We start from the raw sequence: 57,671 nt of genomic DNA on the forward strand, positions 1-57,671 counted from the left end.
AGGTCGAACACCGCGCCCGTGGAAAATGAACAATCCTCGGTGCAAAGCCACGCGACCATCGCCGCGATTTCCTCGACCTTGCCGAAGCGGCCCATCGGGATCTTCGACAACATGAACGCGATGTGCTCCGGCGTCATCTGGTCGAAGATTGCGGTCTTCACCGCTGCCGGCGTCACGCAGTTGACGCGAATACCGGTGTCGGCGAGTTCCTTGCCGAGCGATTTGGTCAGTGCAATCAGGCCTGCCTTGCTCGCGCTGTAGGCGCTGGCATTGGGGTTGCCTTCCTTGCCGGCGACTGAGGCGATGTTGACGATGCGGCCATAGCCCTGTGTCCGCATCTGCGCCACGACTTCACGGCAGCAGATGAAAGGACCGTTGAGGTTCACGTCCACCACTTGCCGCCACGCATCGACGGGATAGTCCCAGAGCTTGGTGTTCGGTCCGGTGATGCCGGCGCTGTTGATGAGCGCATCGATGCGGCGCGCCTGCGCAAGCGTCGCCGCGACTGCCTTTGCCACCGAAGGCTGCTGCGTCACGTCGACCGTGAGCGCGAAGGCCTTGGCTCCAAGCGCCCATGCAGCCTTGGTGGCGGCCTCGCCGTCGCGATCCCAGATGGTCACGCTGCCGCCGGAAGCCAGCAAACGTTGCGCTATGCCGTAGCCGAGTCCGGTGGCCCCGCCGGTCACGACTGCATGCCGGCCGGCGAAGTCGAGTTGATTCATATCGTGATGCCGCCATCGGCCGCGTAGGCCTGCCCGGTGACGAACTGCGATTCATCGCTGGCAAGGAACACGATCAGCGGCGCGATCTCTTCGGGCTGGGCCAGCCGGCCCATGGGCTGGCGCGCGACGAAAGCCTTGCGCGCTTCCACCGGATCGGGATTGGCGTTGATACGGTCGCCCAGGGACGGCGTGTCGACTGTGCCAGGGCACACCGCGTTGCAGCGAATTCCCTGCGCCACGTAGTCGGCCGCCACGCTCTTGGTCAGGCCGAGAACGGCCGCCTTGGTCGTGCCATACACGCAGCGGTTGGGCAGCCCCTTGATGCTGGAGCAAACGCTCGCCATGTTGATGATGCTGCCGCGGCCCTTCGCGAGCATGCCCGGCAGCACGGCCTGGATCAGCCGAAACTGCGCACGCACGTTGAGATGAAAGGCAAAGTCGAGATCGTCTTCGGTTGCCTGCAACGCCGTGCCGTTGTGCACGACGCCGGCGCAGTTGAAGAGCACGTCGAGCGCAGGCAGCGCCTTCACGAATGCGGCGATGGCGGCCTTGTCGAGCACATCGAGCTTCGACGCCTGGATGTTGGCGACGCCTGCGTAGCGTTCGAGCAGTTTCTCGTTGATGTCCGTTGCCCAGACTTGCGCGCCCTCAGCCGCGAGAGCGAGTGCGCTGGCGTAGCCGATGCCTTGTCCGGCTGCCGTCACGAGCACGGTCTTGCCCTGGAGTCTCATGCGATGCCCCTCGTTTTGAATCTGATGGGATGGCTTTGCGCCGCTTGCAATCGTCGCGTCGAGGGTTTCGCCCGATGGCCGCTGCGCGGTGCCAATCGTATTCTGAATTGGCCTGACCACTTGTCCAATTCAGGACAACCCTTAAGCCCGGCGCCAGCGCGCCGCCTGATTCGTGCCGCTACAGACCCTCGAACCGCGCCGTCTCTATCGCCAGATCGCCGACCAACTCCGCGACCTGATCGCGACAGGCGAATTTGCCACCGGCGATCGACTGCCCGCCGAGCGCGACTTGTCTCGCGCCCTTGGCGTGAGCCGGCCGTCGGTGCGCGAGGCGCTGATCGCGCTGGAAGTCGAAGGCTGGGTCGAGGTCAGGACAGGCTCCGGCGTGTACGTGCTCGATCGCTCGAAGCGGGCGGCTGCACCGGTCGAAGCGACCGAATGGGGGCCGCTCGAACTGATCCGCGCTCGGCGCGTGGTTGAAGGCGAAACGGCCGCCCTCGCCGCCACACTGGGCAAACGCAAAGACGTGGCCGCGATGACACGCGCGATCGAACAGATGCGCGAGCATGCCGACCGCAACGTGATGCCGCTCGAAGGGGACCGGGCTTTTCATCTCGCCATCGTGGATGCCTGCGGCAATGCGGTGTTGTCAGAAACCGTGCAGACCTTCTGGGATTCGCGCAATGGGCCCATCTTCACGCGGCTCGGCGGGTATTTTGAGACCGTGAAATCATGGCGCTGCGCCATCGCCGAGCATGAAGCCATCCGCGACGCCATTGCCGAGCGCGACGCGGAAGGCGCGCGCAAGGCGATGCATGCGCACATGGACAAATCGCACCAGAGATTCAGCGCGAGCTGGCGCCGCGCACAGGCTTCCTAGGACCCGACGATGAACCCATTTATTCGACTCCATCCCGCTGACGACGTGGTGATCGCACGCGGCCAACTGGTCGGCGGCACGCCGGTCGAAGGCGTCACCGCCCGCGGGCTGATTCCGCCCGGACACAAGGTTGCCGTGCGTGCCATCGCGCAGGGCGAACCCGTGCGCCGCTACAACCAGATCATCGGCTTCGCGAGCAAGCCGATCGCGCCCGGTGAACACGTACACACGCACAACCTCGACATGGGTCCGGACAAGGGGCATTTCGAGCGCGACTATGCCTTCGGCGCAGATGTGAAGCCCTCGCCCGCGCCGCGCGAAGCCACCTTCATGGGCATTCGCCGCGCAGATGGCCGCGTGGCAACCCGCAACTACATCGGCGTGCTGACCAGCGTGAACTGCTCGGCAACGGCTGCCCGGGCGATCGCCGATCACTTCTCGCGCAAGACGAACCCGGCGGCGCTCGCGGACTATCGGAACATCGACGGCGTGGTCGCGCTCACGCACGGCACGGGCTGTGGCATGGACACCGGCGGCATGGGCATGCAAATCCTGGAGCGCACGCTGACCGGCTACGCAACGCATGCCAACTTCGCCGCGGTTCTGGTGGTCGGCCTCGGCTGCGAGGCGAACCAGATCAACGCGTGGCTCGCCACCGGCAATCTCAGCGAAGGCGAGAACTTCCGCGTCTTCAACATCCAGGACACGGGCGGCACGCGCAAGACGGTCGAGAAAGGCGTGGCACTCATCAACGCGATGCTGCCGCGCGCGAATGCCGTGAAGCGCGAACCCTGCAGCGCTGCGCACATCACGATCGGGCTCCAATGCGGCGGCTCGGATGGCTATTCGGGCATCAGCGCCAATCCGGCGCTCGGCGCGGCGGTGGACCTGCTGGTCGCCCATGGCGGCACGGCGATCCTTTCGGAAACGCCCGAGGTGTACGGCGCCGAGCATCTGCTGACGCGCCGCGCGGTGCGCCGCGAAGTCGGTGAAAAGCTCGTCGAGCGCATCCGCTGGTGGGAGCACTACACCGCCATCAACGAAGGCGAGATGAACAACAACCCCTCTCCGGGCAACAAGGCCGGCGGGCTCACGACCATTCTCGAAAAATCGCTCGGCGCAGTGGCAAAGGGTGGCACCAGCAATCTCGAAGCGGTCTATGAATACGCAGAGCCCGTGCGTGCGCATGGCTTCGTCTACATGGACACGCCGGGTTACGACCCGGTCAGCGCGACAGGGCAAGTGGCCGGCGGCGCAAACATGATCTGCTTCACCACCGGGCGCGGCTCCGCCTATGGCTGCGCGCCCTCGCCTTCGCTCAAGCTGGCGACCAACTCAGCGCTTTGGCAGCGGCAAGAGGAAGACATGGACATCAACTGCGGCGAGATTGTCGAAGGCACGGTGTCCATCCAGGAAATGGGCCAGCGCATCTTCGACCTCGTGTTGGCAACCGCCTCGGGCGAGCATTCAAAGAGCGAAAAGCACGGCTACGGCCAGAACGAATTCGTGCCGTGGCAAGTCGGCGCGGTCATGTGACTGAGAAAAACAATGTCCAGAACACTTCACGCATCCACACTTCGAAAGCAAGTCGCAGCCATCATCCAGGCCGCGGGCAGCAGTCCGGCCGAGGCCGAACAGGTCGCAGGCAATCTCGTCCTCGCCAATCTGAGCGGACACGATTCGCATGGCGTGGGGATGGTGCCGCGCTATGTCGGCGCGGTCGCCGAAGGCGGGCTCAAGCCAAATGCATCCGTCAAGATCAATCTCGACGCAGGCGCGATGCTCTCGCTCGACGGCCAACACGGCTACGGGCAGATCGTCGGCGTGCAAGCCATGGAACTCGGCATCGCGCGCGCGAAGCAGCACGGTAGCTGCATCGTCTCTCTCGCGCATTCGCATCACCTGGGGCGCATCGGGCACTTCGCCGAAATGGCGACGGCGCAGGGGCTGGTGGCCATGCACTTCGTGAACGTGCTTTCGCGCCCTGTGGTGGCGCCGTGGGGCGGCGGGGATGGGCGCTTCGGCACCAACCCGTGCTGCATCGGCGTGCCGCTCGCGGGCGCGCAGCCGTTCATCCTCGACTTCGCCACCAGCCGCGTGGCCCAAGGAAAAATGCGGGTCGCCTACAACAAGGGCGAGCGTGTGGCTCCCGGACACCTGATCGACGAGCATGGGGCACCCACCAATGATCCCGGTGTCGTGGTTGTGCCCCAAAGCAATGGCCTCTTCGGGGCGCTCATGACTTTCGGCGAACACAAGGGTTATGGCATGGCAGTGGCTTGCGAACTGCTCGGCGGCGCACTGACGGGCGGCGGCACTTGGCACCGCCCGGCCGACACCGCCAAGACCGTTCTCAACGGCATGCTCGCGGTGTTGATCGACCCTGCGAAGCTGGGCACGCAAGCCACCTTCGAGCAGGAAGCACGCGCCTTCATCGATTGGCTGCGTCAGAGCCCGCCGGGCGCCGGCTTCGATGCCGTGCAGATCGCGGGCGAACCTGAGCGCAAGGCGCGCGCAGCGCGCGAGCAAGAAGGCATCTGGCTCGACGACGCGACCTGGCGCGAAATCGTCCAAGCAGGCAAACAGGTCGGTGTCGAAATCGACTGACGGGCCAGGGAGCGCGCTTCGATTGTTTCCAAACGAGTGACACCGCGCTTCCTTTTTCGAGGGTTTTTACTTAGTCTTCTAGCGCAAACTTCGTCTCACGGACCGGCAAACAAGCTGATCTGAGTGAACAGGCACAGAGCGCTGTCGCTTCCGGCAACGGATACCGACACACCCCGCGACCGGTTCGAAATCATCCATCGAATTGAAGGAACTGTGAAATGAAGACCTCGAAAATCGTCGCCGCCGCTGCCCTGACCTTGCTCGCAGCCGTGGGCGCACAAGCCGAAACCTATGACGGCGTCCATGCCCTGACCAACGGAAACACCCGCGCCGAAGTGGCTCCGGGCGCAGTGACGGCCGCACGCAGCGGCAACCCGTACAGCGACAGCGCCCAAGCCGGCGTGCAGAGCATTGCTTCGACGACCGACCGCAGCACCGTTCGCGAGGCAGCCGTTGCGGCAGCCCACAACCCGCTGCAAAGCCTTGACCGCCGTGCGTTCTATCGCGACCAAGTGCCTGCCGCTTACAGCAAGCCCAGGGTTTCGTTCACGCGCCAAGCCGCCCTGTAATCCACCGCGATCAGGTCGAAAGAGCCGGACCCGCATGTCGGGTCCGGCTTTTTTTCGTTTGATGGCTGATGCGCAGCCCGCCAATCAACGCGCTGGCTTGTGCCCGGACTCGCCGCTTTCGATCTGGCGCTGCAATTGCGCGCGCACGTAGTCCACGTGCTGGCGCAACGTGTAGACGCGGTCGGTGAAATCCAGCGGGAACTTGGTTTCGATGATTTCTTCCTCGATGTGATCGAGCCGGGCCAGGGCTTCGGCGCGCTCGCCCGCGTCGAGCTTGCGCGACGCCAGATCCTGTTCCAGGAATTTCAGTTCTCCGTAGCGCCGATACAGCCGGCTCTGGCGCCGCCAGGCGATCAGCTCGGGCAACACCCGCGCCAGCGGAATCAGGATGGCGGCCAGCGGCACGAGCAACAGAAGCAGCCGCTGCACGTAATTGGCAGCCCAGAACGGCAGGTAGTTCTGCAGGAACGGGCGGCCATTCTTGAAGTAGCGCTCCGCATCGGTCGACAGCGGAAAGTCCGCGGCACGCAAACTCGGAAAATCCTCCGGCCGATTGATGAGGCTCGGCTGCCTGTGCACCTGCCGGGCCGCTTCGAGCAGGAGATAGACCAGCGCCGGATGCAGTTCATCGCGCGCGACGAGGTTCGCGGTCGTGGCGAGCAGATTGATGTCGCGCGACGGCATGTCGCGCTTGGGGTCCACCGATCCGCGCTTCAGGCTCACCGGCTGGAAGTACGGAAAACGCCGCGCCAAGCCTTCGACATGATCGAGCGAAGCCAGCCGCACCGCGCTGTTCGCGAGAAGCGCCTGCACAGCCGGGGCCTCGGGCGCGGCGATGATGATGGCGGCATCCACCTGCCGGCTGGTGAGCAGGTCCGCTGCCGTCATGCCTCCGGCACTGACAAACGTGGTGCCATCGGCGGCGCTCTGCTGCCCATCGGCAACAGCCACCCCGTAGACCGACAACAGCTGGCTGGCGACCTTGTAGTTGCCGCTGCCCGGAACACCCACTGCAATGCGCTTGCCAGCGAGCGCCCCCAGCCCCTTCGACACATCGAGGCTGTGCGTGAAGATCCACACCGGCTCGAAAGCCACCGTGGCCAGTGAACGCAGCGGCGTCGCGTCGGGTGAAGTGTCTGGGTCGACGGCGAGAACGCCCGTCCCACCCTGGGCGAACGCGACCGACACCGAGCCCTCGTTCAGGCGTTGAAGGTTCTCGACGCCGCCGCTCGAAGTGCGCAGTTGGAGCGTGATGCCGTTGGCCTTCAATATCTCCTGGTAGCGCAGGCCGAATCGGTGATAGGCGCCGTCGATAACGCCGGTGCTCATCACGAGGGTCCGAGGCGGCGTCGGACTCACGTAGCGCACCACGGCCCAAATCAGCAATGTCAGCACTGCCACCAAGGCAAGCCAATACATCAGGCGTCTTGCGGTCGGCAGCGATGTAATGGCCGGAGTCTTCATGGTTGAAAGCGGGCTCGTTTCACGTCGCATTCTGACGACGAACTGTTTCAATGTCGCCGGCGCCACGCTGCGGGCTTGCGCTATGGTCGTCGGGTTTTTTCAAGTTCTCAAGGAGTGGTAGATGCATCAATTCGCACGGCACGGTTTCGCGCTGGTCCTGCTCGGCGCCCTCGGCGGCGCGCACGCACAAGGTCTGGACATGCTCAAAGGCCTCGCCGGAGGCTCGTCAGGCGCTTCGTCGCTGACTTCGGGAAGCGTGGGCAACGCCGCCGGTGTGCTGCAGTACTGCCTGAAGAACAACTATCTGAGCGGGGACGGCGCCTCGTCGCTGAAGGATCAACTGATGAGCAAGATCCCGGGCGGCAAGCCTGCGTCCGACGAGGGATTCGTGAACGGCTCACAAGGGATCTTGACCAGCAGCGACGGCAAGAAAGTCGATTTGACCGGCGGCGGGCTCAAGGCCGAACTGACGAAGCGGGCTTGCGATTTCGTCCTCAATCAAGCGAAGTCGATGATCTGACGCGCTCACCAGAGGCCGCCTTCAGAGCATCAGGGCGACAGCGGCGTCCAGGTGCTCTGACGGTGGCCGCCTGAAGCCCGAGCGCGCAAAGCGCTGGAGCCGCCCCACCACGAACGCGGTGAGCGCCGAAGCCCGCACTTGTGCATCGACCGTGGGAGTGGCGGCGCCGTCTTCGGAGGCCGCGTCACGCAGCGATTGACGCAGCGTCGCCTCGATCTTGTCGAAGAACTGGTTCATGCGACTTTGCAGGCGCTCGTTCTCGAAGACGAGCGCGTCGCCGACCATCACGCGAGTCATTCCCGGATTCTTCTCGGCAAACTGAACGAGCATCGCGATGATGCGCGTCGCCTGTTCGCGGCCTGCCGCATCGCGTTCGACGATCTGATTGATGAGCGTGAAAACGCTCTGCTCGATGAAGTCGATCAGACCCTCGAACATTTGCGCCTTGCTCGCGAAGTGGCGGTAAAGCGCGGCCTCGCTGACTTCAAGCCTCGCAGCCAGTCCAGCCGTGGTCACACGTTCGGCGCCGGGCTGTTCGAGCATGGCGGCGAGCGCCTGAAGAATCTGCACACGCCGTTCACCCGGCTTTGGCCGCTTGCGCGGCGCTACGGGCACCGGTTCTGAACTGCTGGGGGCGCCAAGGGCGCTTGACTCATCGTTCTGCATGGGCGCGTGCAAAATGTAAAAAAATGATTCTCGCACAGGGCAGTGAGTGCGTGCCTACAGGGCAAGTCCCTCTTGTCGCGCAGAATCTACAGGTAATTTCACCGTCCGAAGCAAAGCCATGAGCCCATCCATTCTTGTCACCGGCGGTGCCGGCTTCATCGGAAGCCATACCTGCGTAGCGCTCGCCGCGGCCGGCTACACCCCCGTGATTCTGGACAATCTCGGCAACAGCGATGCCCGGGTTCTGGAGCGGCTGAAGCGAATCATCGGCACTGCGCCGCGCTTCATCGAAGGCGACGTGCGCGAACGGCAACTACTCGACCGCGTCTTCCGCGAGCACGCGATCAGCGGCGTGATTCATTTTGCGGGGCTCAAGGCGGTCGGCGATTCGGTCGCCGATCCGATCACCTATTACGACAACAACGTCCACGGCTCCTTCGTGCTGGCGTCGGCCATGCAGGCTGCGGACGTGCGCACCCTGATCTTCTCGTCCTCCGCCACGGTGTACGGCGACCCCGACAGTTCCCCGATCCCGGAAGACGCGCCTCTGCGCCCGGCCAACCCCTACGGACGCTCCAAGCTCATGGTCGAAGAAGCGCTTTCGGACCTGCAGTACGCCCGACCCACCTGGAGCGTCGCGCTCCTGCGCTATTTCAATCCCGTCGGCGCGCACGACAGCGGCCTCATCGGCGAACATCCCCAAGGCAAGCCGAACAACCTGATGCCCTTCGTCTCCCAGGTCGCCGTCGGCCTGCGCGACAAACTCGCCATCCACGGCGGCGACTACCCCACCCCCGACGGCACCGGCGTCCGCGACTACGTGCACGTCATGGACCTGGCCGAAGGCCACGTCGCGGCATTGCGCCACGCCGAGCAAAAACCAGGATTGCTCAAGCTCAACCTCGGCACCGGCCAAGGCGCCTCAGTCCTCCAGGTCGTCAACGCATTCGAACGCGCCAGCGGCCGCCGCATCCCCTACGAGATCGGCCCAAGACGGCCCGGCGACGTCCCCRCCTACTGGGGCGATCCTTCGCTGGCGGAGTCGACCCTAGGCTGGCGCGCCCAGCGCAACCTGGACCAGATGTGCGCCGACAGCTGGCGCTGGCAACAAGCCAACCCCCGCGGCTACGAAGCCTAAAACACTCGCTCACCCACCGCCCCTTCCAGAAACACCGCGGAACTGGCTTCGCCAGGCCGCCGGTGTTGCCCCCGGTAGGGGGTTGGCGAAGCGACACGAAGTGCGCGCAGCTTGGGGGCGAGCTCAGCTACCTCGCCCTGATCATCGTCCCGAAAGCCTGCTCAGTCAGGATTTCAAGCAGCATTGCATGGGGAACGCGGCCATCGATGATGTGCACCGCGTTCACGCCGCTCTTGGCGGCATCGAGTGCACCTTCGATCTTCGGCAGCATGCCGCCCGAAATCGTGCCATCCGCAAAGAGCTCATCGATCTCGCGCGCGCTCAGGTTGGTCAGCAAATTGCCGCTCTTGTCCAGAACGCCAGGGGTGTTGGTGAGCATCATCAGCTTTTCGGCCTTGAGCACGGTCGCCAGCTTGCCGGCGACAACGTCGGCATTGATGTTGTAGCTTTCGTTTTGCTCTCCGAACCCGATGGGGCTCACGACCGGGATGAAGGCATCGTCCTGCAACGCCTTGACCACGCTCGGGTCGATCGAGACGATGTCGCCGACCTGCCCCACGTCATGCTCGAGGCTGGGATCGTTCCGGTCGGCCATCTTGAGCTTCTGCGCGCGAATGAGCCCGCCGTCACGCCCCGTCAGCCCCACCGCCTTGCCGCCGGCCTGGTTGATGAGCCCGACGATGTCCTGCTGCACTTCGCCGGCCAGCACCCACTCGACAACTTCCATGGTTTCGGAGTCCGTCACCCGCATGCCCTGGATGAAGTGCCCCTTCTTGCCGAGCCGGTTGAGCGCCGCCTCGATCTGCGGACCACCGCCATGCACTACCACCGGGTTCATGCCGACCAGCTTGAGCAGCACCACATCCTCTGCAAAGTCGGCCTGAAGCTCGGGGTCCGTCATGGCGTTGCCGCCGTACTTGATGACGATGGTCTTGCCGTGGAACTTGCGGATGTAGGGCAGCGCCTGGGCCAGGATCTCTGCCTTGTCGCGGGGCGGAATATTGACGATTGGATCGGGCATGTTTGGACGATCAAAAAGACGGGTTGGGACAATTGTGGCTCACGGTCGCAGCCAGCGAGGCACCTTGAATCTCACGATCATGAGATAGGCGGCCACGTAAGTCGCGACGAACAACGCACAGAACGCGATCAGCACCGGAGTGTTGTTCCAGAACAGCACGGCAGGCACCACCGTCAGCGCCGCGAAGATCCAGAGATACGGCGACGTCCTGTTGTTACGCGCCAGCAGTTGCCGCGCTTCGTCGTCGGCAAAGGCTACGCGCACGATGCGCCGGAAGATCAGCTGGTGAAAGTGAAGCGCGTCCGCCATGCCCGGCGACTGGCCGCGAGCGACCTTCCGGTAGATGGAAAAGACCGTCTCCCACACCGGATAGATCAGCAGCAACATCGGGAACCACGGCGAGACGACCCGGTGGCGCTGAACCAGCGTCACCGCGGCCACGGCAATCACCATGCCCCAGACATAGGCACCGCCGTCGCCGGCGAAGATCTTGCCGCGCGGGTAGTTCCAGATGAGAAAGCCGAGCGTGGCGCCGACCAGGCACATCACCATCGCTGCGAGTTGCCGGTCACCGACCTGAAGGGCCACGTGCGAAATCGCGAGGCAGACCAGCACCGCGACCGTACCGGCCAAGCCGTTGTACCCGTCGATGATGTTGAAGGCGTGCGGAAGACCGCCGATGGCAAGCGCCGCGAACACCATCGCCGCGAACGGCGCGGCCTGCAGCCAGCCATCGATCATTGGGAAACCGGTGCGGGCCACCCCCAGGTGCAGCACCCAGCACACCAGAAGCGCCGAGCCGATGGTGAGACCGAGCCGATAGCGCACCGAGACTCTCTGCGTCACATCCTCCACGATGCCGCCGAGGGCAGCCGGAGCGAGGCAAAGCAGCGTCAAGCCGGAGGTCTTGAGTGGCCAGGACACATTGAATGGATCGGAACTGATGCCGGCGACCAACCACGCAATGCCCATCCCGAGGAGGATGCCCGCACCGCCCAGTCGCGGCACATGGCCCCTGTGAAAACGCTGCGGCATGTCGGCCGCGTAGCGCCTCGCATGGCGGCGCGCGCGGCGCATGAAGATCTGAACGCCGATGGCGGAGATGAGGAAGCTGATGACGATCAGTGCAATCATGGGTGTGGAGCGGGAACCCTAGAATCCCCGGGCGAAATTAGACCATGCCCACGCCCTCATCCGGACAGCCCAAACCCGTCACCGTCTCGATCGTGAGCCACGGCCAACTGGCGCTCGTTCGCCCGTTGATCGAGGAGCTCGACCGCTTCAGCAGCGGCATGGTCGCCAAGGTCGTGCTGACGATCAACATCCCCGAAGCCGACCTGCTGGCGGGCGCGACGTGGGGCTTCGAGATCGAGCGCATCGAGAACGCGGCACCGAGGGGCTTCGGCGCGAATCACAACAGCGCCTTTGCGCACTGCGCGACGCCTTGGTTTCTGGTGCTGAATCCGGACATTCGCTTCGACGCCGACGTGCTGGCCCCGCTGCTCGCCCAGGCGAGCCCCCGCAGTGGACTGCTGACACCACGCATCCTCGAGCCCGGCAAGCCGGCGCCTGAACAGCATCGGGCCATCATCACGCCGCACGAAATCGTCGCACGCAAGCGGCCGGGCTATATCCGCCCTGCCGTGCCGCACTGGATTCCCGGGCTTTTCATGCTGTTTCGGAGCGAGGCTTTCCGCACCATCGGCGGCTTCGACGAGCGCTTCTTCATGTACGGCGAAGACTTCGACATCTGCGCCCGCACGCAACTTGCGGGCTGGACGCTGCAGGTCGCCGAAGATCTGCTGGCTCGGCACGACGCCCGACGCGCGAGCCGCACGGATGCAAAGCACCTCTATTGGCACATCACCAGCCTGCTCAAGGTGTGGAGTTCGCCCGCGTTCTGGCGATTTCGCCAAGCACTGCGAAGCGGTCAGCTCTCGGCGCGGTAGAGCCGCCGAAAGCCGCGGATCAGGGGAAACTTGGTCGCGGCGCCCACCGCCCGCACGAACCCGGGCGAACTGTGCGCCAGGAGGAACCGCGTGATCCGCAGCTTGGTCTTGGCGCGCCAGCCGACATACGGATTGGTCGTCACCATCAGGACATAGTCGTCCAGGTGCGCGAACATCTCGCCCCTGTACTCGTTGTCGAGCTTGATCGCCTGGATCGCATGGTCCACGAAAAGCTTGCCGAATCGCGGCATCAGGTAGTCGCGAAGGTAGAAGCGCCCGCGCTTCGGCTCGTCCGGAAAGGTCGCCGCGAGCTTCTTGAAGAAGCGATAGCGGCTTCGAATCATCCGGATGCCGAAAGACGTGCTCTCGGTGTGAATGCACCAGACCGTCACCGCGCGATCCAGAAAATAGTTGCTGTAGCCCTTGCGGAAGATGCGCATGAACAGGTCGTCATCCTCGAATCCCATGAACTGGGAGTCGAATCCGCCAACCGCATCGAAGGCCGCACGGCTCACCAGCGTGGCCGAGGGCAGCACGAACATATCGTTGCGCAGCAGATCGAAGATGCTCGTCTTCGGGTTGGTCTTGGAGTGCTCCTTGACCAGTTCGGTGCTGACGACGTTGCCGTCCACGTCCGCTTCATAAAGGTCGGCATAGACGAAGCCAAAACGAGCGTCATCGTGCGGAATCGCCCGGGCCAGCACCTCGATGTGGTTCGGAAGATAAAAATCGTCCTGGTCCAGGAAGCAGATGAAATCGGCCGTCGAAGCAGCGACGCCCGCATTGCGCGCGGAGCCTTGCCCGCCGTTTTCCTTGTCGACGATCCGGAATGGATAGCGGGCACTCAGGGCGCCGAGTGCCTCGCGTTCTTCAGGGCGCGAGCCGTCATTGACGACGATCACCTCATGGGCGGACACCGTCTGGTTGAAGACGCTCCTGACCGACCGCTCGATGAAATCGGCTCCGTTGTAGAACGGAATGACGACCACCACCGAAGGCTCGGCGGCGTTGTTGAAGGCTTGCGTGTCGTGCATTCGAGGGCCGGATGGTTCTTCAGACGGATTCAAACAGGTCGCGCACCACACCGCGCGCGCCGCGGCCGAACTTGTTATAGCGGCCGGTCAAGGCTTCGCGGAGCACAGGCACACAGCGCGCCACCCGCGACCGCGGAAGCGCTGCCCGGAACCGTTGGTGCTCCAGCTTGTCGCGCAGCTTGCGGATGGTATCCGGTGCGACGAGATCGCCCAACGACAGCAGCCGGTCGAGCAGCAATTCGGCCTTCTTCGCGCGGTTCACATGGGTATCGCCGCGGGATGCCAGCGCCTTTTTGACCTTGCCCATGAAAGTGTCCCGGCGCGCACCGATCTGGTTGTTCTGGTGCTGGCGGTACTCGATCAAGGGGTCCTCCATCACGTCGACGCGCCCGACGGCAGAAGCGACGATCGCCAGCCATTCATCGTGAAGCCATTCCTTGGGGAACGTCAGGGCGTGCGCGAGCAATGAGCGGCGAAACACCGTTGTCGCGCCGGTTGCCAGGTTGCGGCGCAGGAAGACGTCGAAAGCTCGGCCGCTATGCAGCCATTCGAGTTCGAAGCGCTTGACCTCGAGCGCGTGGAAAAGCGACTGGCCGAGATCGTTTCGGTCGTCGTCGACCAGGCGCGCGTCGCTGTGCAGCAGGAGCAGATCGGGGCGCTTCTCGAACTCGGCGACCATTTTTGCGAGCCGATCAGGGACCCAGACGTCGTCCTGATCGCTCAGGGCGATGAGGTCGCCGGTGCAAGCGCTGACGGCTTGCTCGAAGTTCTTGGTGACGCGCAAGGACTTGACGTTGCGGAGGATGCGCAGGCCGATGTCCAGGCCCGGGCGCTCTTTGAGGCAGGCATCCAGCGTGGCCTGCGCTATTGCGATGCAATCGTCAGTCGACGCGTCGTCAGACAGGACAATTTCCATGGGCGGGAAAGTCTGCGTGCAAATGCTGCGGATTTGCTCGGCGATGTAGTGAGAGCCGTTGTAGGTGCAGAGAGCGACGGAAACGGTGAGGATCATGGCTTGGCCGCTCCTGCGACCCAGGGTACCCGTGGAGGCCACGCGAGGCCAAAGTCCTCGGCATAGACCGTCAGGTTGGGGTTGTAGGCGGGGTCATTGGCAATCAACGCGCCCCAACGCGATCTCATATAGGCCTGCTCCCGGTCAAAAAGCTCGCGGCGTTCGGGCGAGAAGTCCGATCCGCGTGTTGCGGACTCGTGATGGAACAGCTGCGCGTGCGGCGTCCACACGTTGCGGTACCCGGCTTCGAGCAGTTTCAGGCAGAAATCGACGTCGTTGTAGGCCACCTTCAGCTCCGCCTCGTTCAGGCCACCGACCTGCTCATAAGCCGATTTGCGAACGACGAGGCAGGCGGCCGTCACGGCCGAGAAGGACTGCAAGGAGATCGAACGGTTCATGTAGCCGGGGTCCCATGCGGACAAGAACTTGTGGGCGTGAGACGCGATGCCGGTCGCACCGCCGACACCCAGAAGCACGCCGCCATGCTGCACCGTTTCGTCCGGATAGAGCAGCTTGGCGCCCACGGCACCGACGCCGGGCTGCAACGCAATGGAAACCATCTCGCTGAGCCATTCGGGAGCAATGACCTCGATGTCATTGTTGATCAGCCCGATCACTTCGCCGCGTGCGCGGCGCACCGCTTGGTTGTTCAAGGCCGAGTAATTGAATGGGCGATCGTCGCGTATCACCGTGATACCCGGCTGCTTTTGCAGTTCGCCGAAGTACCCCAATGCCGCAGGATCATCCGAGCCGTTGTCCACGAGCAGGATTTCGTAGTTCGGGTAGGTTGTCTCAGTGACGATGCTTTCAATGCATTGGCGGACCAGATCCAGCCCATTGCGCGTGGGGATGATCAGCGAAACCAGTGGAGGGGCCAACGGAAGCTCAAAGTGGACGCGGCGGCCATTCTCCGTATCGAGCACGCGCGCTGCGGTTCCGATGCGAAGGAAATGATCGGTGAGCGCCTTCGCCTCGGCCTCTGCAGTTGCTGAAGAAAGCACCCCATCGTCGCCTTGCGGCCTGTGGCACAGGACCCGGGGTATATGGCGGATTTGCATCGGCCTCAACCTCTCGGCGCTACGGAGGACGAGGTCGTACACAGCCGCTGCGCCGGCATCTTCACGAAAGCCATCGACTTCACCGAGCAAGCCTTTCGAGAAAACCGCCAGGTGCGAAGCCAAATTCTGCGAGTAGAACAACTCGACGTTCCAATCGGGCTTGAACAACGGTTCGATGCGCCCGCCTTGGTCATCCAAGGTGTCCTCATCTGAATAGACGATCCTTGCGTCAGCATGGCTGTGGATCTCAGCGGCGACGTGGCATAGCGCGTACCGAGGCAGCACGTCGCCGGGCTCGAGAAGAACAATCCAGTCCCCGGAAGTAGTGCCCAAGGCGCTGTTCAATGCCTCCGCCTTTGAAAAGCCCGGCCGGCACGGGTGCAGCTTGATGCGCCCTTCTTTCAAGGCCTTGCTTGGAAGAATCGCTTCAGCCCGGGGGACATCGCCTCTCTCAAGGGCAATCACCATCTCTCGGTCCTGATAGGCCTGCAACAGGATGGAATTCACTGTTGAGGCCAACCGAGGCAGGCCGTCGGACGAAGCGACCATGACGACCGACAGCACCGGCCGCTCGGCGCGGGTAGCCATCTCCACACAGAATCGATCTGCCTCACCTTCGGCCATCAAGTCGTAGAGCCGAGCCCACTCCGCATAGCTTTCAGATCGCCGAATGCTCGCCGGATCAAGGAGTGACTTCCGGCCGTTCAGCTGTCGGCGGAGCCACCGTATCGGTGCAGACATCCGCCAGCTCGTCGATTCGCGCAATGCGCGGATCTCACCCTCGAGTCCGCTCACCTGCGTCTGCAAGGCACGAATCCGGCTATTCAACTGGGCGCTGTCCGGACCCGCTCTTTGCGTGCGACGGGCTTCGGACCCATGCGTGGTCGGCAGCGTTGGCTTGGTGAACATTGCTCGAGATCTGCGGCTTGTCTGTCGCTTCTGTGTTAAACGGGGCGCTGCCGATTCGTAGCGTACGGTCAGGGAGGCTGGGGCAGCCCGTAAAATTATCGCCCGTCCAGATTCCAGGAAAAAAATGCGCTTGCTATCCGTCGTGCTCTCTGGGGGCGCAGGCTCTCGACTTTGGCCCGCATCGCGCCAGACCTTCCCCAAGCCTTTCATCAAGCTGGGAGGTTCGACCTTGCTCCAGCAGGCGGTGGAACGCGGACAGGCATGCGGAACCGGCGACCTGATGATCGTCACCAACAAGGACCATCAGTTCCTGACGAGCGACGTCCTGAATCAGATGGCCGATCCGCCGGACACCACCTTGCTGCTCGAGCCCAAGGGTCGGAACACTGCCCCCGCCATCGCGCTCGCAGCGCTCCAATGCACCAGGCAGTTCAGCGGCGACACCGTCATGCTGGTCCTTTCGGCCGATCACCTCGTGCCTGACGTGGAGGCTTTCGTCGCCAGCGCAAGCCAGGCCATCCGGCTCGCGACGCAAGGCAATCTCGTCGTCTTCGGCATCAGTCCCACGAGCCCGGATACCGGCTTTGGATATATCGAGGTGGAACACGCATCTCGCGAAAGCCAACGCACCAAGCGCTTCGTCGAGAAACCCGATCTGCAAACCGCGCAGGAGTACCTGGCCACCGGCCGCTACTACTGGAACAGCGGCATGTTCTGCTTTACCGCTGACGCCATCATCGCGGCTTTTGAAAAGTGCGCCCCTGAGGTGCTCGTCGCGGCGCGGCGCGCGCTCGACTCGTCCAAGACAACCGGCAAGGCGATCCAGTTCGACCTGCATGCGTTCGGATTGCAGCCGGACATCAGCATTGACTACGCCGTCATGGAATGCGCGGACAACGTCCACGTCGTGCCGGCAAAATTCGCCTGGAGCGACGTCGGCTCCTGGCCATCGGTCGCCAACGCCCACACGCCGGATGCAAGCGGCAACACCATGCCGCCAGACGCGGTCGCCATCAATACCACAGGCACCCATGTGCAGATCGACAGTCACGGCCCGAAGCTGGTCGCTACGATCGGCGTGCATGACCTCGTCATCGTCGACACACCCGACGCACTGCTGGTCAGTCACAAGGACAGTGCGCAAGACGTCAAGCGCGTCGTCGATACACTGAAGGGCCGGTCGCACGAATCTGTCCACCTGCCGGCCGTTGTTCATCGCCCGTGGGGCACCTACGCCTCGCTGAAGGAAGAAGACGGCTACAAGGTCAAGCGCATCACCGTCAAACCCGGTGAGGCGCTATCGCTTCAGTACCACCATCAGCGCGCGGAGCACTGGGTGGTCGTGCGCGGCACGGCCATGGTCCAGGTCGGCGAACAGGAATACAAGACATTGCCCGGCGAATACCGCTATATCCCCCTGAAAGAGAAGCATCGTTTGACGAACATCGGCGAAGACGAACTGATCCTGGTCGAAGTGCAGTGTGGCGCCTATCTCGGCGAAGACGACATCGTTCGGCTGGCCGACACGTACGGGCGCGTATGAGCCAGGCACATTCGAACTTGCATCGCAGTGCTTGGGGCGATTGGTGGGAAGGCACCCGCCGTACCGACATCTGGTGGACCCTTGCGTGGTTCGACATCGTCCTGCGCTATCGCCGCTCGATGCTGGGCCCGCTGTGGCTCACGCTGAGCATGGGCGCCATGATCGCCGGGATGGGGCCGCTGTACAGCTCCCTGTTCGGGACCGAGCTTTCGAAGTTCTTTCCGCACCTGGCGCTCGGGATCATCTTCTGGGGTTTTTTTGCCAGCATGGTGATGGACTCGTGCAACGCTTTCATCAGCTCGGGCAACTACCTCAAGCAAGGCTATTTTCCGATCAGCCTTTTCGTTTGGCGCAGCATGGCGCGCAACATCATCCAGTTCGCGCACCAGATCGTCCTGTATGTTCCCGTCGCAATCTGGGCCGGCGTCACGCTGTCATGGTCGGCGCTGCTTTTCGTACCGGCGTTCCTGCTTTTGCTCATCAATGCGCAGGGCATAGGCATTGCGCTCGGTCTGGTCTGCACGCGCTTTCGCGACGTGACCCAGATCGTCACCAGCGTCATGCAGATGTTGATGTTCCTGACGCCCGTCTTCTGGTTGCCATCGAGCTTGCCTGGCCGCGCCCAGTACATCTTGTGGAATCCGTTTGCGCAGATGCTCGATCTTTTGCGCACTCCGCTCATGGGCGGGGTGGCCGAAAACCACAACTGGTGGGGCATCCTGGCCTGGACGGCCGCAACCCTGGTGGTGTCGAGCCTTCTCTTTGCAAAGTACCGCCGCCGGGTCGTCTACTGGCTGTAAGAACAAGAACATGGCCCTCATTTCCCTCAAGAACGTCTCGGTCAACTTCCCAATCTATGGCGCCGGCGCTGCTTCCTTCAAGAAGACGCTTGCCGCATCCGTCACCGGCGGCCGCTTCGGCAAGGAGACCGGCGTCAACGTCGTCCAGGCGCTGAGCAACATCAACCTTGAACTGAAGAGCGGCGACCGCCTGGGGCTCATCGGGCACAACGGCGCTGGCAAGTCGACCTTGCTGCGCACGCTCGCGGGCGTCTATGAGCCTTCGTCGGGCGATTTCGTCCGCCAAGGAACGGTCTCCAGCCTCATCGACCCTTCACTGGGCATCGAAGTAGATGCGACCGGTGTCGAGAACATCATGCTTCGCGGCCTGGTGATGGGTATGAGCAAGAAGCAGATCGATGCGCTCACCCCTGAGATCTGCGAGTTCAGCGGGCTGGGCGAATATGTCAACATGCCGGTTCGCACCTATTCGACCGGCATGCTGATGCGCTTGGCTTTCTCCATCTCCACCAGCGTCGAGGCCGACATCCTGCTGATGGATGAATGGCTGTCAGTGGGTGACGCGGAGTTCACGGAGAAGGCCGAGAAGCGCATGAAGGACGTGGTTGCAAAATCCGGCATTCTTGTTCTGGCTTCCCACTCGCCAAGCCTCATTGCCAAGGAATGCAACCGAGTGATCCACATGGAGCACGGGCGGATCGTCGACGTCCAGCAATAGATCCGTCAGCTCACTGGGGTGCGTCGCTCTGTGCCCTGATCTCCGCAAGGCGGCTCGCGATTCTTCGGCCTGCTGCCTCGAGCGACAAATTGGCTTCCGCACTTGCCTTGCCCCGGGCGCCCACTTCGCGCGCCCAGTCCTGATCCTCATAGACACGGCGCATGAGCTGCGCCGCTTGCTCGATCGATGGCTCCGCCCATTCCAGATCGGCTTCGTAGGGCGGAATCGGCTTGCCGAGCTTCACCAGTTCGTACGGCACGAGCAGACTGTTGCCTTCGTCCATGAAGTCCACGTTCCCCGAAAAGTTGGTCGCGATCACGGGCTTGCCCATCAGCATCGCTTCGGCCATGGTCAAGCCGAGACCTTCGCTGCGATGCAGCGAGACATAGGCATTGCAGGCATCCATCAGCGACAGCACTTCGTCCGGGCTGAACACTTGGTCGATCACCGTGATGTTCGCGCCCGCTGCGGCGTCGCGCAGCTCCTGAAGCTGGGTTGGATGGCGATCGCCGAAAGAGGTTTTCAGCACGAGTCGGACCGCATCTTCCGTGCGAAACGCCTGCTTGAAGGCTCGAATCAGGCCCAGCGGGTTCTTGCGCTCCATCACGCTCATCATGTGGAAGGTGAAGAGGAATGTGAATGGAGCTTCATCCAGGCCAAAGTACTTTTTGCCGCGCCGCTCGAAAGGGGCGAGCTTCACCCCCGGAAACAGTGTGCGAACTGGAATGGAGAGCTTTTCGCGCAGCCCCTTGGCCACGAATTCGGTGGCGGCCCATACTTCGTCGACCTTTCGCGCGTGGGCGATCCAGCTGTCGGGGATGGAATCGAACTCCCAATACCAATAAGCCACGCGATAGGTTCGCGGTGTGCGCTCAAACAGACTCGCCCGCTGGTAGGCAGTGTCGAAGAACGGCTCCGGCTGAGTGTGGACGATCGTGATGTCGTGGCATTCCATCCCGCGGAAATCGACGTGGTGAGGGTCATCTTTTGCATCAGTGTGAACATCCCGGAGCGACACCGACACGCCCACTTTGCCCACGGCCTTGACCATCGACTCGGCCGATACCCGAAGCCCTGACGGATAGCAGAAGTGGCCAATCACGTTAACGCCAAGCCGTGCGAGTTCGGCGCCGGCGACTTCGATGTCGACCCCGCGGCACCACTCAGAAACAGCGATCGGAAGCCCGCTTTCAGCGGAGGACAACCACGCAAGCAATGCCCGCGCGCTTCGCTCGTCGTGCAATGCATTCGGATGGGCCGCGCGCCATGCCTCTCGGCAGGAGTAGCTCACTCGAATTTGATCGGCCGCGTCCTCCCACTCGGGCCAACTCGACGGGTCGACCCAGGACCCCAAAGCGCCGTATGCGGAAGAGAACCAGTTGGCGAAGGCGTCTCGTCCGAACACGGTCAAGCCGTCGGGATGCTGTTGCTGCCATGCCGGGGTGAACGCATGAGCCAGCATCAGTTCGCGTGAGGGATTGCGCTCTGCTTCCAGAAGCAGCCACCAGACTTCCTCGGGCCGCAGACGCATTTCGACGAGCCCGCAGCCTGCAAACCAGCGAAACAGCGCGCGCCGGCCAGCGGGCGTGAGGCCGTGCGGAAGCACCGACATCAGCATGCGGCTCGTGACGAAGTTTTGTCTCGCGCGCGCAGCAAGGTCGGCATTCAATGCGGCGCTGACATGCTGCCAACAGCCTGCGTCGAGGCCGAGTTCTCCGATGCCCGACTGCCGGAGCCATGTGCCCAAGCCGCCTTGCGGGCCACCAGCAAGGCCAGCGGGGAGTTGCGCGCGAAGGTCCGGACGACTGCGCCACAGGTCGATGCAAAATCGTGCCGCAGACCAAAGGTCCTTCACATCGGAGGCGCCTGTGCGCGACCACAGCATCGCGTTTGCATTGGCAAGAGGGCCTAGCGCGTCAGTGATCTGCGCGTCGTCGAACAGATCGAGAGCATCGGCAGGGGGCACGGAGACGTTGCGCTGGACCATGGCCGCCCGGGCAGCCTCACGGTCCACGAGCATGGCGGTCTCCCTGTCTCGCGCCTCCGCTGCGGCGCGATCTCGCAGGAATCGCATCCGCTGAGGCATCCGCCAAGGCGTGGCGAGCCACCAGGCGCTCTTGGCGGCCCTTCTCACATACCACGCGATCTCACGATCAGACATACCGCTGCAGGAAATCTGCGTATGCGGCACGAAGACCCGTCTCGAGAGAGGTTTTCGCCTTCCACCCCAAAGCGCCGAGCTTGTTCACGTCCAGTAGCTTCCGCGGCGTTCCGTCGGGCTTCGTGGCGTCCAGTTTCAGCTCCCCTGGGTACCCGACTGTCGTTCGGACGAGTTCTGCAACCTCCCGAATGGTCACATCTTCACCGACACCCACATTGATCAAAGGTGTGACGTCAGGATTGGTGAGCATCCGAAAACGGTCCTCTGGAAGGTCGAGCAAGAACGCGATTGCATCGCCGATGTCCGACGAATACATAAACTCCCGACGCGGCTTGCCCGAACCCCACACTACGACGGAAGACTCGCCCCTCACCTTCGCCTCATGAAAGCGTCGGATGAGAGCCGGAAGCACGTGCGAGTGCTCCGGATGGTAGTTGTCACCAGGGCCGTACATGTTGGTCGGCATCATTGCGAGGTATCGGGTGCCGAATTGTCGATTGAACGCCCAGCACGATTCAACACCCGCGATCTTTGCGAGCGCGTAAGGACGATTCGTCGCTTCGAGCGGCCCTGTAAGAAGGTATTCCTCCTTGATGGGTTGCGGGCAGTCGCGAGGGTAAATACACGAGGAGCCCAGAAAGATCATCCGGTCGATGCCGGCTTCGTGCGCCGCATCGAACACGTTCAGCTGAATGCGCAGGTTGTCGTGCAAGAAGTCAACCGGGAACTTGGAGTTCGCAAGGATGCCTCCAACCTTGGCCGCGCACATGACGACATGGTCCGGCCGTTGTTCGAGAAAGAACGCGCGAGTGGCATCGCGATCTCCGAGGTCCAACTCCGCATGTGTGCGGGTCACGATCCGAACGTCGGCACGGCCGCGCAGGGCCTTAACCGTCGCGGAGCCGACCAGGCCGGCATGACCTGCGACGAATACTTTTTTTGCTTGCATTTGGAATCTCTGTAGTTCGCCGAGTACGACTCGGTTTTGCAGTGCTCAAAGGCGACGAATGTGTCTGACTATTCTGATCAATGGATGCCACACAAGACGCGTCGCCCTGAAGATAGCGTAGCGCTGCGATGCTTCGCGAAGCGACGCTGCGACCGAAGGGTCGGAGGAATCGGGCGGAGCCTCCTCGACCGCGATTTCACGGACGCCGAAGGGGTGCTGATACCTGCCGGCGTAGAGCGCCTCGCTCGGGGTGAGGATAAATCGCTCCAGGTCTTCCTCTGCCTGTTCCCAGGCGAGACGTCCAGCCCGGACGCCTTCGGCGGCGCGTGCACCGAGCTGCGCGATATTGGAGAAATCCAATGGCTGCGGATGTTGGAAATCGTAGAGCAATCCGTTCAATCCGGGGATGATGTATTCGTTCATGGTTCCGAAATCAGGTGCCACGACGCACTGCCCCCGGGCCATTGCCTCGAGAAAGGATTGTCCGATGCCCTCCTCCAGTCGAGGAGCGAAGTAGACGTTGGCGCGCTCCATGATTGCTTTCAGTTCCGCCTTGTCTTCGAACCAGGTGGAGGTCGTGATGTGGTGGCGCTCCAAATCCTCGCTGGAAGGCAGTTCAGCCGGCGGCGTGCCCGGATCCACGGCAAGATGGATATGAAAGCTGTCGAAGGAAGTGTTGGCGATCAATTGGCGAATCAGTCGCCACGGCAGTTGCTCCTCCCGCCGCACCCAAAAGAACCCATGAAGGCCCTGCCTCTGCGATGAATGCAGTTCCACCAGCGGCTGGTAGTAGCGCACGAAGTGGCTCACGATGCCGAAGCCGGTCGTCATGCAATGCGCGGCATTCGAGAAATTCAAGACCTTGGAACCCTGGAATGGCTCCCAAAAATCGGACAAGTTGTAGATGGGTCCTTGCCAGAATCCGAATTGGTCGAGCATCGGGATGTACACGACATTCGGGTGCGCCAGCCTGAAATAGCTCTGGTCGGGCGGGCAGTAGGACTGGAACATGATGACCACGTCATGCGAGCGCACTTGCTCCCATGCAACGGGCGCGCCGCCTTGCCACGCATCGTCCCAGAACCAATCGACTTGGTGACCTCGCCGCCTCAGGATTTCCGGAAGGAACGCCGTCGACTTGGTTGTGCGGTGGTAGGAATGGTCGACGTATGCAATGCGGGCCACTGGGCTTACTTTCTGACCATGGTTGCGTACAGTCGCTTCGCGACCGCAAACGCCCCTGGGTACTTTCGAAGGACTTCCTTGATGCTTTGCTTGACAGTCAGCCCCTTGGCATCCGGCACGTTTGGAACGGCCGCTGGTTCCAGGTCGGCAGGATGGCGGAGTGTCTCCATGCTCGCCCAACTCATCGCCTCGATGAAATCTCGGTTTGACGAATGCCGCGCAAAAACATCCTTGAGGAACTCGGTCCTGTTCAAGGGCATCTCCGGAAGGCCCGCAGCGGCCGCAAAGAGGAAGAACGCGTGGTAGAGACCTGTCACGTCTGTCGGAGATAGGAACGGAAAGCGCTCGCCCACGACCCGCATGCACTCGATACTGTGCTGACGCACGTCGCCGGAGGTTCCCCCGAGCGAATAGTTGACAGTGACCTCCCTCGTATAGACAAAGGCCGCCTCCACTTCCATGCACGTCATGATCCACTTGAAATCGGCGGTGATCTTGTAGGAAGTGTCGTAGGGGCCCGTTCGTTCGTAGGCTTCTCGCGTGGCGTAGATGCCGTTGTGGCAATCATTGGCGCACATGAAGTACGAGCCAGGATGGACGAATGCCGGGTACCACTCCATTCTGACGTCCGCGCCGCGCACGTTAGCGGCCGTCAGGAGAATTGCAGCGCCGGAACAGTCTCCAAGACGATGGACTGCGATCTCGGCTGCTTCAGGCTCAAGCCAATCATCCGAGTTGAGAACACAGATGAGTTGACCGCGCGCCAGCGGGATTGCTTTGTTGATCGCATGGTAGAGCCCCTCGTCCGGCTCGGATGCGAAGTAGTCGATCCGGTCGCCGTATTGGCGAATCAGATCGACTGTTCCATCCGTGGACGCGCCGTCGAGGACCACATGCTCAACGTTGGAGTAGGTCTGGCTTTGCACGCTCTCGATGGTGCGCGCCAGCGTCTTTGTGTTGTTGCGTACAACGGTGACGTAGGTGACCAGGGGGAGTTCGGCGGTGCCCGTTTTGAAAATTCCGCGCGTCCGCAACCCGCCTTCGACGCGAGGAGCTCTCTGGGGAGGCAGGGCATCGACCCACGACGGCCAGTTCAGGCTTGGCTGGCTTGCGCCCGTCTGGCGGACCCGCAGGAAATGAGGGCCGCGGCTGCCGTTCTGGTAGTCGATGAAGTTCGCCTCGATGATGCCGTCGGCTCGGGCAAATCTGGCGGCTTGCGCGCCTGGCAGCAGCGTGCGTGGCTTGCGATTCGAAGGTCGCTCCACATGCCGAACAAACGCGGCACAGAGGGTCTCCGTCACGATTTCCGCGCAACGGTCCCAACTGAACAGCCGAGCCCGCTGCACGCCGGCCTGCGAGAGCTCGTGACGATACGCCTCCGACGATGCAATGCGCCGAATTGCATCTGCCGCACCCTGCAGGTCATCCGCGTCCAGCATGATTCCGGCATTGCCGACCACTTCGGGCAGTGAAGAATTGTCGGAACAGATCACCGGCGTGCCGCAAGCCATCGCCTCCAGCGGCGGCAGGCCAAAACCTTCGTATCGCGACAGGTACACGAAGCACAGTGCATCGCTGTACAAGGCCGAGAGATCGACATCTTCGACAAACCCTGTCAGAACGATGCGAGACCGCCACTTGCCCGCCTTTTCCAGGGCTTCATTGAGGCGTTCGAGCTTCCATCCAGACATTCCCGCGAGGACAAGATGCGCATCACTCGATTCGTCCTGCTCAAGATGGAGAACAAAGGCGCGAACAACCTGATCGAGATTTTTGCGTATCTCGAGTGTCGCCAGGCTGAGAACATACGGAACGCCGGGAGGGATTCCGTACTTTGCCCGGACCGACGCTCGTTTCTCTTCGTCCTCGCAAGGCACGAAGGAAGGTCCGGCCGCCAAGGGAATAACTGTGACCTGCCGCGGGCTCAGGTCAGGCCGCCGTTCCAGAAGGTCCTTTTTCGTGCACTCTGAAATTGCGAATACCACCGTGTGCTCGTCAAGGCTGTCGATGATGTTTCGGACCTCCGTGGCTGCCTCGGCGGAAAAAAAGTCGGGCCGCTTGATGGCAATCAGGTCGTAGATAATGTGGGCCTGCAAGACACCGGGATCGAGCAGCCAGCGCGCAGGGGCTACGCCAAAAGGCGACAGCAGAACGTCTGCATCCAGCGACGGATCCGAGTTGCCTGTTTGGTGGCGCTGAGCAGTCAGGCGCCTCGAAGCGATGTAGTGGGCTGACCTTTCTTCGTCGCCCTCCCTATAGAACAAGCGCGTATCCAGTCTTGGAGATTGCGCAAGACGCGGAAACAACTCGTCGCATACGCGATACACGCCCGTTTTGACTCCCTGCGCCAGTACATACATGTCCAGCGCCAAGCGCGGCTTCGAATTACTCATTGTTCAATTCTTTTACTCAGTCAACACGAATGCAGCCCCCCACATTAGAACAAGTCCGCAGTTCGACCCTTTCTAAGTTGCGATTTGAGTTCTGCCGGCCCGCGCCGCCTTGATCTCCGCCAGCCTTTGGGACGTTCTCTGACCCGCAGCCTGCACAGAAAGCCTGGCCTCCGCGCTCGCCCTGGCCCTCGCGCCGAGCTCACGGGCAAACTCCGGCTCGTCGTAGAGACGCCGCATGAGCGAGGCGGCATGATCGACTGAAGGCTCCGCCCAAATCAGTTCGGGATCGTAAGGCGGCATCGTTCTGCCGAGTTTCACCAGCTCGTACGAGACGAGCAGGCTGTTGCTTTCGTCCATGAAGTCAACATTGCCGGAGAAGCCGGTGGCAACTACCGGCTTGCCCATCAGCATGGCCTCTGCCAACGTCAGGCCAAGCCCTTCGCTTCGATGAAGCGAAACGTATGCATCGCAACTGTCGGTCAACGAAAGTACTTCGTCAGGCGTATACATCTCGTCTATTACCTGAATCCTCGCTCCCGCTGCCGCGTCGCGCAGTTGCGTCATCTGGGCTGGGTGGTGATGACCATACATAGTCTTCAGGACGAGCGACACTGGCTCCTGAGGCCCGAAGGCTGCCTTGAACGCCCGTATCAGCCCCAACGGGTTCTTGCGTTCCATCACGCTGTTCATGTGAAAGTTGAACAGGAACATGAAGGTACCCTCTTCCACCCCGAAGTAGCTGCGGTCGCGACGCTCATAGTTCCCCAGCTGAACGCCAGGGAACATCGTCAGGACAGGTACAGGCAAGCGCTCGCGCAGCCCCTTGGCCACGAACGAAGTCGCGGCCCAGACTTCGTCCACACCTTCGGCACGGCCCACCCAGCCCTCTGGAATTGAATCAAATTCCCAATACCAGTATGCGATGCGGTATGTAGCGGGCGAGCGCTCCTGCAGATCGCTTCGCGCGTAAGCGTCTGTGAAGAATGGATCCGGCTGGGTGTGGATGAGCGTCACATCGAAGTCCTCCAGACCGTCGAAGCAGACATGATTGGGCTCGTCAAGAATGTCTGTTCTCAGATCGCGCAACGAGACTTGGATGCCTTCGCCACGCATGCCGGCCACCAATGACTCGGCCGAAACGCGCACCCCGGACGGGCTGCAAAAGTGTCCGATCACATTGATGCCAAGGCCCGCGAGTTCTTCCGCGGTTTTCTGCGGGTCGAGTGCCGCACACCACGCCCTTGCATCTGCCGGGAGTGAATCTGGGCCGGATCGAAGCCAGTCAACGAAGGATCGTGCCGACGTATCCGTCTCGAACGCACCGGGATGTAGTGCCTGCCAGTCTGGGCGCGCCCAATAGGCCTCGCGCAACCGCCGAGACGCCGACGTTGCGACCGGCCAATTTGACGGCGTCATCCATTCTTCGTCGACAACTTTGTGGGTGCCCGCAAACCATTTTGCGAATGCTTCCCGCCCAAAGACGGTCATGGCATCCGGGTGACGCCTTTGCCAGTCCGGAGTGAACAGGTAGGCCCGAACAAGTTCGAGAGCAGGGTTCTCAGCGGCTTGCATCAACAGCCACATGATTTCTTCCGATCGCAGATCGAGCTCTTGCCTGCCGTGGCGCATGAACCATCTGAACAGGCCGGCTTGGCCTGGCGGCGTGAGCCCATGCGGCAAGCCGGCACGTATATCGGCTCGAAAGAGAAAAAGCTGGCGGGCTCGCGCGGCGAGGTCTTCTTCCAACACCTCTTCTATCGCCCCTCTTCCCGCTTCTTGCAGGCCGAGGGCGCTGGCATTTTCGGCCAGCCATTCTGCAAAACCGCTCGCCTGCGGATCAGACAACGCGGCGGGAAACTGCGCACGGATTTCCGGTCGGGTGCGGAGCAAATCGACGATGAACCTCGCGGCCGACCATGTGTCGACGATTTGCTCTGGCGCTTGCTTGGGCCACAGCATGAGCTCCAGCGGCATGCCAGCTGCGTCGTGAAGCGCAGTGTCATTCAGCAGGTCGAGGCAACTGGCGGACCCCCTTCCCCGTTCACGAATGAACCGCAGTCGCTCCGAGATGCGCCATGGAGTGAGGATCCACCAAGACAGCTTGAGAGCGCGAACACCTTGCTTGCGAAGCGGTGTGGGCACGACGGATGTGACCTTCTGGAGCGCGGTTGTTGCGCGCCATGCCGTCGAAGCTTGAAGTTCCCGATGCTGCTCTGTCAAATCGGCGATGCGCTGACTCGCCCCTGCGATCGATCGATCCCTTTCCTTGATCACCTTGCGCAGTTGCCTCAGTTCGACGTCCGCGCTGGCCCTGACGCGTTGTTCGCGGCGCCGCGCTTCGATGGCACTTGCTTCTGCCACTATCACCCGTTTCTGAGCGGCCGCCATCTCGGCCTCCTGCCGCTCCAGGCGATCTCGGAGATCCTGGACCTCGGCCATGACAAAGCCATCAAACACATTGGGAGGGCTCCTGAAGGCTTCTTTCAGTTGTGCCCGCTCACGGGCTACGTAGAACCGGTTCAGTCCATCGCTGTACACGTGGAAGTAATCGGCCTCCAGCAGCAGATGCTCCCAATCCCCGTGACTCTCGATCTGTGAGTTCGGGAGCGTGGCCTCAACGACGACGATCCAAGGTCGATGTCGGGTCCAGTCGTTGCCGGCCAGCACCTCCTTCTCCAGTCCCTCTACGTCGATTTTGAGGAAGTGGACATCCTGGTCAGGGGGAACGTGTCGCTGCCACACCGACGCCAGGGTGCGCATCTCGACCGTCTGCCGGGTTACGACCCAGCCGGCCTCCAGATGGCCAAGGGCGAACTCCTCGTTGGCAGTGGACAAACCGGAATCCCCGACAAAATTCACCATTACGGTGCCGAACCGGTCGCCCAAGGCCACGCATAAATTTACGTCCAGGGGGCGCCGCTCGACCAAGCCGCTGAAGTGGACCGGATTGGGCTCGACGTTGATGCCACGCCACCCTCTTTCGCTGAATGCCCGTGTCACGGAATCCTGATCCGGCGACCACGCGCCGACGTCAATGTAGAAGCCGGCTGACAGGTGCCCCAATGCACGCCACAACATGACATCTTCAAAATTCTGGGCGTATGAGACGAAGGACATAGGGGAGCATTGGATGAGTTGGCTAACGGCGAGCTCGTGACCAGTGCAGCAAAAAAGCCACAGAAGGTGAAACCGTTCGTGTCGGCGATGCGATGCCTTACCCGGGCAAACGCTGCTTTCCTTTGGAAGCGAGCGTCCAAGAGTACCAAGCCTTTGCGGCAGAATTGGGGCCTCGCGCTGGACGGCCTTGCAAAGGAACGCCGCGACAACCAAATCAAAGAGGGATCTTCATGAAGAAACGCGCCGTAGTCACCGGGATCACAGGCCAGGATGGCGCCTACTTGGCTGAGCTGCTGCTCAGCAAGGGGTATGTGGTGTACGGCACCTACCGCCGCACAAGCTCCGTCAATTTCTGGCGCATCGAAGAGCTTGGCATCCAGGACAACCCTGACCTTCACTTGATCGAGTACGACCTGACGGACTTGGGCAGTTCTTTGACGCTGATGAAGACAGCGGCACCCGACGAGGTCTACAACCTGGCGGCTCAGAGTTTTGTAGGCGTCAGCTTCAACCAGCCTGATGCCACGGCACAAATCACAGGCATGGGCGCGCTCCATCTCCTTGAAGCCATACGCCTTACCAATCCGAAGATCCGCTTCTATCAAGCGTCGACTTCCGAGATGTTCGGCAAGGTGCAAGCGATCCCCCAGGTCGAGGAAACCCCTTTCTACCCGCGTAGCCCTTACGGCGTAGCCAAACTCTTCGCGCACTGGATGACGATCAACTATCGGGAGAGCTACGACATCTTTGGTTGCAGCGGCATCCTTTTCAATCACGAGAGCCCCCTTCGCGGCCGCGAATTCGTCACCAGAAAAATCACCGACGGCGTGGCGAAGATCAAGCTGGGGAAGGCCGAGGTCCTTGAGCTCGGCAACCTAGGCGCCAAGCGCGACTGGGGCTTCGCCAAGGAATACGTCGAAGGGATGTGGTTGATGCTCCAGGCCGAGGAGCCTGACAGCTTTGTCCTGGCGACGAACCGGACGGAAACCGTCCGTGAGTTTGTCGACATGGCGTTCAAGGCCGCTGGCTATGAGCTGCGATTCGAAGGCGAGGAACAGCACGAAGTTGGGGTGGACGTGAAATCCGGCAAGACGTTGGTCCGGGTGAATCCCAAGTTTTATCGTCCAGCGGAAGTGGATCTGCTGATCGGCAACCCGGCTCGCGCCAAGGAGAAGTTGGGATGGGAGCCGAAGACGACACTGGAGCAGCTTTGCTCAATGATGGTGGAAGCCGATCTGCGTCGCAATGCTGAAGGGCACTCGTTCTAGCCTTTGCATCCGGGGGCGCGGGCGAATTGACTCCTGATCGGCGCGCCTCACCTGCTTCAGCAACCTAGCCCCTGGCGCCTTGAAAAGGGGGGAGCGGTCACGGGCCGCAGTTGGCTCGCCCTATCTTCGATGCACGCTATAGAAAACACTGAGAGAACGGGAGTAGACATCCGCGTGGCGCTGTCCTCGAAGGCGAGGCTGCGTTTAGCCGAGGTTCAGGATTCACCAGGTCTGGAGGCAGATCGGTTGTCATTCCAATCGCCGTCGCCGGCACCTGCAGCGAGTCTTCGGTCCAGGGTGAAGCGAGCGCTGCGCCACGTGGCACGGCTCTCTTTCAGAGCAGCCGGACCCTTCATACGGCCTGCCGCCTTCCGGTTTCGAGCGTACCTCCTTGGCCCCCTGCAGGCGCAAGCGCAGCAAATGCACCAGAGGCTCGCGCAGGACCTGGAATCTCATCAGCAAGCACAAGCGGCGGCCATGGATCGGATGCTCACGATTCACACCACGCACGTGCTTCAGGAGATTCAGTCGGTCCGTGAATCACTGCAGCGGAATCGGCATCAGGCGAGCCCCGATCCCGAAAAAGAGCGAATGTCGCCGCCCATCTCAGACCGGTTGGACCGGCTGGAGCAACTCGTCCAGGCCACAGCAAGCAGAATTGCCGTTCCTTGCGGGCCTGACGCTCTACTATTGCGCACTGCCGTAGGGTCGGTGCTGTGTCCAGCATCCGATTTCGCTCTTGTGTCTTTCCTCATGGAAACAGGCGAACTCGAGCGTGGCACGCGGCTCTTGATCGATCGCATTCTCAAGCCTGGGGACGTATTCGTCGATGCTGGCGCGAATATCGGTATGCACACCCTTGCAGCCGCACGGGCGGTGGGTGAAAAGGGCCGCATTTTTGCGTTTGAACCCTTTCCTGCGACACACGATCTCCTGCGCAAAACTGTTTGGATGAATGGGTTTTCTTCGATGGTCGAAACCTATCAGGTTGCAGTCTCAAATCGAACCGGCAGCGAAGCGCTGCATCTGGGTTCGACCAGTGGTCATCACTCGCTGTATCCCTTGCCATCTTCCGGCCTGCTCGCTATGGCGCCGGTGGAAGTGCCTTTGATGCGAATCGATGATGTCGTTGGACACGACATCAAGGTGGATCTGATCAAGATAGACGTGGAAGGGGCGGAACTCGAGGTTGTGGAAGGGGCCGCCAGCGCCATTGCACGCAATCCCGAAATCGCCCTCATTGTTGAATTCGGCATTTCTCACTTGCGAAGAACAGAACACATGACGGCCGACTGGCTGCGCCAGTTTCACGATCTTGGGTTGACCTACAACGCCATCGATCCGGAAACTGGAGCTATCAGCGAAATAACCTTGTCGGAGCTCGAAAGCAGTTTTTCAACGAATTTGCTTTTTTCACGTCCCGGCTCGACCGTCTGGACAAGGGCGAAGGGTGGCGCATGAAGCAAGAGGTCATTGTCCTCGGAGCCGGTGGGCACGCGAAGGTCTGCATCGAACTATTGATGGCTTCATCCATGTCGGTCGCCTTCTGTATTGGAGGGCATGACAGCGGCGAGTTTTGTCTCGGCGTTCCGGTCCTAAAGGGAGATGACCACTTGGTGCGCCTTCGCGACGAGGGATACTCATTGGCTTTTATTGCGGTCGGCTCGAACACTCTACGTCAACGTCTTGCGGGTTCCGCGCGGGGGATGGGGTACGAACTGGTCAATGCCATCAGCCCGACAGCAGTCATTTCCCCATCAGTACAGATGGGAAAGGGCATCGCCGTTATGGCCGGAGCCGTCATCAATGCGGACGCTTGCATTTCAGATCTGGCCATTGTCAATACATCTGCAACCATCGACCACGACAGCCTTGTCGGGGAGGCAGCACACCTGGCACCGCAATGCGCTCTGGCCGGAAATGTCACTGTCGGAGCGCGCGCGTTTCTAGGAATCGGAAGTCGGGTGATCCCGAGCGTTTGCATTGGTAGGGACGTTGTGGCCGGCGCCGGTTCCGTCATCATTTCTGACATTGAGTCAGGCTCGCGAGTCGCCGGGGTGCCGGCCAGAAAGATCAATGAAAGGACAAAGCCACAATGAAGCGGATCTCCGTCGCAGAACCGAAACTTGCGGGCAATGAACGAAAGTACGTCCTTGATTGCCTCGACACCAACTGGATTTCGTCCAATGGCAAGTACATAGGCGCTTTCGAGCAAGCCTTTGCCACGTTCTGCGGAACGAAGCACGCGATTGCCGCCAACAATGGCACGACAGCGCTTCACCTAGCGCTGGTCGCTCTGGACCTGCAGCCGGGGGACGAAGTGATCATCCCCACGGTGACGTACATTGCAACGGCCAACGCGGTGCGCTACTGCGGGGCGACGCCAGTGCTGGTGGACGTGTGCGCCGACACCATGAACATCGATCCGAAGGAAGTCGAAAAGAAGATCACCAAGCGCACGCGCGGCATCATTCCTGTTCATCTCTACGGTCATCCGGCTGATATGGATTCCATCAATGCGATCGCGCGCCAGCATGATCTCTGGGTGCTCGAGGATGCAGCCGAGGCTCACGGTGCAGAGGTCAACGGCAAGCGCGTGGGAAATCTTGCGGATTGCGCGACCTTCAGCTTCTTCGGCAACAAGATCATCACTACGGGCGAAGGCGGGATGATCACGACCAACGACGATGAGCTCGCCGCCAGACTGCGGCTCTATCGTGGACAGGGCGTCGACCCGAACAGACGTTACTGGTTTCCTGTCGTCGGCTACAACTACCGCATGACCAACATCCAGGCGGCGATCGGTCTGGCCCAGATGGAGTCGGTCGATCAGGCATTGGAAGATCGCAGGGTGCTGTCCAGGCTGTATGACGAAGCATTGGCCCCCCTCAAGGACGTGCTGGTGCTGCCCGTGACGCACCCAGGGATGAGGCATGTGTATTGGATGTACACCGTCTTCCTGCGCGAAGGGGACGAAAGCCGGCGCAACAACGTGATGGCTGCCTTGGATCAGGCGGACATCGAGACGCGGCCAGTTTTCTATCCCATGCATGTGCTGCCCCCCTATCAAGAGAAGGCGATCTACCCGGTTGCCGACCTGTGGGCGCAACGAGGCATGAATCTTCCAACCCATCAGTACCTGACGAAAGCGGACGTTGACCGCATCGCCGCGACGCTAGCGCAAGCGCTGAATCAATGAAGATTGCGCTCTGCTCATCTTTTGTCCCATTCATCAACGGCGGCTATCGCAATATTGTTGAGTGGCTCGAGACCATGCTGCGTCAAGCAGGACACGAAGTAGAGCGCATCTACCTTCCGGAAGTGGACACCCCGGAGCATCTTTTCACGCAAATGGCCGCGTTTCGGTTCATTGACTTGAGCGCGGCGGATCGTGTGATTTGCTTCCGCCCCCAGTCCCACCTGATTTCCCACCCACACAAGATCGTTTGGTTCATTCACCACCTGCGCGTCTTCTACGATCTTTGGGACAGCGAGTACCGCAATTTTCCGGATGACGTGAAGCATCGAGGCATTCGGGATGCATTGCGAGCCGCCGACACGGCAGCATTGCTCGAGGCAAAGCATGTGTTCTCGAACTCCCAGGTTGTTTCCGATCGGCTCAAGCGCTTCAACGGCATCGACAGCGAACCACTGTTTCCCCCAGTTCTCCATCCGGATCGATTCCAGTATCGCCAATCGAACGACGAGATCGTCTGCATCTGCCGCCTGGAAGACCATAAGCGGCAACATCTTCTGGCCGAAGCTCTTCAGTATTGCCGTACACCAGTTCGCCTTCGGTTTTGCGGGCTCGGCGCGGGCGTCGCTTACGCGAGCTTGCTGACCCAATTGGCCGCGGAGCACGGACTGAGTGACCGAGTGATCGTGGAGAACCGCTGGGTCGACGAAGATGAAAAAGCCGGCTATCTGGCAGACTGTCTGGCGGCGGCCTATCTGCCCGAGGACGAAGACTCTTACGGATATCCCACCATCGAGGCTGCACATTCGGGCAAGCCGACGCTTACAAGCACGGATTCAGGCGGGCCGCTGGAGTTCGTGATCCACGAAGTCAACGGGCTTGTCAGCGAGCCTGAGCCGCGGGCGCTCGCAGCGGCGATGGACCGCCTCTATGAAGACAGAAACGGGGCGCGGCAAATGGGCGCCAACGCGAAGGCTCGAATCGACGAGTTGGGCATCAGTTGGTCTCGGGTATTGGAAAGGCTGTTGGCGTGAAAGTGCTTGTCGTCAACAACATGGCGCCATTTGTCTCTGGTGGTGCGGAAGCCATGGCTACTCATCTGAAGACCAACCTGGAAATTGCAGGGCACGAGGCCGAAATCCTCAGGCTTCCGTTTCAGTGGGAGCCCGCAACGCGCATACCTTCGCAAATGCTGATGGCTCGATCCCTGATGCTGCAGAACGTCGACCATGTCATCGCTCTCAAGTTTCCGGCGTACCTCATTCCCCACCCGAGCAAGACCTTATGGCTGGTACATCAGTACCGCCAAGCCTATGACCTGTTTGACGCAGGACAGACCAATCTTCCGGAAGGCCCCGCCGGCGCTGACATCCGCCGAGTGATCAAGAACGCCGACGACGAATGTTTCCGTGGCGCCCGTCGCATTTTCTCGATTTCAGACGTAACGCAAAAGCGGCTAGCCAAATACAACGGCTTCCCTTCGACCGTGCTGCGTGCACCCATCAACGATCCGGAGATCTTCATCGGCGGGCAGCCACAGGGCTACGTTTTTGCAGGTGGGAGGGTCAACGCGGCCAAACGGCAGCACCTGCTGATAGAGGCCATGGCAACAGCCTCGAAAAGCGTGCGGCTGGTTGTCGCTGGACCGCCCGACTCTCCTGCAGATGCAGCGCGGCTCCATGAAACTGCGGAGCGCCTTGGCGTACTGGACCGGGTTCAACTGGACCTGCGCTTTCTCGATCGCGCCGAATACGGTGCCTACATCAACGGCGCAGCGGCAGTCGCCTCCCTTCCCTTCGATGAGGAATCGTTCAGCTACGTCGCCATGGAAGCCGCAACGGCCGAAAAGGCCTTGATCAGCACGACCGACAGCGGAGGAGTACTCGGCTTGGCGCAACATGGCCGCACGGGTTGGGTTGCATCGCCCGACGCGAAAAGCCTCGCGGAGGCATTGAGCATGGTGTACGCCAATCCAAAGCGTACCCGCGATTTCGGAGCTGCCGCCAAGGCTTGTTGGGTCTCGTACAACGTCACCTGGCCGGCAACTGTCGAGGCATTGCTCTCATGAAGTTCGCGATCTTCAGCCCCCTCGTCACCCACTCGGCCATCGGGCGCGTTACGGCACTCGTCGTGCGAGCGTTGCAGGCACTTGAGCAGCAAGTCGTCATCGTGAGGACGGAACAGAACGTGGCCGCCGACGAGTTGCACCATTCGTGCACGGTCGAGCAGATCTCCTGGACCGATACCGCCGCCGTCATGCGCGTCACACAAGACGCAGACCTGCTGGTCTACCAAGTCGGGAACAACTACGAGCTTCACTGCGGCGCCATGCATTGGCTGGATCGCCTGCCTGGAATCGTCTGCCTGCATGACTTCGTGGTCGCGCATCTTTTCGCGGGTTGGGCTCAGTCTCGCCCGAAGGAGGCGCTGAGGGTCCTCAAGGAATGGTATGGCGAGGAGGTCGCCACCCGGTTCTTCAACGTGCACGATGGTCATCAGTTTATGGAAGATGCGAGCACCATCTATCCGATGACCGAGTGGGTCTGCGCAATGGCGGATGGCGTCATATCCCACAGTCATTGGGGAATGCGCCGCGTGACTCGTGCCTGCGCGGGCCCCGTGCGCGCGGTGCCGCTCCCTTATGACGCACCATTTGCGGTGAAGGCAAGCTCGACGAGTCCCGCGCGCAAAGACATGGTGAATGTCATTACGGTCGGTCACGCGAATTCGAACAAGCGAATCGAGAGCGTCATACAAGCCATTGGGAGCAGCGCGCTCTTGCGCCACACGATTCATTACCGACTTTGCGGCCGTATTGAACCAGCGTACGCTATCAAGTTGATTGCCCTCGCCCGTAGTCTTGGCGTGCAATTGACTGTTGCTGGAGAAACGGACAGTACCGGGCTGCAAATTGCCATCAACGAGGCTGACATTGCCTGCTGCCTTCGGTGGCCGAGCTTCGAAGCGGCATCGGCGACAGCCATAGAAGGATTGCTCTATGGCAAGGCTGTGATCGTGACCGACACAAGTTTCTATAGCGAACTGCCGGACGATTGCGTGCTGAAGATTCCTCACCAGAGCGAGGTGCCAAAGCTCATGGACGCACTCGAATATCTTTGTATGCACCCGGAGAAACGTCGCGCAATGGCCGTCCGGGGCCAGCAATGGGCGACAGCCACATTCACCGCCAGGAACTATGCTGAGAATCTCGTGCAACTGACACGGCCGATCGCCACCGCAAAGCCTCTCGTCCAGATGGCAGATAGACTGATGACACAAATGCGGGATTGGGGCGCCTCTTCTGAAATGCTCTTGGCGGATGCAATCGTCGAACCGCTTCTGCTGTTCCAGCTCGATGGCACCCTGCCTGAATCGTCTCCGCTGCCGGATCCGTTCTCCATTCCGGGCCCAGAACAAGACCTGCTTCCATGATTCCACTCTTTTCCGCCCAAGCCGCAAATGCCGGACTGAATCTCGAGTCCGGCATTTTTCGCGTTCTTCGAAGCAACAGGTATGTCCTGGGCAGCGAGGTTACGGCGTTTGAAAGCGAGTTTTCGAGCTACATCGGCGCAATCGAATGCGTCACGCTTGCGAATGGTACTGATGCGCTCGAGATGGCATTGCGAGCTGTCGGCGTCTCAGCCGGAGACCGAGTGGTCTGCGTTGCGAATGCGGGCTTTTATGGAAGCACCGCAATCCACGCGATAGGCGCAAAGCCTTTGTACGTGGACGTCGAAGCCACAACGCTGAACATGGCAACAGCCGCCCTCGCAACTGCGCTCGAGCTCAAGCCCAAGGCAGTCATCGTGACTCACCTCTACGGACAGATGGCCGACATCGAAGAAATCGTGACCTTGGCGCATCGCGCCGGCGTCAAGGTGATCGAGGATTGCGCACAGGCACATGGCGCAACTCGACATGGCCGACGGGCGGGAAGCATCGGCGACGTCGGCTGCTTCAGCTTCTACCCAACGAAGAACCTGGGTGCTCTGGGAGATGGCGGTGCTGTCGTCTGCAACGAAGTCGCGGTGGCTGAAGCTGTGCGCACGCTGCGCCAATACGGCTGGTCCGACAAGTACCACGTGTCGACTCCACTGGGCCGCAACAGTCGCCTCGACGAAATCCAGGCTGCCGTACTGCGCGCAAAACTACCCCATCTCGACGCGGCCAATCGCCAGCGTCGAGAAATCGCTGCGAAGTACAACAGTGCCTTTCATGGACTACCGCTCCTGCTGCCTCCTTCAGTGCAAGAGGACTATGTGGGCCACCTCTACGTCGTGCGCGTGGAAGCCCGCGAGGCATTTCGGGAGCACATGCGCTCGCAGGGGATTGCCACCGACGTGCACTATCCCATTCCTGACCATCTACAGAGCGCCTATCCCAAGGCGCAGGTGACAGGGATCCTCGAGCACAGCGTGCACGCCTGTCGAACGGTCGTCTCGCTGCCATGCTTCCCTGGCCTCACCGATGCTGAAAGCTCCCGGGTGATCGACGGGGTGCGATCGTTCTTTGTGCGTTGAGGTCACGACAGTGTTGACGCTCGTTGTTCCCGTCTATCGAAATGAAGCTTCGATCTCCGATTTGCTCGATGCGGTCAGCGGCCTTCACCGCGACCTGGGCGGCGAGATGGAAGCAGTGTTCGTCATCGATGGCAGCCCCGATCGAAGTTTCGAACTGCTGCGCGACGCGCTTCCGGCGCGGCCGTTTGCATCCAAGCTCGCGCTGTTGTCACGGAACTTCGGCTCTTTCTCGGCAATCCGCACCGGTCTGGAACTCTCTGAAAGCGGCCGATACGCGGTCATGGCAGCGGACCTCCAAGAACCGCCAGAGCTTGTGCTCGAGATGGACAAAGCGCTGCGCACCGAATCCGTGGACGTGGTCGTCGGTACACGGCAGGGGCGCGACGATCCTTTCATGACTCGCCTGCCCGCCGAGATCTTCTGGTGGTTTTACCGAAGGTATGTGGTGCCCGAGGTCCCGCCCGGTGGCGTCGACGTCTTCGCTTGCAACAGGGAGTTTCGTGACAACCTTCTTCGGCTTGACGAACGCCACAGTTCGCTGATCGCTCAGCTTTTCTGGCTCGGTTTTCGGCGCAAGCTGATCCACTATTCACGCAGATCGCGCCAACACGGCAAGTCGGCTTGGACCTTGCGCAAGAAGGTCAACTATCTGATGGACAGCGTGTTCTCATTTACGGACCTCCCTATCCGTCTCCTGGTGCGCGGCGGTGGCATCACGGCTGCCCTGGCAGGCCTGCTTGGCCTGGTGGTGACGATCGGCAAGATCATGGGGTTCATCTCGGTGCCAGGCTACGCAATGACGATCCTCACGATCGTCTTCCTCGGAGCCGTGAATCTTTTCGGTCTCGGGATCGTCGGGTCGTACGCATGGCGCATCTACGAGAACACGAAAGGTCGACCGCACACGATCACGATGCGTATCCACCAGTTCAACCAGACGACCTGAAGCCATGGACTACTTCACCCATTCCCAAGCACTTTGCGAAAGCACCCACGTCGGTCCGGGCACTCGGGTCTGGGCCTTTGCACACGTGCTGCCAAAAGCGCGCATCGGTGGCGACTGCAACATTTGCGATCATGTGTTCGTCGAGAACGACGTGGTGATCGGCGATCGCGTCACCATCAAGTGTGGTGTGCAGGTTTGGGACGGCGTGACGATCGAGGATGATGTGTTCATCGGCCCTAACGTTACCTTCACCAACGATCTGTTCCCAAGGAGCAAGCAGTACCCCGAAGCTTTCGCCCGGACCACGGTCCAGTCAGGCGCTTCGGTCGGTGCAAACGCCACAATCCTTGCGGGAATCACGATCGGGCGCAACTCGATGATTGGAGCGGGCGCAGTGGTTACGCGTTCGGTGCCATCCAATGCCATCGTGGTTGGCAACCCGGCGCGGATTACCGGATACGTGGATGCCACTCCGTCCACGCGGCTTGCGCCGGAGTCCAAGGGCGCCAAAGCGCCTGGGGTGATCCAGAGTTCCGTCGCCGGCGTCACGCTGCACACGCTGCGCTCCGTGCCGGACATGCGAGGCAGCCTCTCAGTCGGCGAATTCGAGAGAGACATTCCTTTCAAACCGCTGCGCTACTTTCTCGTCTACGACGTGCCAACTGTCGAAACCCGCGGCGAGCATGCGCACCGCACGTGCCATCAGTTCCTGCTCGCTGTCAAAGGCCAAGTGAGCGTGGTGGCCGACGACGGCGTGAAGCGTGAAGAATTCAAGCTCGACAGCCCCTCGCTTGGGATCTATCTGCCGCCCATGACTTGGGGTATCCAGTACCGTTATTCGCCCGACGCCGTGCTACTCGTCTTCGCTTCGGACCACTACGATGCCTCGGACTACATCCGCAACCATGCCGACTTCCTGCGTGCCAAGCTGGGCAAGGACGGTCGGCCCTGATCGCGCCGATGGCTGCCGCGCGCAATTCGTCCGCCTTCCTCCGGTTTCTTGTCTCGGGAGGGGTGAACACCCTCGGAACCTACCTGCTGTATCTGGCGCTGTTGCAGCTGCTGCCGTACTGGTTGAGCTACGCGTTCGCCTTCACCAGTGGGATCGCGCTCGCGTATGCGCTCAACCGATTCTTCGTCTTCGGCGCACCGCGCAGCGAGAGGAAGGCCGCCATGCTGCCGCTGGTGTATCTGGCTCAGTACCTTGCGGGCGCCGGGATCGTGTACGTGTGGGTTGACCTCCTGCATCTGCACGCCGAGTTCGCGCCACTTGCAAGCATCGCCATCACCATCCCTCTGACTTTCGCGGCAAGCCGCTGGCTGTTTCACTGAGACAGCTCCGAGGTTTGACTTTCCGCTTGATGACTTTCCGCTTGATGATCCCATGAGAAGAACCTGGCTCAGCTTCGCCTTGCCGCCTACCTTGCTAGTCCTGCTTCTCTGGCTGCCGTTCGGCTTCAGCCTCCACGGACTGATCGAGGAATGGGGAGTACTGGGGGTCTTCACCACGCAAGGACCAGTCCTGTTCGTCAAAGCACACTCGCTGCTGGAGGCACACAGGCTTCGACCGCTCACGGTGTTTCCCCACGCCATCGGTTTCCTGCTGCATCGGGACTCGTTCGATGGATGGCATTGGGTGCTGATGGCGACGCTCATCATGAAAGGTGCGGCAGCGTCCTGTCTTGCTGCACTCGCGACGCGCTCGCCACGATGGGGTGTGATCTTCGGGCTGCTCTTTCTCCTCTATCCGGCCGACACAATGCAGCTTTCGTTCCGGAGCCAGCACATCAATCTGTCGCTGGCAGTCCTTCTGCTGGGTGCGGCCCTTCTGGTCCGCGCACAACAACAGCAGGCCGGATGGGCGCGCTGGATCAACATCACAGCGGGCGGCGCATGCCTGGTTGCAGCGCAAATGATGTACGAAGTTGCATTGATGATGATCATGCTCCCGCTCTTCGTTCTTTGGTGCCGCGACGGTGCCGGGGCGACGCTTCGCAGCATTCGGCAGAACCCGGCACCGACCTTGGCGTGGATCGCGTCAGGGATCGTGTATTTGCTGTACGTTGCCTACGCATCGGCGTCGGGCGGAGAGTCCTATCAGCAGTCCATCACAGACCGCCACTCCCCCTTCAGTGTCCTTTATCACGCGCTTCCCAAGCTATTCCAGATAGCCTTCGTACGCGCGCTTGCCGGCGGGTGGTATGACGCATGGGGCATGGCCCTCGGGGAGTTTCACAGCTTCTTCTACGTGCTGGCTTTCGGCCTGATCTGCTCTGTATCGGCCCTTTTGTTTCCGCGCAACGAAGGCACTGCCCCGCATGAGTTGGTCGAAACCGCCAAGCCTCGCAACGCCAGCATGCGCACCCGTGTTGCCATTTCGGGCCTGCTACTGCTGATCCTAGGTTATGTGCCGTATCTGTTTTCGGGCTCGCACGTTCTCATTTCCCAGCGCACCTATCTCTTTGCAAGCTTCGGCGCCGCGTTGGTTGTTCTCGCCCTCACCATGAGCCTTGCGAGGTGGTCCAAGGCATTGGCCTGCGCTGCCGTGCTGCTCCTGATGACGGCAGGGGCGGCGGCCCAACTCTATCAATTTCATCACTACCTGAAGCTCTCCGAGGCACAGCGGAAGCTCCTTCGCACCATCGTCGAGAACTTCGATGCTGGCGCTCAAAGCGACAAGAAGTTGGTCATCCTAGACTATTCCAATCAGCTTTCGCATGTCTGGTTTCTGCGCGACAACCTGGACTCAGCGCTGACCTATCTCTACGACCGTCCGGTCCCCATGCCCACCATCTGCCTCATGCCGGGCAGCGACCTGGCGCGCGTGGACGATCTGCTGCGACAGGGACACTGCGTTGAAGAGAGCGACAGCTGGAGATTCAAGGCGGCCGATCCGGTCCCCGGTTTGTCTGCCGAGCCGCTAAAGGACGTCGTGCTGGCCAAGTCCCAGGCCGTCGAGCTCGTGATCGACCAAGACGGAAACGTTGTACCCGACAGGGCGCTCGATGCTTACCGTCAACAACTTGCTTCGGCCGACACACCGGCCGCAAGGCGTTACCGGAACATACTGAACCGGAAGCCAGGAAGCAGAAATCTAGGCTTGTTTGAATCCGAAGCTGCCCGATCGAGCCACCGCTGGGACTTTGGCAAATGGTGGAGTATGGAGGTTCCCATTCAGGGGAATGGCTGGCGTCCTGCGGACTGGAAGCCCGGCTATTTCCATCATGACACTGCGACCTGGAAATCTCAGGAGCGCTCGTCTCTGCTTTTCCAACTGATGCCCACCGACAAGCCCTACGAGCTAACCGGAAACTTTGACCTGATCGCCAACCCCGCCATTCAGGGCAGCTTCCGCATTCGAATCAACGGCGTTGAATTGGCCCTCGGCTGGCAGCCAGGGTACAGATTCACTGCACAGGTTCCTTCAGGGGCATTGAAGCCCGGGACCAACGTCGTCGAGTTCGTTTCGGCCGTCGACAAGAACTACTACGGCCTCTCCGCGAGGCTCGACGAACTGGAGATCCATCCCGTCAAGTAAAGGCCAGCTCGCAACTACCAACAAACAAATCACAAATCCGATCTGGAAACGCAGCACATTTTCTCGGATCTGATCGCCTTGTCCGACAGCACCTTCGGCAGATACTCACAGCGCGAAAGCACGCCGCCACTGTCGATCTTCTTCAGGAACTCGGGCAGTTTCTGCCCGATGTCCATCCCGAAGGCATAGTCGGACACATAGAACACATTCATCGGCTGCCGGCCGTGCTGGAACAGGAAGTACGCGGCACCGTCCACAACCAGCCGTTCGTCGCCATCATTGATATTGCAGCGCTTTGCGAGCGCGGACAGCCGCGCGCGCTCCTCCTCCCGCACGAATGCTGGCGTCGACAGCGGCTGGGGACCAATCACATAGTCTCCGAGGCGCGCGATCTGCAGCAACCCGGGAGTTTGTATGCACAGCAACAGGACCATGCTGGCGGCTGCAAGCAACATCCAATAGAAGGCGACAGCGCCGCAAGCCCGTCTCAGCCCATTCGGGACCTCGAATGGCGTGTGCAGCACCAACATCAGCAGAACGGCCAACAGCGGCACGATGAGCCCCGGCGTATAGAAGTGCCAGGCGTTGCTGTTGTAGACGATGCCGTGCAACACCAGCCCCGCCAGAAGCGCCGTAGCGAGCAGAACTCCCTTGTCGAGCCGCCTGTGTGACAACTGCATCGCGAAGCGAACAATCACAGCGACGAATGAGAGCAATGCGAGAACGTACAGGCTCGCTTTGAGCAACTTTCCGAAAACGCCGAGCCATGGCCCCATCCATTCGCCCTGGACGGACGGCAGCCAATTCGACTGGTAAGCCAGGGTCGCCGGCATGCGATCCAGGATCATGCCGAGCGACGACACCAGATTGCTTGCGGCCGCTTTGAAGAACAAAGGCTTGTCACTGGCGAGTAGCTGAAAGTCCAGCGTTTGCTGCGCGAGAACTTTCGCCATCGCCGGCGCGCCGGGGCAGCTTGATGTGAAAAGGACGTACTGGACCGATTGAAAAACGGCAAACCCGACCACCAGCATGGTCCCGATCATCCAAGCCTTGCCAGCGTGTCGAAAAACCAGCCAGGCCGAAGCCAGCATGACCGGCGCGAAGAACAACGCCTTCGGATGCGCCAGCAGGAATACAGACGTGATCAAGAAGAGCAACGCCGCCTTCAGGCTCTTCAACGGGACACCGTCGGACGCTTCGACCTGCCAGAACAATGCCAGCATGCAACATGCAACGAGCGGGAGTACCAACAATTGCTCTGAGCGCGCCAAGACGAGCACGAATGGCAACACGCCAAGCATGTTGAGCGAGAGGATGAACGATTGAAAACGACGCCTTGGCATCAAGCGCTGCGGATGCAGCCCCGCCCATGCCCACAGCAGAGACAACCAGCCCGCGCATATCGCTATGCCCCTGATCCGCAACCCCAACTCGCTGGTTCCCGAGTACAGGATGGCGTTGAAAACTGCACCCGGGTACCAGGAGACCGGAATGCTTGCCTCCAATGAACGACATTGGGGTAACAGATTCAGCAGCGCACCTCCTTCTATGAAGAAACGCGCATGCGCCATCTGAATGGCCACCTCGTCAGAGTAGATCGGGATCAACAGCCCAACGGCGAGAGTCACAACGGCTAGTGCCGGGATGGCAAGGGCCACCCAGCGGTTCAACCAAGTGCTGCAAGCCCGGCTCGCTACTGCCACCGGTTGTCGATCCAGTTTGCCGTCCCCAGGCCTTGGACCTTTCTATTCCACGCCTCCAGGAGAAACTTCTCGAATTCCTTGCTGCTGGCCTCGCTCTCGACGTAGACCGACGATTTTTTCTTGATTTCCAGCGCAATCTGATCTCGCCACTCCTTGTCCGATGCCAATTTCAGGGCGATCTCGACGTAATCTTGGCGATCTTTGGCGACCAGCGCTGTGCAGCCAATATATTCGTAAATTGCGGCGGTCCATCGGCCGAATGGAATTTCCGCCGGAAGAGTGACCGTCGCAATTCCCAGCATGGCACCATCGAAGCTCGACGACATGCCGCAGAGAGGATAGGAATCGAGGCAACAATCGACAGACTGCAACAGCATGTGCGCATCGTTCTTGCCCATCGTCGATAGGAAGATGACTCTTTCGTAGCAGCGACCGAGCTTTTTACGCAGCCGGCTCCGGAGGCTCTTTGCAGGAGGGTACTCGCCGCGAAGAAGAACCAGAATTGCCTCTTCGTCGCGCTCGAGTATCTCTCGAAACATCTCATCCATATCGGGGTGGATCTTCGGCGGCGTGTTGGCGCACAAATAGACACGAGCTTCCGGGCTTGCATTGAGCAGCTTTTTCCTGATATGCGCACGCGCTTCAGGTGTGATGCTTTCACTCGCATCCACCTCCGGTCTCTCAATCCAATACGGAGGGTGCTGGAAGAATGAAACTTTGGTCTTGTAAAACTCTGACGGGATGGCAGGCTCGGCCGGTTGCCAAGAAAGGTAATAATCTGCGTTGGTCAGCCCGTCGGTCCAATTCGGTTCGAGCAGTACCATCTGGAGGGGCGCGAGCCGCGCCATCATCGGATAATAGACCGCGGCTATGGAAGGGCCGGATACTATGATATCCAACTTTTCGTCTGCGATCGTCTGGATGGCAGCATACACATCGATGTCGGAATATTGCACGGTCTTGTCCGCCCGCGCGATCCAACATGCCGCAGCAGCAGATTTTCCAGCCTTTCCAGGGCGCAGAAATACCGTCTCGAACTCGTCTTTATTGAAACGAGGCAAGAAACCTGACATCATCGGCATGGAATCGTGAACAATAAATCCGACGCGCAGCTTCTTTTTTGATCTCTTTCGAGCATTCGCCGCATCTTCAATGTGTGGCGCGGTGAAATCGAGTTTCGGCCAAGCATTAAAGATCGCTTTCTCGAAAGCCCCCATCGCATCACTGTACAACTTTGGCGCTCCGAGACAGAAGATGTACTGCCAAGGCGTCCAATTATTAGTCATGTCCGCAATAGGTTCGGTTAATTCCAGCAAATCGGCGGATATCAGAAGGCTTGCCTCCATAAACTGCCTGACAACTGCCTCCGGATCAATCGGATCGCGTGGAATCATCGGCGGTGTCATTTCATTCAACATTCGAAGAGATTTACTCTCCTTACCGCCTTGCTCGTAGGCGATCGCCAAGGCCTCGTAGACTCCATCGGAAAAATCTACCGGCAAGTGCAAATATCTGCAGAAAAATATCAGCACTTTCGCAATCTTTATCGGTTGCGGATTGTCCCGAAGATAGGTCTGAAAGTTCTGTTTCAGGATAGGCAAATCACATTGGTCGATTCGTAGTTCGGTATCTTGAAAGTTGATGACAAAATCGACCGGCGCGCTCATGCTCGCCCTATAGAAATCAAGGACAGAAAGCGGCGCAGTTAATTGGGCAGAATCCAGGCAATTCACGAAAGCACGGTATCGATCGTATTCGAAGCGCTTGGCACACATCTTCGTGTAATGGGAGAGAAGCTGACTAGCGGTCGGGTGCTGCAGCAACCCCTGCTCAAGCCGCTGCAAACATTGCTCAAGATCAGAGAGGCAAATGAAGGCCAGACTTGCAAGATAGAAGTCTTCCGGATCCTTCGACGTGCGCGTCGTCAGCTTCCGATGAACGGCGTTCGCTTCTTCAGTTCGCTCCCTAGACAATAAGAGCTCGGAAATCTGCCACAAAGCCAACGCACTATCGGACTCTTCTGCGATCCAACTAATTTTTTCCTCCGCAAAGTCGTCGAGGCCCACGTTCAGGCAGTGATCGATCAGCTTAACTCGAATGTGCGAATCAGGAAATCTGTCAAAAAGAGTCTCGCAGGCTTCTGCTTTTGATTTCGCCTCCGGTACTACGATTCGGATGACGCGACCCAATTCACCAAGCTGTGCGCAGACGAGCGCAAAGTGATCTATCAACTCAGTCGCTTTAGGGAATCTTTGAATTCCTACCTCCAGCAAGTCCGCCGCTCGATCGAGATTTCCAAGACGGTAGTGAGAAAGCGCCGAATGCAAAAGTCCAAGGGAGTCTTCCGCAGGACGCGCAGCCAATTGCCGATAGATGGCATTCGCCTCTCTGGTGCGCTCATGCAGCAAAAGAACATCCGAGAGTCTCCAGAGCAAAACATTGTCCTCGCAGTTTGCCTGCAAACGCTCCAGCTCCCGCGTGGCGATATCGGTAAATCCGCGGTCCAGACAGAAAGCTATGAGGCTTGACTTGACATGGGATTCCGGAAATTTTTCGAACAATTTTTCGCTAACTTGCCGCTCATCCTCGCCGTTCGTGGCGAACCACTGAATCGCACGTTCAATTTTTCCGACCTCTGAACAGAGGCGCACGTAGTACTCCACCAAAAGGGCAAGACCTGGGTATTTTTTCAGCCCAGCTTCGAACATAGCTACTGCTTCGCTCGGTCTAAGGAGCCTTTGCTCGGCGAGGCCTGCATACAGGTATGTCTCCGGACTTGAATGCCTCCTGGTGGCTAGGCGACGATAGATCGCCGTCGCTTGCAAATGATTTCCTGCGGACTCGGCAAGATCAGCTTTGGCCCAAAGCTTTTGTGGATCGATGGACGGTGAAAGGAAAGCGAGGTCGGCAAGTTGAGACAACGTAAAGCTGTGGGCCGAACTTTCGGTGATTGACTTAATTCTCCGCTCGACAAGCTGGTCGAGGCCTGCGGTCAGGCAATGGCCTAACAACCAAAATTGGATCTGCGGATCATCAAATCTTTCAAGAAGAGTTTCAGAAGCCTGTGCCTCGGATTTTGCCTCCGGCGCGGCAACTCGAATGAGGCGTTCCAAGTCGCCGAGTTGTGCGCAAACGAGTGCAAAGTGGTCGGTCAACTCTGCAGCGGCCGGAAATTTCTGGATCCCCGCCTCCAAGACATCTGCAGCTCGATCGAAGTTTCCAAGCCTGTATTCAGAGAGTCCCGAATGCAGAACGCCAAGAGGATTCTCTGCTGGGCGCGCAGCCAATTGCCGGTAGATGGCGTTCGCTTCTTCCCTGCGCTCATGCAGCCACAGAGCATCCGCAAGTCGCCAAAGCAAGACGTTGTCACTGGAGTTCGCCGCGGACCTCCGAACGACGTGATCGATTTGTCCATTTTCGACACAGATGCCAACGTAGTGTTCAAGCAAAAGCGGCAGATTTGGAAATTTCTTCAGACCAGCTTCGATTTTGGCTATCGCTTGGCTCGGTCGACGTAGCCGTTGCTCGGAGAGGCCTGCATAAACATAAGCCTCCGGGCTTAAGAGCTCGACCCTGGCAAGACGGCGATATATCGCCTTCGCGTGCCACTTATTTCCTCTGGCTTCGGCGCGACCAGCTTGCGTCCAAAGTTCTTGTGGCTCGCTGGAGCGTGAGAGCCACGGGCCCAACAACGCCCTCAATCTTGTAATAGTCATTTTTTATGCGAATTTTCGTCCGCGCGCTGACCCCGCAGCGCGACACCTAGCCCGCGGCAACAAGCACCCGGCATCGAACGGTCGTCAACCAGTTCGATACGCAGGCGACTACTCGCCCGCGAAAGCGATTTCTCGTCCTGCCAGTCTCAATACTTCTTCCACACCACACGATTCACGTAGTCTACGTAGCTGTGGATGATCCGAAGCACCTTGTCCGACACGTTGGGCATGCTGTAGTCGGCAACCAGGCGCAAGCCGCGATCGGCGCCGCGCGGTTGCGATTTCAAGATAGCCAGCCCCTGGCGGACGCGCTCAGCGTCGAGCCCGACCATCATGACTGCGGCTTCTTCCATGCCCTCCGGTCGCTCGTGCGCCTCTCGCAAGTTGAGCGCAGGGAAATTGAGAATCGAGGATTCTTCGCTGATAGTGCCGCTGTCCGAAAGCACCGCCCGCGCGGACATCTGCAGCCTTACATAGTCATGGAAGCCAAGCGGCTTCAGAAGGCGAACCTGCGGGTGAAAGCTGGTCGAGGTGGCCTGGATCCGTTTCTGCGTCCGGGGGTGAGTGGAAACGATGACCGGCTCGTCGTGGTCTTCTGCGATTGCATTCAAGGCAGCGACAAGCTTTGCGAAGGATTGGTCAGACTCGATGTTCTCCTCGCGATGCGCGCTGACAACAAAGTACTTGCCTTCGCTCAAGTCGAGGCGCTTCAGTACATCAGACGCCTCGATGTCCGGCATGTAGTGATGCAGGACCTCATACATCGGGCTACCAGTCTTGATCACCTGGTCAGGCGGCAACCCCTCGCGAAGCAGGTAGTCGCGCGCGATCGTGCTGTAGGTGAGATTGATATCAGCCGTGTGGTCGACGATTCGGCGATTGATCTCTTCGGGCACCCTGAGGTCGAAGCATCGATTACCGGCCTCCATGTGGAAGATGGGAATCTTTCGCCGCTTGGCCGGGATCACTGCCAGGCAACTGTTGGTGTCTCCAAGCACCAGCATGGCCTCGGGCTCAACCTGCGCGAGAACTCGATCGACTTCGATGATGAGGTTGCCGATCGTGTGCGCGGCGCCGGTACTGCCGGTCGCACTGTTCAGGAAGTGGTCCGGCTTTCGCAGTTTCAGGTCATCGAAGAAGACCTGATTCAACTCGTAATCATAGTTCTGCCCGGTGTGGACCAGCACGTGCTCGCAGTGCTCGTCGAGTGCGGCAAATACGCGTGACAGGCGGATGATCTCGGGCCGCGTGCCGACCACCGACATGACTTTCAGTTTCTTCATTTTTTCAGAGTGGACAGGCGTATGTATCTGGCCGTGCGCGATCGAATATCTCGTTGGCCCATAGCATGACGACCATTTCGTCCTCGCCAATGTTCGTGATGTCGTGCGTCCAGCCTGGCGCAGTCTCGACGATCTCGGCCGCATCGCCGTTTGTGGTCATCTCGTAGGTTTCGCCAGTCAACATGTGGCGAAACTTGAACCGGGCATGACCCTTGATGACGAGGAACTTCTCGGTCTTGCTGTGGTGATAGTGCCCACCGCGGGTGACCCCGGGGTGTGCTGTGAAGTAGGAGAACTGTCCACTGTCAGGCGTCCTGAGCATCTCCACGAATACGCCACGCGCGTCTCCATGGCGAGCGACGCTGTACTTGAACTCTTCCGTCGGAAGATAGCTGACGTAGGTGGCATAAAGGGCCCGCACCAATCCGGTCCCCACACGTTCGGTCAGCAGCGTCTTTCGACTTTCCTTGAAGCGCACGATCAGGTCCGCCACTTCGCCTACAGTGGTTGAGTATTGCGGTGTCATGACCGCAAAGCCATCGACATCCAAAGCAGCGTCGGCGCCGTCGAGCAGTTCGATAAAACGCGCCACCAAGTCGTCGATGTAGACAAGCGTCAGAGCGGCGGCTGGATCACGGACTTCGATCGGCAGGCCACGAGCAATGTTGTGACAGAAGGTTGCGACCGCAGAGTTGTAATTGGGACGACACCACTTGCCGAACACGTTGGGCAGGCGGAAGACATGCGCAGGAACGCCATGGCTCCTGGCGACAGCGAAAACGGCCGCCTCTGCACCACGCTTGCTCTGCCCATACGGATTGTCCCGCTCGGCCTGAATCGAAGATGTCAGAACGACTGGAATCTTCTTTCCTGTCGACTCGATCTCCCCAACCAGTGCATTGCACAATGATTGGGTCAGCTCGAGATTGCCCACGGCAAAATCTTTCGGATCCTGAGGCCGATTCACGCCAGCAAGGTGAAACACAAAGTCCACCCCGCGCAGCAGTTCCGGCAACTGCGCCACGGTGTTGCGGGATTCGAAAGCGACGATCTCGACTCCCGCGCGCTCGGAAAGCGCCTGGCAAAGATTCTTGCCGACGAAACCGCCAGCACCGGTGATGAGGACCTTCACCGGCTCACCCTTCCAGCACGGCCGGCTCGCCGCGAGCGATCTTTCCCATGAAGTCAAGCTTCAGAAGCAGCTTCTTCATTCCCTCGACGTCCAGACGCGTGGTGTTGTGCGAGTTGTATTCCTCACCGTGCAAAGCGCGCGTGATGCGACTTTCGCCTTCCTCGACAAACTTTGCGTAGTTCAGATCGCGTCCATCAGGCGGCACACGAAAATACTCGCCCAAGTCCACGGCGCATGCACGCTCCTCTTTGCTGAGCAGCGACTCGTAGAGCTTCTCGCCATGCCGGGAGCCGATGATGGCAATGGGATGGTCCTTCTTGCCCATCAGATCCAAAATGGCCCGGCTGAGCACTTCCATGGTCGCAGCAGGCGCCTTCTGGACGAAGATATCGCCGTTCTGCCCGTGCTCAAACGCGTAGAGGACCAGGTCGACGGCGTCTTCCAGAGTCATCATGAATCGGGTCATCGTTGGATCGGTGATCGTGATCTGGCTGCCCTCGCTGACTTGCTGCACAAACAGCGGGATGACCGAACCTCGCGAGGCCATCACGTTGCCGTAGCGTGTGCCGCAAATGATGGTGCCGGTGCCTTCGAGGTTGCGGCTCGACGCAACCATGACTTTTTCCATCATGGCCTTGCTGATGCCCATGGCGTTGATGGGATAGACCGCCTTGTCGGTGCTCAGGCAGACCACCCGCTTCACGCCGGCTGCGACGGCGGTCTCAAGGACATTCTCGGCGCCAAGCACGTTCGTGCGAACGGCCTGCATCGGATGGAATTCGCAGGACGGCACCTGCTTCAGGGCCGCGGCATGGAACACGTAGTCGACACCGCGCATGGCGCCGCCCACGCTATGTGCATCGCGAACGTCGCCAATGTAGAACTTGAGCTTCGCGTTGTTGTAACGCTTGCGCATATCGTCCTGCTTCTTCTCGTCGCGGCTGAATACCCGGATTTCCCGGATGTCCGTCTTGAGGAAGCGCTGGATGACCGCGTTTCCAAATGATCCGGTCCCGCCCGTTATCAGTAATACCTTGTTGCTGAACGGAGTTTGCATTTGAATTTGGGCCCTGAGGGATGTTGAACAGAGGCTGGACTCGAAGGCGGGGACTCCTTCAATCCATGCTTTAGGTCGCGCCGCAAGTCATGTGGCACGGTGCGCGCACTTTAGCGCAACTGGCAGTCGCTCCTTGCACGCAAGGGCCTGGTGGAACTCGCCAAGGACGGGCCATTCGCGAAGTCTCTGCAACGGCTTTTACGATTGGGCCGCGATCGCCTCGGAAAGCGCCTGCACGACACAAACCTGCTTTTCCCTCGTCAGCCCGACCCACATCGGCAGACGGATCAGGCATTCGGATTGACGATTGGTCACATCGAGCGTCCCATGCGTTCTGCCATAGCGCCGTCCTGCGGGCGAAGAATGCAACGGAACGTAGTGAAAGACTGGCGAGATATCGGCTCGCCTGAACACATCGAGAACTTGCCGCCGGTCGATCCGGGGCGATAGGACGACGTAATACATGTGCGCGTTGTGCTGGCAGCTATCAGGAACCGTGGGCCGCCTGAGGGCGCCGTCCGATTCCAGTTTCTCGAGAAGTTCGTGATAGCAGTTCCACAAGCCCAAGCGTGCTTGCGTGATTTGCTCTGCGTGCTCGAACTGTGCCCACAAGAACGCTGCGACCAGCTCGCCGGGAAGAAATGAAGATCCGACTTCCTGCCACGTGTACTTGTCGACTTCGCCTTTGAAGAAGCGACTGCGATCAGTCCCCTTCTCGCGAATGATCTCAGCGCGAGCGCGCAAAGATGGATCGTTGATCAGCAGCGCTCCCCCCTCGCCCGAGATCACGTTCTTCGTCTCATGGAAACTGTAGGCGCCAAGCTGCCCGATCCCGCCAAGAGCTCGACCCTTGTAAGTCGACATGACAGCCTGCGCTGCGTCCTCGACGACGAACAGCTGATGCCGTTCGGCAATGGCCATGATGGCGTCCATCTCGCAGGCGACGCCTGCATAGTGAACCACGGCAATACCTCGCGTGCGCGGCGTGATTGCTGCCTCGATCAGGGACTCGTCCAGGTTCAGCGTATCCGGGCGAATGTCCACGAACACGGGCACGCCACCCCTGAGCACGAACGCGTTGGCCGTCGATACAAACGTGTAGGACGGCATGATGATCTCGTCCCCCGGTTGAATGTCCATCAGCAAAGCGCTCATTTCCAGCGCAGCAGTGCAGGAGTGCGTGAGCAAGGCCTTGTGACTACCTGTTCGCTCTTCGAGCCAGCGATGGCACCTTGCGGTGAAAGGGCCATCGCCCGCCAGGCGTCCGTTGAAGTGTGCTTCGGCAATGTAGAAGAGCTCTTTGCCCGTCATGTGGGGCCAATTGAACGGGATTCGATCACTTTTCATTAGGGAGTCCCTTTCTTGCGACGACGAGCCTCGACCCGCCGACCGGGAAGTTCATGCCGACGCGGATCATGCCCCGTTCAAACGCGAGCATCTTCTCCAACGCGGTGTTTAGCCACGGAGGGAAGTTGAATTCCGCCAACGGATCAAATTCTTGCCCCTCCGGCTTTCCGGCAAGTCGCGAAGCCATCAATGCCGGGAGGAGTGCCGTCACGAAAGACGTGCTTCTGAGCAGTTCCAGGCCAGCACCCTTGATCTTGCGATGTAACTCCGCGCTGCGGTACCGGCGCACATGGCAGGCATACGCGTCCGACTCACTCCACAACCAGGGATGCTGCGGAACGGTCAGGAGAAGGCAGCCGCCGGGCTTCAACGCAGCGTGCGCCTGCTCCAGTACGCGTTCGTCTTCCTCGATGTGCTCCAGCACGTCAAATGCGCCGACAACGTCGAACTCGTCTCGAAATGGAATCTCGCGCGCGTCCATCTGCATGAAGTCAGCGGAAGGCAATCGCTTGGCAGCGAAGCCCAAGCCAGCCACGAAGATCTCGCTTCCGCGAAGACTAGCTTGGGGATACGCTCCTGCAACCCCCGACAGCACATATGCTGTACCGCATCCAATTTCGAGGAGCGACTCGAAACCTCCGCAGTATTTGCGTATGGCCCAGAGAATCAGCGCGTTCCTGGCACGAAACCAAAAATTCGAGTCCTCCAGCCGCGCCAGTTCGGCGTAGTAGTCGGCCTTGAATCCTCCGCCAGCCCATGCGCTATCGGGTGCGTAAGACGTGAAGCCATCGACCTGCACGGGACAGTGGCCGCAGGCCGGACACTCAACCCGTGAACTGGCATATCCCGCATCGCAGCGCAGACAGCGCTTCAATTTGCAGTCTCCACCGGCGGGTTCGAGTCAGGAAACACGAAATACTTGAACGACAGGAAAAGAAACCCCGCGACGACAAATATGGCAAAGGCCTGCGCGATCTGATGCGCATAGCCGAACCTGTCCACAAGCAGATACAGCAGGCATAAATTGATCAGATAACCCACACAATGTGCGAGCACGTACCGCACGCCCACAGCCATGCCCTTCTCGTCATGTGCAAAGGTCAGCCTGCGATTGCCCCAGAAGCCGATCGACGCACCAGCAAGGTAGAGCGCCGACATGGTGATCTTGGGTCCGGCGCCAAGATAGGTGATGAGCAAATAGACCAGGTAGCCTGCGAGATTGCTCAGCACACCCACGAACGCATAGCTCAGCAACTGAGCTGCCAAGGTCCGCCGCCGAGCCGGCGCCACTTCTTCAACCATGTGCGAGAACTGCAAGCCCGAAGCCCGTCTTGCCGTATCCGTTTCCGTTGTAGAGCATGTATCTCTCGCCATCATGGTCGAAGACGAATGGGTACTCGATCATTTCGGAGTCCCATCCTTCTTCGGACACATCGATACCTGCGTCCCCGAGTTTGAATTGCCAGTCGCTACCGTCGACGCTGAAGGCGTAGCCGATGCGATAGCTCTGACCCGCACCGCTGCGGTAGGAGAACCACATGTGAAGGCCCACGGAGTCCCGGACTACTGTGGGCCGAGAGAAGGCCTGCGCCGTGCCAACGGCGTAGGGCACCGCCAGGCCAAGTTTTTCCCAACGTTCGCCATCCTGCGATGAAGCACGATTGATCACGTGGATCATCTCCCCATTGCCTGCGTCCCATGTGAGTGTGGATCCGTACCACATGCTGTAGCCAGCGCGCGAGCCATCCTGCAGCACCCAGGGATACGAGAGACTGACGGGGTCAAGGGCATCCAGCGGCATGAACGCCCTGCCACCGTCCAACGAAAGGCCGAGATCGCCGTCAACACGAAGTCGACCGATTTCACCGCGCCAATGCGCATCTGCGGGATTCAGCCAGCCCATGAAGAGCATGTATCGCCCCGAGGGCGCGTCATAACAGTTGCCGATGCTCACGCCGTCCGCATAAAAACTGCCTTCGGGGCCGTGTTCGAAAACCGGCGCGTAATGCTCGTGCACAACTTCGCGCCTCACGATATCGATATCAACTGCCCCTACAGAAGAACGATTGCGCGCGTCTCTGCCGCCGTAGAACACGCGATAAACATTACCTTCGAGCAAGACTGGCAAGGGGTTGGCCGCGTGGGTCAACAACTTGGGATGACGTTGGTCACCGCTCGGACAGAATAGTTGGCCCAGCTTGATCCACGGCCTCGTCATATGCCTCGCACCCTGCTGCTGGGCACTCGCGACCGCTCCGTCGCGGCGCCGATGTACACACCTTCGGGCTCGGCGTCAGTTAGCAACAACGCGCCCGCACCGATCACACATCGGTCGCCGATCTTGATATGGTCCCTGAGCGTCGCGTTTACTCCGATAAAACACTGTTCCCCGATTTCGACGCCACCCGAGACGACCACGTGAGACGCAAGAAAGCTGTGGTCCTTGATTGTCGAGTGATGGCCAATGTGATTGCCGCTCCACAAGGTGACGTTGTTGCCGATCCGAACGAAGGGCTGGATTGTGTTGTCCTCGAAGATGAAGCAGTTCTCTCCGATGTGTCCGTCATTCAGCACAGTCGCCGCCGGGCTGACGAAGGTTGCGAGCCGATAGCCTCGCGCCTTGGCAGCCAGGTACTTCTCCTTGCGCACGGCGTTCAATTTGGAGTAGCTCAGCGCGACGAACATGTCGGTATCGCCAGGGGGAAAATGCTCGACGACATCTTCGAATGCGACGACCGGCGAACCGCAAAAGCTCGATCCTGAAAGGAAAGCCGCATCCACGGTGAAGCCCACCACCTCGTACTCCGACGCCGCGCTGAAATAGTAGTGCGCGAGTTGCGCAATGTCGCCAGCGCCAAAGATGACAAGACGCTTTCTCATGCCTGCTTCCTGACCAGAATCGTGAATTCGTAGAGGCCGTAGTCGTGATTCAGGGCCACGTTCTTCGAATAACGGCGCTTGCAAAGGTCGAAGAGGTGGCAAGGATCGGCGTAATGGAGATCGGGCCGCATGCGATCGACGTCGGAGTACGAAGTCAAGCAATTGAATGCGAAGCCAAGACGGCTGGTCCGATCCATTTGATCCAGCGTCGCCTCCAGATACGCCTGCCACTCGGCATTCGTCCTGCCTAACCGGACATTGAAGATGCCGCTGGCGACGCCATAGTCGCTGATGCAATCCGGAACGCTCGACTTGATGAAGCGAGCGTTAGACCGTCCCTTGAATCGCTCCCGAGCAGCTTCGATCATGCTCTCGGAGATATCCGCGCCGACGTACGCGATGTCCGGCCGCTCCGAAGCTAGAAACTCGTAGAGCGCACCGTAGCCGCAACCCAGGTCATTGACCGAAATCGCTCCAGGGCGGTCGATGATCTTCGACAACTGCCTGAACCGAAGGATCTGCCCTTCCTCTCCGTTCCAGTCGACTCCACGCGGACTCTGTCCATGCGCAGCAAGCTTGTCAGAGTAGTAGGCTGCAATTTCCGCATGAATTCCCGCGGTGTTTTCTTCAGTCATTGCACCTGTCCATTTCCGGACTTGCTTCGAAGCGATAGCCTGACTGGTTTGAGCACTTCGCGATCATGGATTTCCCTCCAACTCCCGGTCTCCGCCGTAGACCTGCCGCACGATGGTGTATGGCCGCTGCTTGACTTCAGAGAAGATTTTCGCGATGTAGATGCCCTGCACGCCCATGAAAAAGATGATGAGGCCCGAGAAGAGCCAGATCGACGCGACGATCGACGTATAGCCGTCAGGCGGGGACGACGCCGAAAAATACCGCGACACCAGATAGAGGATGTACAGGATCGCCGACATGGAGGTCAGCAGTCCGGCGTAGAAGGTGAACACGAGAGGCAAGCTGCTGAACGACGTCACCGCGTTGACGAGGTGGCTGATCTTGCGCGACAGGGAATAGGTCGTCGGGCTGGTTGCGTGCTTGTTGACGGTCCGTTGCACCTGCTTGAAGCCAGTCACGACCCACAGCCCACCGATGTTGATTTCGCGCTCCTCATGCAGCAGCAGCGCGTCGACATACCGGCGGGTCATCAACCTGGCGGTCACGATGTTGTTGGGCTGAGCGATCCCGGTCAGCATGCGGAATAGCTTGTAGAAAATGCTGCCAGTCAGGCGCTCGAATGCCTGGCCTCTGCGTCTGCCTTGAACGCCATAGACCACATCGCTTGCCTCCTCGTCCATCGCGTGCGCGAAATCAAGAAGCCACTCTGGTTCTTCTTCGAGGTCGCTATCCACGAGAAACACACGTTGCCCCCTGGCGGCATTCAGGCCAGTCATCATGGCCTTGTGGTGCCCGAAATTACGTGAAAGGTCAACTACGACGAAATGTGTGTCCTCCGTTGCGATCTGAATCGCCAGGTCAAGACTTCGATCCGGCGAGCCGTCATTGACCAGGACAATCTCGTAATCGTCCCCCGCGATTTCGCGCGCCGCCTTGCTGGCGCGCTCACAAAATTCGACAACATGACGTTCCGATTGATAGAGCGTCGCGACGATCGAGAGCTTCATTCCTTCACATACCTCATGAAACTCGATGACTGAGCGCCGCAATTGAAAAGAAGATCCAGCACGGTCACTCCATGCGCGAAGTCTCCCCACAACTGCGGATACTCGCGATAGCCGCAATAGTCGAACCATCGAAGCGTAACGCCTCGCTTCGCGAAAACCGCCTCGTCCAAATAGCTCCTTGCGGCGGGGCCAGATACATATTCGTCTGCCCCGGCCTGCATACAAAGGTCCGCAATGCGCTCCGTTTGGCCCTCAGGCAAGACGTAGTCGGACGAACTGGAGATGCGCGTCGAAAT

Annotated in this window: 49 protein-coding genes (2 of these 49 running past the window's edge); 22 read left to right on the top strand and 27 right to left on the bottom strand. The window is 60.2% G+C overall.

Annotated elements, in window-relative coordinates; genetic code table 11:
- A protein-coding gene (locus AC1DSF_RS01380; protein WP_478124921.1) for an SDR family NAD(P)-dependent oxidoreductase crosses the window boundary here: on the bottom strand, positions 1 to 722 show its 5' portion. Its footprint begins 25 nt before the window's first position; only the first 722 of its 747 coding nucleotides appear in the window; the start codon lies at positions 720 to 722; its stop codon lies off the left edge, out of view.
- The gene (locus tag AC1DSF_RS01385; protein WP_478124922.1) at positions 719 to 1,453 is read right to left on the bottom strand and encodes an SDR family oxidoreductase; all 735 of its coding nucleotides are present in this window, start codon (positions 1,451 to 1,453) and stop codon (positions 719 to 721) included. The genes AC1DSF_RS01380 and AC1DSF_RS01385 overlap by 4 nt, the downstream gene beginning before the upstream one ends.
- 172 nt (positions 1,454 to 1,625) lie before the next feature.
- On the opposite strand from AC1DSF_RS01385, the gene AC1DSF_RS01390 reads away from it, so the two are divergent.
- The 4 genes from AC1DSF_RS01390 to AC1DSF_RS01405 all read left to right on the top strand — a co-directional run bounded on the left by AC1DSF_RS01390 (position 1,626) and on the right by AC1DSF_RS01405 (position 5,509).
- The gene (locus tag AC1DSF_RS01390; protein ID WP_478124923.1) at positions 1,626 to 2,333 is read left to right on the top strand and encodes a FadR/GntR family transcriptional regulator; all 708 of its coding nucleotides are present in this window, start codon (positions 1,626 to 1,628) and stop codon (positions 2,331 to 2,333) included.
- Positions 2,334 to 2,342: 9 nt separating this feature from the next.
- Positions 2,343 to 3,869 (top strand): UxaA family hydrolase, encoded by a 1,527-nt coding sequence (locus AC1DSF_RS01395; RefSeq protein WP_478124924.1) that lies wholly within the window; start codon positions 2,343 to 2,345, stop codon positions 3,867 to 3,869.
- Positions 3,870 to 3,881: 12 nt separating this feature from the next.
- Complete coding sequence (locus AC1DSF_RS01400; RefSeq protein WP_478124925.1) at positions 3,882 to 4,940, top strand: malate/lactate/ureidoglycolate dehydrogenase; 1,059 nt, start codon at positions 3,882 to 3,884, stop codon at positions 4,938 to 4,940.
- Between the two features lie 218 nt (positions 4,941 to 5,158).
- Positions 5,159 to 5,509: an alpha/beta hydrolase gene (locus tag AC1DSF_RS01405; RefSeq protein WP_478124926.1), complete on the top strand. Its 351-nt coding sequence runs from the start codon at positions 5,159 to 5,161 to the stop codon at positions 5,507 to 5,509.
- A gap of 84 nt (positions 5,510 to 5,593) precedes the next feature.
- Here AC1DSF_RS01405 and AC1DSF_RS01410 read toward each other — a convergent pair whose 3' ends face one another.
- Complete coding sequence (locus AC1DSF_RS01410; RefSeq protein WP_478124927.1) at positions 5,594 to 6,973, bottom strand: TAXI family TRAP transporter solute-binding subunit; 1,380 nt, start codon at positions 6,971 to 6,973, stop codon at positions 5,594 to 5,596.
- A 121-nt stretch (positions 6,974 to 7,094) separates the two neighbouring features.
- Here AC1DSF_RS01410 and AC1DSF_RS01415 point away from each other — a divergent pair, with 121 nt between their 5' ends.
- Complete coding sequence (locus AC1DSF_RS01415; protein WP_478124928.1) at positions 7,095 to 7,493, top strand: YjjA family protein; 399 nt, start codon at positions 7,095 to 7,097, stop codon at positions 7,491 to 7,493.
- A gap of 21 nt (positions 7,494 to 7,514) precedes the next feature.
- Here the strand turns inward: AC1DSF_RS01415 and slmA are convergent, their stop codons facing one another.
- Positions 7,515 to 8,159: a nucleoid occlusion factor SlmA gene (gene slmA / locus AC1DSF_RS01420; RefSeq protein WP_478124929.1), complete on the bottom strand. Its 645-nt coding sequence runs from the start codon at positions 8,157 to 8,159 to the stop codon at positions 7,515 to 7,517.
- 118 nt (positions 8,160 to 8,277) lie between these two features.
- Between slmA and galE the strand changes: the two genes are divergently transcribed.
- Positions 8,278 to 9,297: a UDP-glucose 4-epimerase GalE gene (galE, locus tag AC1DSF_RS01425; RefSeq protein ID WP_478182212.1), complete on the top strand. Its 1,020-nt coding sequence runs from the start codon at positions 8,278 to 8,280 to the stop codon at positions 9,295 to 9,297.
- 127 nt (positions 9,298 to 9,424) lie between these two features.
- On the opposite strand, the gene argB is transcribed toward galE, so the two are convergent.
- Complete coding sequence (argB, locus tag AC1DSF_RS01430) at positions 9,425 to 10,318, bottom strand: acetylglutamate kinase (protein ID WP_478124931.1); 894 nt, start codon at positions 10,316 to 10,318, stop codon at positions 9,425 to 9,427.
- Between the two features lie 39 nt (positions 10,319 to 10,357).
- A complete protein-coding gene (locus AC1DSF_RS01435; RefSeq protein ID WP_478124932.1) occupies positions 10,358 to 11,452 on the bottom strand; it encodes an MraY family glycosyltransferase in 1,095 nt (364 codons plus the stop codon).
- Positions 11,453 to 11,496: 44 nt separating this feature from the next.
- Between AC1DSF_RS01435 and AC1DSF_RS01440 the strand changes: the two genes are divergently transcribed.
- Positions 11,497 to 12,267: a glycosyltransferase family 2 protein gene (locus AC1DSF_RS01440; RefSeq protein ID WP_478124933.1), complete on the top strand. Its 771-nt coding sequence runs from the start codon at positions 11,497 to 11,499 to the stop codon at positions 12,265 to 12,267.
- Here AC1DSF_RS01440 and AC1DSF_RS01445 read toward each other — a convergent pair.
- The 3 genes from AC1DSF_RS01445 to AC1DSF_RS01455 are packed head-to-tail and all read right to left on the bottom strand — an operon-like array spanning position 12,249 to position 16,490.
- Positions 12,249 to 13,301, bottom strand: a complete 1,053-nt coding sequence (locus AC1DSF_RS01445) for a glycosyltransferase family 2 protein (RefSeq protein WP_478124934.1) — start codon at positions 13,299 to 13,301, stop codon at positions 12,249 to 12,251. The two genes, AC1DSF_RS01440 and AC1DSF_RS01445, sit on opposite strands and share 19 nt — an antisense overlap.
- A 19-nt stretch (positions 13,302 to 13,320) precedes the next feature.
- Positions 13,321 to 14,313, bottom strand: a complete 993-nt coding sequence (locus tag AC1DSF_RS01450) for a glycosyltransferase family 2 protein (RefSeq protein WP_478124935.1) — start codon at positions 14,311 to 14,313, stop codon at positions 13,321 to 13,323.
- On the bottom strand, positions 14,310 to 16,490 hold the full coding sequence (locus AC1DSF_RS01455) for a glycosyltransferase family 2 protein (RefSeq protein WP_478125279.1): 2,181 nt from the start codon (positions 16,488 to 16,490) through the stop codon (positions 14,310 to 14,312). Before AC1DSF_RS01455 ends, AC1DSF_RS01450 begins: the two co-directional genes overlap by 4 nt.
- Between AC1DSF_RS01455 and AC1DSF_RS01460 the strand changes: the two genes are divergently transcribed.
- The 3 genes from AC1DSF_RS01460 to AC1DSF_RS01470 are packed head-to-tail and all read left to right on the top strand — an operon-like array spanning position 16,405 to position 19,341.
- Entirely contained in the window at positions 16,405 to 17,823 is a 1,419-nt protein-coding gene (locus tag AC1DSF_RS01460) for a mannose-1-phosphate guanylyltransferase/mannose-6-phosphate isomerase (RefSeq protein ID WP_478124936.1), read from the top strand. The genes AC1DSF_RS01455 and AC1DSF_RS01460 overlap by 86 nt on opposite strands.
- A 17-nt stretch (positions 17,824 to 17,840) precedes the next feature.
- Positions 17,841 to 18,623 carry an ABC transporter permease gene (locus tag AC1DSF_RS01465; RefSeq protein WP_478124937.1) on the top strand — a complete coding sequence of 261 codons (783 nt, stop codon included), beginning with the start codon at positions 17,841 to 17,843 and terminating at the stop codon, positions 18,621 to 18,623.
- Between the two features lie 10 nt (positions 18,624 to 18,633).
- Entirely contained in the window at positions 18,634 to 19,341 is a 708-nt protein-coding gene (locus AC1DSF_RS01470) for an ABC transporter ATP-binding protein (RefSeq protein ID WP_478124938.1), read from the top strand.
- Positions 19,342 to 19,351: 10 nt separating this feature from the next.
- Here the strand turns inward: AC1DSF_RS01470 and AC1DSF_RS01475 are convergent, their stop codons facing one another.
- The 5 genes from AC1DSF_RS01475 to AC1DSF_RS01495 form a co-directional block, all read right to left on the bottom strand.
- Complete coding sequence (locus AC1DSF_RS01475; RefSeq protein WP_478182213.1) at positions 19,352 to 21,361, bottom strand: glycosyltransferase family 4 protein; 2,010 nt, start codon at positions 21,359 to 21,361, stop codon at positions 19,352 to 19,354.
- Positions 21,362 to 21,494: 133 nt separating this feature from the next.
- Positions 21,495 to 22,451, bottom strand: coding sequence for a GDP-L-fucose synthase family protein (locus tag AC1DSF_RS01480; RefSeq protein WP_478124940.1), 957 nt, complete (start codon positions 22,449 to 22,451; stop codon positions 21,495 to 21,497).
- Positions 22,452 to 22,496: 45 nt separating this feature from the next.
- Positions 22,497 to 23,282 carry a glycosyltransferase gene (locus AC1DSF_RS01485; protein ID WP_478124941.1) on the bottom strand — a complete coding sequence of 262 codons (786 nt, stop codon included), beginning with the start codon at positions 23,280 to 23,282 and terminating at the stop codon, positions 22,497 to 22,499.
- Between the two features lie 359 nt (positions 23,283 to 23,641).
- On the bottom strand, positions 23,642 to 26,008 hold the full coding sequence (locus AC1DSF_RS01490) for a glycosyltransferase (RefSeq protein WP_478124942.1): 2,367 nt from the start codon (positions 26,006 to 26,008) through the stop codon (positions 23,642 to 23,644).
- Between the two features lie 93 nt (positions 26,009 to 26,101).
- A complete protein-coding gene (locus AC1DSF_RS01495; RefSeq protein ID WP_478124943.1) occupies positions 26,102 to 29,146 on the bottom strand; it encodes an FkbM family methyltransferase in 3,045 nt (1,014 codons plus the stop codon).
- Positions 29,147 to 29,376: 230 nt separating this feature from the next.
- Here AC1DSF_RS01495 and gmd point away from each other — a divergent pair, with 230 nt between their 5' ends.
- From gmd to AC1DSF_RS01555, 12 genes are all read left to right on the top strand, one after another.
- On the top strand, positions 29,377 to 30,414 hold the full coding sequence (gmd, locus tag AC1DSF_RS01500) for a GDP-mannose 4,6-dehydratase (protein ID WP_478124944.1): 1,038 nt from the start codon (positions 29,377 to 29,379) through the stop codon (positions 30,412 to 30,414).
- Between the two features lie 420 nt (positions 30,415 to 30,834).
- Entirely contained in the window at positions 30,835 to 31,875 is a 1,041-nt protein-coding gene (locus tag AC1DSF_RS01505; RefSeq protein ID WP_478182214.1) for an FkbM family methyltransferase, read from the top strand.
- A complete protein-coding gene (locus AC1DSF_RS01510) occupies positions 31,872 to 32,513 on the top strand; it encodes an acetyltransferase (RefSeq protein WP_478124946.1) in 642 nt (213 codons plus the stop codon). The genes AC1DSF_RS01505 and AC1DSF_RS01510 overlap by 4 nt, the downstream gene beginning before the upstream one ends.
- Positions 32,510 to 33,613 (top strand): DegT/DnrJ/EryC1/StrS family aminotransferase, encoded by a 1,104-nt coding sequence (locus AC1DSF_RS01515; RefSeq protein WP_478124947.1) that lies wholly within the window; start codon positions 32,510 to 32,512, stop codon positions 33,611 to 33,613. The genes AC1DSF_RS01510 and AC1DSF_RS01515 overlap by 4 nt, the downstream gene beginning before the upstream one ends.
- Complete coding sequence (locus AC1DSF_RS01520; protein ID WP_478124948.1) at positions 33,610 to 34,644, top strand: glycosyltransferase family 4 protein; 1,035 nt, start codon at positions 33,610 to 33,612, stop codon at positions 34,642 to 34,644. Before AC1DSF_RS01515 ends, AC1DSF_RS01520 begins: the two co-directional genes overlap by 4 nt.
- Positions 34,645 to 34,646: 2 nt before the next feature.
- Positions 34,647 to 35,678, top strand: a complete 1,032-nt coding sequence (locus AC1DSF_RS01525) for a glycosyltransferase family 4 protein (protein ID WP_478124949.1) — start codon at positions 34,647 to 34,649, stop codon at positions 35,676 to 35,678.
- Entirely contained in the window at positions 35,675 to 37,042 is a 1,368-nt protein-coding gene (locus tag AC1DSF_RS01530; RefSeq protein ID WP_478182215.1) for a glycosyltransferase, read from the top strand. Before AC1DSF_RS01525 ends, AC1DSF_RS01530 begins: the two co-directional genes overlap by 4 nt.
- Positions 37,039 to 38,130, top strand: a complete 1,092-nt coding sequence (locus tag AC1DSF_RS01535; RefSeq protein ID WP_478124951.1) for a DegT/DnrJ/EryC1/StrS family aminotransferase — start codon at positions 37,039 to 37,041, stop codon at positions 38,128 to 38,130. The genes AC1DSF_RS01530 and AC1DSF_RS01535 overlap by 4 nt, the downstream gene beginning before the upstream one ends.
- A 10-nt stretch (positions 38,131 to 38,140) precedes the next feature.
- Positions 38,141 to 39,076, top strand: a complete 936-nt coding sequence (locus AC1DSF_RS01540; protein ID WP_478124952.1) for a glycosyltransferase family 2 protein — start codon at positions 38,141 to 38,143, stop codon at positions 39,074 to 39,076.
- A gap of 4 nt (positions 39,077 to 39,080) precedes the next feature.
- On the top strand, positions 39,081 to 40,028 hold the full coding sequence (locus AC1DSF_RS01545; RefSeq protein WP_478144106.1) for a WxcM-like domain-containing protein: 948 nt from the start codon (positions 39,081 to 39,083) through the stop codon (positions 40,026 to 40,028).
- An 8-nt stretch (positions 40,029 to 40,036) separates the two neighbouring features.
- Positions 40,037 to 40,408 carry a GtrA family protein gene (locus AC1DSF_RS01550; RefSeq protein ID WP_478144107.1) on the top strand — a complete coding sequence of 124 codons (372 nt, stop codon included), beginning with the start codon at positions 40,037 to 40,039 and terminating at the stop codon, positions 40,406 to 40,408.
- A gap of 52 nt (positions 40,409 to 40,460) precedes the next feature.
- Positions 40,461 to 42,614 carry a hypothetical protein gene (locus AC1DSF_RS01555; RefSeq protein WP_478182216.1) on the top strand — a complete coding sequence of 718 codons (2,154 nt, stop codon included), beginning with the start codon at positions 40,461 to 40,463 and terminating at the stop codon, positions 42,612 to 42,614.
- Between the two features lie 29 nt (positions 42,615 to 42,643).
- Here the strand turns inward: AC1DSF_RS01555 and AC1DSF_RS01560 are convergent, their stop codons facing one another.
- From AC1DSF_RS01560 to AC1DSF_RS01620, 13 genes are all read right to left on the bottom strand, one after another.
- On the bottom strand, positions 42,644 to 44,284 hold the full coding sequence (locus tag AC1DSF_RS01560) for a hypothetical protein (protein ID WP_478182217.1): 1,641 nt from the start codon (positions 44,282 to 44,284) through the stop codon (positions 42,644 to 42,646).
- Between the two features lie 23 nt (positions 44,285 to 44,307).
- Entirely contained in the window at positions 44,308 to 48,033 is a 3,726-nt protein-coding gene (locus AC1DSF_RS01565; protein WP_478182218.1) for a tetratricopeptide repeat protein, read from the bottom strand.
- A gap of 146 nt (positions 48,034 to 48,179) precedes the next feature.
- A complete protein-coding gene (gene wecB, locus AC1DSF_RS01570) occupies positions 48,180 to 49,316 on the bottom strand; it encodes a non-hydrolyzing UDP-N-acetylglucosamine 2-epimerase (protein WP_478182219.1) in 1,137 nt (378 codons plus the stop codon).
- Between the two features lie 4 nt (positions 49,317 to 49,320).
- Complete coding sequence (gene wbjC, locus AC1DSF_RS01575) at positions 49,321 to 50,448, bottom strand: UDP-2-acetamido-2,6-beta-L-arabino-hexul-4-ose reductase (protein WP_478182220.1); 1,128 nt, start codon at positions 50,446 to 50,448, stop codon at positions 49,321 to 49,323.
- A gap of 4 nt (positions 50,449 to 50,452) precedes the next feature.
- On the bottom strand, positions 50,453 to 51,505 hold the full coding sequence (locus AC1DSF_RS01580; protein WP_478144113.1) for a polysaccharide biosynthesis protein: 1,053 nt from the start codon (positions 51,503 to 51,505) through the stop codon (positions 50,453 to 50,455).
- A gap of 198 nt (positions 51,506 to 51,703) precedes the next feature.
- Entirely contained in the window at positions 51,704 to 52,852 is a 1,149-nt protein-coding gene (rffA, locus tag AC1DSF_RS01585) for a dTDP-4-amino-4,6-dideoxygalactose transaminase (protein ID WP_478182221.1), read from the bottom strand.
- Complete coding sequence (locus tag AC1DSF_RS01590) at positions 52,842 to 53,726, bottom strand: class I SAM-dependent methyltransferase (protein WP_478182222.1); 885 nt, start codon at positions 53,724 to 53,726, stop codon at positions 52,842 to 52,844. Before AC1DSF_RS01590 ends, rffA begins: the two co-directional genes overlap by 11 nt.
- Positions 53,723 to 54,154: a GtrA family protein gene (locus AC1DSF_RS01595; protein ID WP_478182223.1), complete on the bottom strand. Its 432-nt coding sequence runs from the start codon at positions 54,152 to 54,154 to the stop codon at positions 53,723 to 53,725. The genes AC1DSF_RS01590 and AC1DSF_RS01595 overlap by 4 nt, the downstream gene beginning before the upstream one ends.
- On the bottom strand, positions 54,147 to 54,980 hold the full coding sequence (locus tag AC1DSF_RS01600) for a glycoside hydrolase family protein (protein ID WP_478182224.1): 834 nt from the start codon (positions 54,978 to 54,980) through the stop codon (positions 54,147 to 54,149). The genes AC1DSF_RS01595 and AC1DSF_RS01600 overlap by 8 nt, the downstream gene beginning before the upstream one ends.
- Before the next feature lie 86 nt (positions 54,981 to 55,066).
- Complete coding sequence (locus AC1DSF_RS01605) at positions 55,067 to 55,732, bottom strand: acetyltransferase (RefSeq protein ID WP_478182225.1); 666 nt, start codon at positions 55,730 to 55,732, stop codon at positions 55,067 to 55,069.
- Entirely contained in the window at positions 55,729 to 56,367 is a 639-nt protein-coding gene (locus AC1DSF_RS01610; protein ID WP_478182226.1) for a methyltransferase, read from the bottom strand. The genes AC1DSF_RS01605 and AC1DSF_RS01610 overlap by 4 nt, the downstream gene beginning before the upstream one ends.
- 63 nt (positions 56,368 to 56,430) lie before the next feature.
- Positions 56,431 to 57,375 carry a glycosyltransferase family 2 protein gene (locus AC1DSF_RS01615; protein ID WP_478124967.1) on the bottom strand — a complete coding sequence of 315 codons (945 nt, stop codon included), beginning with the start codon at positions 57,373 to 57,375 and terminating at the stop codon, positions 56,431 to 56,433.
- On the bottom strand, positions 57,372 to 57,671 hold the 3' portion of the coding sequence (locus tag AC1DSF_RS01620; protein WP_478124968.1) for a WbqC family protein. The gene runs 408 nt beyond the window's last position; 300 of the gene's 708 nt are visible here — the last part of the coding sequence; the start codon falls outside the window, past its right edge — the gene reads right to left on this strand; it ends in the stop codon at positions 57,372 to 57,374. The genes AC1DSF_RS01615 and AC1DSF_RS01620 overlap by 4 nt, the downstream gene beginning before the upstream one ends.

The organism is Variovorax sp. 01N429 (assembly GCF_056399425.1).

Excerpts from the sequence above, each read along its gene's own strand:
- AC1DSF_RS01385 (WP_478124922.1), bottom strand. The coding sequence starts at position 1,453 with ATGAGACTCCAGGGCAAGACCGTGCTCGTGACGGCAGCCGGACAAGGC.
- AC1DSF_RS01395 (WP_478124924.1), top strand. The coding sequence starts at position 2,343 with ATGAACCCATTTATTCGACTCCATCCCGCTGACGACGTGGTGATCGCA.
- AC1DSF_RS01400 (WP_478124925.1), top strand. The coding sequence starts at position 3,882 with ATGTCCAGAACACTTCACGCATCCACACTTCGAAAGCAAGTCGCAGCC.
- AC1DSF_RS01405 (WP_478124926.1), top strand. The coding sequence starts at position 5,159 with ATGAAGACCTCGAAAATCGTCGCCGCCGCTGCCCTGACCTTGCTCGCA.
- AC1DSF_RS01410 (WP_478124927.1), bottom strand. The coding sequence starts at position 6,973 with ATGAAGACTCCGGCCATTACATCGCTGCCGACCGCAAGACGCCTGATG.
- AC1DSF_RS01415 (WP_478124928.1), top strand. The coding sequence starts at position 7,095 with ATGCATCAATTCGCACGGCACGGTTTCGCGCTGGTCCTGCTCGGCGCC.
- slmA (WP_478124929.1), bottom strand. The coding sequence starts at position 8,159 with ATGCAGAACGATGAGTCAAGCGCCCTTGGCGCCCCCAGCAGTTCAGAA.
- argB (WP_478124931.1), bottom strand. The coding sequence starts at position 10,318 with ATGCCCGATCCAATCGTCAATATTCCGCCCCGCGACAAGGCAGAGATC.
- AC1DSF_RS01435 (WP_478124932.1), bottom strand. The coding sequence starts at position 11,452 with ATGATTGCACTGATCGTCATCAGCTTCCTCATCTCCGCCATCGGCGTT.
- AC1DSF_RS01440 (WP_478124933.1), top strand. The coding sequence starts at position 11,497 with ATGCCCACGCCCTCATCCGGACAGCCCAAACCCGTCACCGTCTCGATC.
- AC1DSF_RS01445 (WP_478124934.1), bottom strand. The coding sequence starts at position 13,301 with ATGCACGACACGCAAGCCTTCAACAACGCCGCCGAGCCTTCGGTGGTG.
- AC1DSF_RS01450 (WP_478124935.1), bottom strand. The coding sequence starts at position 14,313 with ATGATCCTCACCGTTTCCGTCGCTCTCTGCACCTACAACGGCTCTCAC.
- AC1DSF_RS01460 (WP_478124936.1), top strand. The coding sequence starts at position 16,405 with ATGCGCTTGCTATCCGTCGTGCTCTCTGGGGGCGCAGGCTCTCGACTT.
- AC1DSF_RS01455 (WP_478125279.1), bottom strand. The coding sequence starts at position 16,490 with ATGAAAGGCTTGGGGAAGGTCTGGCGCGATGCGGGCCAAAGTCGAGAG.
- AC1DSF_RS01470 (WP_478124938.1), top strand. The coding sequence starts at position 18,634 with ATGGCCCTCATTTCCCTCAAGAACGTCTCGGTCAACTTCCCAATCTAT.
- AC1DSF_RS01475 (WP_478182213.1), bottom strand. The coding sequence starts at position 21,361 with ATGCTCGTGGACCGTGAGGCTGCCCGGGCGGCCATGGTCCAGCGCAAC.
- AC1DSF_RS01480 (WP_478124940.1), bottom strand. The coding sequence starts at position 22,451 with ATGCAAGCAAAAAAAGTATTCGTCGCAGGTCATGCCGGCCTGGTCGGC.
- AC1DSF_RS01485 (WP_478124941.1), bottom strand. The coding sequence starts at position 23,282 with ATGACGACCGGCTTCGGCATCGTGAGCCACTTCGTGCGCTACTACCAG.
- AC1DSF_RS01495 (WP_478124943.1), bottom strand. The coding sequence starts at position 29,146 with ATGTCCTTCGTCTCATACGCCCAGAATTTTGAAGATGTCATGTTGTGG.
- gmd (WP_478124944.1), top strand. The coding sequence starts at position 29,377 with ATGAAGAAACGCGCCGTAGTCACCGGGATCACAGGCCAGGATGGCGCC.
- AC1DSF_RS01505 (WP_478182214.1), top strand. The coding sequence starts at position 30,835 with ATGCACCAGAGGCTCGCGCAGGACCTGGAATCTCATCAGCAAGCACAA.
- AC1DSF_RS01510 (WP_478124946.1), top strand. The coding sequence starts at position 31,872 with ATGAAGCAAGAGGTCATTGTCCTCGGAGCCGGTGGGCACGCGAAGGTC.
- AC1DSF_RS01515 (WP_478124947.1), top strand. The coding sequence starts at position 32,510 with ATGAAGCGGATCTCCGTCGCAGAACCGAAACTTGCGGGCAATGAACGA.
- AC1DSF_RS01520 (WP_478124948.1), top strand. The coding sequence starts at position 33,610 with ATGAAGATTGCGCTCTGCTCATCTTTTGTCCCATTCATCAACGGCGGC.
- AC1DSF_RS01530 (WP_478182215.1), top strand. The coding sequence starts at position 35,675 with ATGAAGTTCGCGATCTTCAGCCCCCTCGTCACCCACTCGGCCATCGGG.
- AC1DSF_RS01535 (WP_478124951.1), top strand. The coding sequence starts at position 37,039 with ATGATTCCACTCTTTTCCGCCCAAGCCGCAAATGCCGGACTGAATCTC.
- AC1DSF_RS01545 (WP_478144106.1), top strand. The coding sequence starts at position 39,081 with ATGGACTACTTCACCCATTCCCAAGCACTTTGCGAAAGCACCCACGTC.
- AC1DSF_RS01550 (WP_478144107.1), top strand. The coding sequence starts at position 40,037 with ATGGCTGCCGCGCGCAATTCGTCCGCCTTCCTCCGGTTTCTTGTCTCG.
- AC1DSF_RS01555 (WP_478182216.1), top strand. The coding sequence starts at position 40,461 with ATGAGAAGAACCTGGCTCAGCTTCGCCTTGCCGCCTACCTTGCTAGTC.
- AC1DSF_RS01565 (WP_478182218.1), bottom strand. The coding sequence starts at position 48,033 with ATGACTATTACAAGATTGAGGGCGTTGTTGGGCCCGTGGCTCTCACGC.
- wecB (WP_478182219.1), bottom strand. The coding sequence starts at position 49,316 with ATGAAGAAACTGAAAGTCATGTCGGTGGTCGGCACGCGGCCCGAGATC.
- AC1DSF_RS01580 (WP_478144113.1), bottom strand. The coding sequence starts at position 51,505 with ATGCAAACTCCGTTCAGCAACAAGGTATTACTGATAACGGGCGGGACC.
- rffA (WP_478182221.1), bottom strand. The coding sequence starts at position 52,852 with ATGAAAAGTGATCGAATCCCGTTCAATTGGCCCCACATGACGGGCAAA.
- AC1DSF_RS01595 (WP_478182223.1), bottom strand. The coding sequence starts at position 54,154 with ATGGTTGAAGAAGTGGCGCCGGCTCGGCGGCGGACCTTGGCAGCTCAG.
- AC1DSF_RS01605 (WP_478182225.1), bottom strand. The coding sequence starts at position 55,732 with ATGAGAAAGCGTCTTGTCATCTTTGGCGCTGGCGACATTGCGCAACTC.
- AC1DSF_RS01610 (WP_478182226.1), bottom strand. The coding sequence starts at position 56,367 with ATGACTGAAGAAAACACCGCGGGAATTCATGCGGAAATTGCAGCCTAC.
- AC1DSF_RS01615 (WP_478124967.1), bottom strand. The coding sequence starts at position 57,375 with ATGAAGCTCTCGATCGTCGCGACGCTCTATCAATCGGAACGTCATGTT.